The following is a 45,351-nucleotide window of genomic DNA, read 5'->3' on the forward strand; positions in this document are numbered from 1 at the left end:
AAGCGCCGGCCTTTGGCCCTGCCTTGCGCAACCGCCTCGACGTCTTTCCAACCGCATTTGCGAAAGTGAGCACATTATGAGTTTTATCATTAGCGGTGACGCATTGATCGGCGGCGTCGCCGTCAAGGGCCATGGCGGCTCCTTCGAAGCGTGGGACCCGGCCGCGCGCGCGCACATCGCGCCCGCCTTCCACATGGTTGACGTAGCGCAAATCGACGAAGCCTGCCGTCTGGCGCAAGCCGCGTTCGACCCGTTTCGCGCCACCACGGATGCGGAACGTGCTGATTTCCTGGACACCATCGCCGCGCAAATCGGCGAACTGGGCGACGAGCTGATCGTGCGCGCCATGACGGAAAGCGGCTTGCCGCGCGCGCGCCTGGAAGGCGAACGCGGCCGCACCGTGGGTCAATTGAAACTGTTCGCCGGCTTGTTGCGCGAAGGCTCGTGGACCGATGCGCGCATCGATTCGGCCTTGCCGCAGCGCGTGCCGCCGCGTCCTGACCTGCGCTTGCGCATGATCGGCCTGGGTCCCGTCGCCGTGTTTGCTGCCAGTAACTTCCCGCTGGCCTTCTCCGTGGCCGGCGGCGATACGGCTTCGGCCCTGGCGGCCGGCTGCCCCGTCGTGCTGAAAGCCCATTCGGCCCATCCGGGCACGTCCGAGCTGGTGGCGCGCGCCATCGTCAAGGCGATTGCCATTTGCCAGCTGCCGGCCGGCGTGTTCGCCTTGCTGACAGGCACGGGCAACGGCATCGGCCAGGCCCTGGTCGCCCATCCGGCCATCCAGGCCGTCGGCTTTACGGGTTCGCGCTCGGGCGGCATCGCCCTGATGAAGGTGGCGGCCGAACGCCCGCAGCCGATCCCCGTGTATGCGGAAATGAGCAGCATCAACCCCGTGTTTGTGCTGCCGCAAGCCCTGGCTGCCCGTGGCGCGGCCATTGCCGGCGGTTTTGCCGCTTCGCTGACGATGGGCGTGGGCCAGTTCTGCACCAATCCCGGCCTGGTGCTGGGCCTGGAAGGGGCCGACTTTACGGCCTTTGCCGCCGCCGCCGCCGAAGCGCTGGCGCCCGCGCCGGCCGCCACCATGCTGACGGCGGGTATCGCCAGCAGCTATGCCACGGGCGTGGCGGCGCTGGCGCAGCACGCCGACGTGACGCCGCTGGTGCAGAACACGGGCGAGGAAGGCAAAGGCGCCGCCGCCCTGTTCGTCACCTCGGGCGAGGCGTTTTTGGCCAGGCACGATCTGCGCGATGAAGTCTTCGGCCCTGCCTCCCTGCTGGTGGCCTGCCGCGACATCGAGCAAATGCTGGCGATCACGGAAAGCCTGGAAGGCCAGCTGACGGCCACCCTGCAGATGGATGCCGGCGACCTGATTGATGCGCGCCGTTTGCTGCCCGTGCTGGAACGCCGCGTGGGCCGCATCCTGGCCAACGGTTTCCCGACGGGCGTGGAAGTGTCGACGGCCATGGTGCACGGCGGCCCGTTCCCCGCCACCTCGGACGGGCGCAGCACCTCCGTGGGTACGGCGGCCATCAACCGCTTCCTGCGCCCCGTGTCCTACCAGAACCTGCCGCAGGACTTGCTGCCGGAGTCGCTGCGCGATGATAATCCGCTCAGTATCTGGCGCCGCAAGGATGGCGTGCTGGGCAAGGACTAAAACCTGCTGCGCGGCGGGGCCAGCGGGCCTTGCCGCACCAGTGTGTGTTGCACGTAGTACATAAAAAATAAACAGGCGGAGACAAGATGAAGCAATTGGCGAAATATGGCAGCTTGCAGGGCAAGCGCGTGTTCATCACGGGCGGCGGCAGCGGCATCGGCGAATCCCTGGTGGCGGAGTTCGCCGCCCAGGGCGCGCTGGTGGCGTTTGTCGACATCGCCGTGGAAGCGAGCGAGGCCCTGTGCCGACGCCTGGCTGAGGCGGGCATGACGGCGCCCCTGTTCCGCCATTGCGACATCACGGATATTGCCTCCCTGCAAGCCGTCATGGCGGAACTGGCGCAGAAGCTGGGCGACTTCGATATCCTCGTCAACAACGCCGCCAACGACCAGCGCCACCAGGCGCAGGACGTCACCCTCGAGTACTGGAACGAGCGCATTGCGATCAATCAACGTCCCATGTTCTTCACCTGCCAGGCCGTGCTGGACGGCATGAAGCGCAGGGGCGGCGGTTCCATCATCAACGTCAGCTCGATTTCCTGGCACATGAAGTCGGGCGGCTACCCCGTCTACGCCACCACCAAGGCGGCCGTCGTGGGCCTCACGCGGGGCCTGGCGCGCGATTATGGCGCCCACAATATCCGCGTCAACACGGTCACGCCGGGCTGGGTCATGACGCAGCGCCAGATCGACCTGTGGGTCGACGAGGCGGCGGAAGCGGAAATCAAGAAAAGCCAGTGCCTGCCGCATAAACTGATGCCGCAGGACATAGCCGCCATGGTGCTGTTCCTCGCCTCCGATGACGGCGCGATGTGCTCATCCCAGGAATTCATCGTCGACGCCGGCTGGGTCTGACAAAACGCCCAGGGCGTTGTTGCCTTGCCTAGCCGTACATTCGTACTGTCTTCGGCAAGGCGCCTAGCCCTGGGCGTTTTGTCGGCCGCGGGCCTTCCCGCTTTACCCCATTCGTGTATGCCTGCCACTCCGTAGCCGGAGAGGCATCGCCACATCCAGATTTTGCCGGGGTTGACCCCGGCCCTTGCTTTTCACTAAAAAAACAGGAGACAGCATGAAATTCATCCATACCAGCATCGTGGCCCTGAGCCTGGCCATGGCCGCCGGCAGCGCCTTTGCCGCGCCCGTCAAGGTCACCATCGACATGGCCAGGCCCGGTTCCGTGATCAACAAGAACATCTACGGCCAGTTTGCCGAACACCTGGGGACCGGCATCTATGAAGGCATGTGGGTGGGGCCGGACTCTGCCATTCCGAACACGAAAGGCTGGCGCAACGACGTGCTAGGCGCCTTGAAACAGTTGCACGTACCGCTGGTGCGCTGGCCGGGCGGCTGCTTTGCCGATGAATACCACTGGAAGGACGGCATCGGTGCGCGCGACAAGCGCCCCACCAAGGTCAACACCAACTGGGGCGGCGTGGAAGAGTCGAACGCCGTCGGCACGCATGAATTCTTCGACCTGGCCGAGCTGCTGGGCGCACAGACCTATATCAACGGCAACCTTGGTTCCGGCACGCCGCAGGAAATGTCCGAATGGCTTGAATACATGACGTCGGACAGCAAATCCACCCTGGCCGAGCTGCGCCGCAAGAATGGCCGCGCCCAGCCATACAAGGTTGATTATTTCGGCATCGGCAATGAAGCCTGGGGCTGCGGCGGCAACATGCGCCCGCAGTATTACGCCGACCTGTACAAGCACTATCACACCTTCATGAAGACGCCGGAAAGCGCGCGCCCGAAATTCATCGCCAGCGGCGGCAATGACGACGACACCAGCTGGTCCGGCACCCTGAGCCGCGAAATCAAGCCGAACATGATGGACGCCATCAGTTTCCACTACTACACGGTGCCGACCGGCGTGTGGGAAAAGAAGGGCGCGGCCACGGGCTTTGGCGAAGATCAATGGATCTCCACCCTGAGCCGCACCCTGCGCATCGATAGCTTGATCAAGAACAATCTCGCCGCCATCGACAGGAACGATCCGTCGAAAAAGACGGGCTTGTACGTCGATGAATGGGGCACCTGGTACGACGTGGAGCCGGGCACGAACACGGGTTTTTTGTTCCAGCAAAACAGCTTGCGCGACGCCTTGGTGGCGGCCCTGAACTTCAATATCTTCCACGCCCACGCGGACCGCGTGCGCATGACGAATATCGCGCAAATGGTCAACGTGCTGCAGGCGATGATCATCACGGACAAGGATAAATATTTCCTCACGCCTACGTATCACGCGTTTGAAATGTATGTGCCGTTCCAGGACGCCACGGCCCTGCCGGTCGCCATTAGCGGCAATGGCAAGTACAGCCTGGGCAAGGTCAGCATTCCTGAAGTGAGCGCCTCGGCCGCCCGTGGCAAGGATGGCAAGGTGTACTTGTCCCTGGTCAACACGAATCCGCACGAGGCCGTCGACGTCAGCGTGGCCCTGGCCGGCAAGCCGGTGGCCAAGGTCACCGGCCGCGTGTTGAGCGCAGGCAAGATGGATGCCGTCAACAGCTTTGCGCAACCGCAAGCCGTGCAGCCGGTGGCGTTTAATGCCCAGGCGCAAGGCGGCAAGCTGACCGTGTCGCTGCCCGCCAAGGCCGTCGTGGTGGTGGCGGTCGAATAAACCTGCCGATTTTGAGGTAGCCTGCCGGCCCGCATGACGGGCCGGCAGGCCATGTGGAGAACACGATGCAATTTTCGACAATGATGGCCTTGGCGGCCATGCTTGCCTTCAGCCCTGTCCGGGCGTCCCAGGTCAGCGTGCACGACCCCGTGATGGCCAGGGAAGGCGACACGTATTATTTGTACAGCACGGGGCCCGGCATCACCTTCTACAGTTCAAAAAATAGGGTCGACTGGCGGCCGGAAGGGCGCGTGTTCGCGGGCCAGCCCGCGTGGGCCAAGACGGCCGCGCCATCGTTTGACGACCATATCTGGGCGCCCGACGTGCAGTTCCACGACGGCAAATATTACCTGTACTACTCGGTGTCCGGCTTCGGCAAGAACACCTCGGGCATCGGCGTGACCGTCAACACCACCTTGAATCCCCGCTCGCCCGATTACCGCTGGATCGACCAGGGCATGCTGCTGCAATCGGTGCCAGAGCGCGACGAGTGGAACGCCATCGATTCGAACATCGTCACGGACGCGGCCGGCACGCCGTGGATGGCCTTCGGCTCGTTCTGGAACGGCATCAAGCTGGTAAAGCTCAACAAAGACTGGACCCGTATTGCGGAACCGCAAGAGTGGCACTCGCTGGCGCGCCGCGCGCCGCTGCCGCCAAGGGCGGGCGAATTCAAGCCCGCGCCCGAGGAAATCGAGGCGCCGTTCATCTTCCAGCGCGACAACGAATACTTCCTGTTCGTCTCGTGGGGCTTGTGCTGCCAGAAGGAAAAAAGCACGTATCACCTGGCCGTGGGCCGGTCAAAAAGCGTGACGGGGCCGTATCTGGACAAGGAGGGGCGCGACATGGCGCAGGGCGGCGGCACGGTGGTCTTGAAAGGCGACAAGGACTGGCAAGGCCTGGGCCACAACAGCGCCTACACGTTTGACGGCAACGATTACCTGGTGCTGCACGCGTATGAGACGGCGGACAACTACTTGCAGAAGCTCAAGATATTGCCCATGACGTGGGACAAGGACGGCTGGCCGCAGGTGGACCCGCGCGACTTGAACCGCTACCAGAGCCGCGAATTGCCGGCTGCCAAACGGTCAGCGGACCAGGGGATGGGCGGCGGGTGATACGCAAATCGGTATCGCAAGCGAAAAAGAATTGATTGGATGGCTATGTTGCTTTCTCCTACCATGGGTTCATAAAAAACCGCCCATCCGGCATCCGGCTGTGATGGTATTCCAATAAAAAAACTGGAGACAAGAATGACCTTGAGCCGCCGCACCCTCCTCGCCAGCGCCATGCTGCTGGCCGCTTCCGCCGCCACCTTCGCCACGCCTTCCGCGTTCGCCGCCAAGCCCCTCGTCATGGGCTTTTCGCAGGTGGGCGCCGAGAGCGAGTGGCGCACCGCCAATACCGTCTCCATCAAGGATGCCGCCAAGAAAGACGGCGTCACCCTGAAATTTGCCGACGCGCAGCAAAAGCAGGAAAACCAGGTCAAGGCGCTGCGCTCGTTCATCGCGCAAAAGGTCGACGTCATCGCCTTCTCGCCCGTCGTCGAATCGGGCTGGGATACGGTGCTGCGCGAAGCCAAGGCCGCCAAGATTCCCGTCATCCTGACGGACCGCGCCGTCAACGTGGCCGATAAGTCGCTGTACGTGACCTTCATCGGTTCCGACTTTGTGGAAGAGGGCCGCCGCGCCGGTCAATGGCTGCTCGAATACGCCAAGAAAACCCCGGACGCGCAACTGAACATCGTCGAATTGCAGGGCACGGTCGGCTCCGCGCCCGCCATCGACCGCAAGGAAGGCTTCCAGGAAGTCATCGGCAAGAATCCCAAGCTGAAGATCATCCGTTCGCAAACGGGCGACTTTACGCGCGCCAAGGGCAAGGAAGTGATGGAAGCGTTCCTCAAGGCGGAAGGCAAGAAGATCAACGTGCTCTATGCGCACAATGACGACATGGCCATCGGCGCCATCCAGGCCATCGAGGAAGCGGGCATGAAACCGGGCAAGGACATCATCATCATCTCGATCGACGGCGTCAAAGGCGCGTTCGAGGCCATGATCGCCGGCAAGCTGAACGTCACCGTCGAGTGCAGCCCGCTGCTGGGCCCGCAACTGATGTCCATCGCCCGCGACGTGGTGGCCGGTAAACCCGTGCCGGCCCGCATCACGACGGTGGAGAACGTGTTCCCTGCCGAGGTGGCCGCGAAGGAATTTCCGAACCGTAAGTACTAAGCTTGCCGCATGATGAAGACGCAAGCGCATCACACGGCCGCGCCGGCTCCCTTGCTGGAGTTGCGCGGCATCAGTAAAGCCTTTCCCGGCGTCAAAGCCCTCAGCGATGTCGCCCTGCGCCTGTATCCGGGTGAAGTGCACACCCTGATGGGGCAGAACGGTGCAGGAAAGTCGACGCTGATCAAGGTGCTGACGGGCGTCTATACGCCCGACAGCGGCCAGATCCTGTTTGACGGCAAGCCCATCGCTACCGCGTCCACGTCGGATGCACAGGCGCTCGGCATCAGCACCGTGTACCAGGAAGTCAATCTGTGTCCGAACCTGTCGGTGGCGGAAAACATCTTTATCGGCCGCTACCCGCGCCGTTTCGGGGCTATCGACTGGCGTGCCATGCAGCAGCAGGCGCGTGCCTTGCTGCAGCAGTTGCAGATCGATATCGACGTCACGGCGCAACTGTCCAGTTTCCCGTTGGCAATCCAGCAAATGGTGGCCATTTCGCGCGCGCTGAATATTTCGGCCCGCGTGCTGATCCTCGACGAACCCACGTCCAGCCTGGACGAGGCGGAAGTCCACCTGCTGTTTTCCGTGCTGCGCCGTTTGCGCGGGCAGGGCATGGCGATCCTGTTCGTGACGCACTTTCTCGACCAGACCTACGCCATTTCCGACCGCATCACGGTCATGCGCAATGGCGAGCGCGAGGGAGAGTATGCGTGCAGCGAGCTGTCGCGCCTGGCGCTGGTGAACAAGATGATCGGCGTGGCGTTGGACACGCCGGAACAGGCGCTTGATCTGGCGCAAGAAGCCGGCGCGGCCAGCTGCGGTCCGACGGTGCTGGAAGCGCAGGGCTTCGGCCGCAAGGGCGCCTTGCTGCCCATGGATTTCCACATCCGCCAGGGTGAATTGCTGGGCCTGGCCGGCTTGCTCGGTTCGGGCCGCACGGAACTGGCGCGCTTGCTGTTTGGCGCCGACAGGGCCGACTCGGGCAGCCTCATGGTCAACGGCAAGCCGCGCCACTTCGCCGTGCCGCGCGACGCCATCGCCGCCGGCATCGGTTTCTGCTCGGAAGACCGCAAGCACGAGGGGGCGATCTTGTCGCTGTCCGTGCGCGAAAACATCATATTGGCCTTGCAAGCCCGCACGGGCTTGCTGCGCGCCATCCCCTTTAAACGCCAGCAGGCGCTGGCCGACGAATACGTAAAGGCGCTGGGCATCAAGACGGCCAGCATCGAAACGCCGATCGGCAGCCTGTCGGGCGGCAACCAGCAGAAGGCCTTGCTGGCGCGCTGGCTGGTGACGTCGCCCGCCATGCTGATTCTCGACGAACCGACGCGCGGCATCGACGTGCGCGCCAAGCAGGAAATCATGCGCCATGTGGCCAAACTGTGCCGCAAGGGCATGGCCATCCTGTTCATTTCGTCCGAATTGCCCGAAGTGCTGCGCTGCAGCGACCGTATTTTGGTCATGCGCGACCGCAAGGCCTGCGGCGACTATGCGCGGGGCGAGCTCGATGACAGTTCCGTACTGCAAGTGATTGCCGGAGAGACCGCATGAGCGTATCCACTTCGTCGCCCGCCGCCCCGGCGGCGCGGGCGGCTGCCACCACGGATTCTTCCATTGTGCATACCGTTTTACACCACCCCCTGAGCCGGCCCCTGGCCGCGCTGTCGCTGCTGTTGCTGGTGGCCTTCTTTGCCATCCCCGGCTTTTTCCACCTGGAAATCCGCGATGGCCATTTGTACGGCAGCGTGATCGACATCGTCAACCGCGCCGCGCCCCTGATGCTGGCCGCGCTGGGCATGACCCTCGTCATCGCCACGCGCGGCATCGACATTTCCGTGGGCGCCGTCGTGGCCCTGTCCGGCACCGTGGCCGCCATGCTGATCGGCGGCACGCTGGTGATGGACAACGGCGTGCCCACTTATGTCAGCAACATCCCCATGGGCTGGGCGCTGGCGGCGGCCCTGGGCGCGGCCCTGCTGTGCGGCGCCTGGAATGGCGTGCTGGTGGCGGGCCTGGGCTTGCAGCCCATCGTCGCCACATTGATCTTGATGGTGGCGGGGCGCGGCCTGGCGCAATTGCTGACGGATGGCCAGATCGTCACCGTCTACTATCAACCGTTCTTCTTCATCGGCAGCGGCTATCTGTTCGGCTTGCCGTTCTCGCTGTTCCTCGTCGCGGCCGTGTTTATCATTACGGCCGTGCTGATGCGCAAGACCGCATTGGGCCTGTTCATCCAGGCCGTCGGCATCAATCCCGTCGCCGCGCGCCTGGCCGGCATCCGGACGGCGACCCTGATCTTTTTCGTCTACGTCTTTTGCGCCGCCTGCGCGGGCCTGTCGGGGCTGATGATCAGCTCGAACATCAAGAGCGCGGACGCCAACAATGCGGGCCTGATGCTGGAACTCGACGCCATCCTGGCAGTGACCCTGGGCGGCACGTCGCTGGCGGGCGGCAAGTTCAGCCTGGTGGGCAGCATGATCGGCGCGCTCATCATCCAGACCCTGACCTACACCATCTATTCGCTCGGCGTGCCGCCCGAGGTGAACATGGTCGTCAAGTCCGTCGTCGTCTTCCTCGTCTGCCTGTCGCAATCGTCGCAATTCAAGCAATTGCTGCATCGGAGAAAAGCATGAAGAGCTTGCTGCACACCCCGTATTTCACCTCGCTCGTTACGGTCCTGCTGCTGCTGGTGATGCTGGGCCTGGGCGGCGCCGCCTACCCGGGCCTGCTGTCCACGCAGGTCATTTTTAACTTATTGATTGATAACGCCTTTTTGCTGGTGATTGCCGTCGGCATGACCTTCGTCATCGTTTCCGGCGGCATCGACCTGTCCGTCGGCTCCGTGCTGGCCCTGTCGACCATGATCGCCGCCTGGCTGCTGCACGTGGCGCACTGGCCGCCGCTGCTGGTGATCGCCACCGTGCTGGCGCTGGGGGCCGTATTCGGCGCCGGCATGGGCGCGCTGATCCATTACTTCAAATTGCAAGCGTTTATCGTCACCCTGGCCGGCATGTTTCTGGCGCGGGGCCTGTGCTATTTGATCAGCATCAACTCCATCACCATAGCCGACCCGCTGTTCGTGGCCATGTCGCAGACGCAGCTGGGTTTTCTCGGCGGCGTTGTCTCGCCCGGCGTGGTCATCGCCGTGCTGACGTTACTCTTGGCCATCTGGCTGGCGCACGCCACGCCGTTCGGCCGCGCCGTGTATGCGATCGGCGGCAACGAGCAGTCGGCCCTGATGATGGGGCTGCCTGTGGGGCGCACCAAGGTCTTCATTTACGCCTTCAGCGGCTTTTGTGCGTCCTTGGGCGGCGTGCTGTTTTCGTTCTACATGCTGTCCGGCTATGGCTTGCATGCGCAAGGCACGGAACTGGACGCGATTGCCGCCGTCGTCATCGGCGGCACCCTGCTCAGCGGCGGCTACGGCTACGTGGCCGGCGCCCTGTCCGGCGTGCTGGTGCTGGGCACCATCCAGACCCTGATCGCCTTCGACGGCACGCTCAGTTCGTGGTGGACCAAGATCGTCATCGGCGGCCTGCTGTTCGTTTTTTGCGTCGTGCAAAGATTGATGGCCATGGGCCAGAAAACCACCCAGGAGAGTTAATCTGATGTTCAAGCAACACACACGTGCCGCAGCCATCGGCATGGCGGCGGTGCTCGCCTGCGTGGCACCAAGCCCATCGTGAACAACCTCTGCACGGGCGATCCGGCCGTGTACATCGGCCCTGCACCCAAGTCCAGCGCAGCCCGCAAGGCATCGTGATCGCTGCTTGACGACAAAAAAAGGAGACACACCGATATCTATAACATCGGTATTGAGTTAAAACCGATATCGATCATGATATGATTTATTCATGGATACCCTCAACCCCAACTGGTTCTTGCGAGCCCGCCTGAAGACGCGGCAACTGCTGCTGCTGATCGCCCTGGACGAGCAGCGCAACATCCACCGCGCGGCGGAAGAATTGCACATGACACAGCCGGCCGCGTCCAAGCAAATCAAGGACCTGGAAGAGATGCTGGACGTGCGCCTGTTCGACCGCTTGCCGCGCGGCATGGAGCCGACCATCTACGGCGAGACGATGATACGCCACGCGCGCATGGCCCTGACGAGCCTGTCGCTGGCGCATGACGACATCGTCGCGCTCAAATCGGGCCTGACGGGCCAGGTGGAAGTGGGCGTCATCATGACGCCGGCCATGGCCTTGCTGCCGCGCGCGATCGCCCGCATCAAGCAGCAGGCGCCGCTGATGCGCATCGGCGTGCACCTCGAGCACAGCAATACGCTGATGGACATGCTGCAGCATGGAACCTTGGACTTCATGATCGGTCGCATCCTGGAAAAGGAAAGCAGCGCCGGCCTCATCTACGAGGAATTGACGGAAGAGCCGGCCAGCGCCGTGGCGCGCAATGGCCACCCGCTGCTGTCGCGCAAGAATTTGCAGTTAAGGGATTTGGCGGGCCAGCCGTGGATCCTGCCGCCGCAAGGCAGCATCCTGCGCCACCGTTTCGACATGATGTTCCGCCGCGCCAGCCTGGAGCCGCCCGTCGACGTGGTCGACACCACCGCCTTGCTGCTGATCACCTCATTGCTGCAGCAGACGGACTCGCTGCACGTGATGCCGACGGAAGTGGCCCATTACTATGAATCGCTGAACGTGCTGAGCATTTTGCCCATCGAGCTGCCGTGCAAGATGGATGCCTTCGGCATCATCCGCCAGCAGGATCATCTGTTGTCGCCGGGGGCGGATATGCTGCTCAAAGCTGTGCGGGCGACCGCCGCGGACATGTATTAAACCCAACGGCAAATGCTGGGGTCGTACCCTCAGGGTACGACCCCGGATCCTGCTTTTGGGGTTCAATCGGGCACTTCAAAGAAAAACAGCTGAACCAGGCGGCCATTCTCCGGCGTGTCGCCAAACACATTGCTGATCGAGTGAAAGTAGTGCCCCTTGTATACGATCAACCGGTTGTGGCGCATCGGCACTTCCAGCAGCGCTTGCCAACTGTCGCGCTGTTCCTGTAAGTCGTTGAATTTCTGCACTTTACTGTTCGGCAGCCAGCGTTTCTGGAAATCCTTGAAGCTGGCATAGCCGCCCGCCTTCACGTCCGCCTCGGGCAATCGCCGGTACCAGCCGCTGGGCTGGTGGCGCCAGAATGTGGTGCCGCCCTGGCATTGCCCCGGCGGGTTCAGGTACAGCACGCCCGCATAGAAATTGAAATTGTTGCCTGTCTCGTTGTCCACGTGGATATCCGTGCGCGCCGTCGCGTCCGCATAGCTGAGGCGGCAGGAGCCGTTGTCGGGAGAAATAAAACGGATGGGGCGGCCCAGCGCCGTGGCGATGCGCTCCATGATGGCCTGGCAGGGCTGGCCTTCCGTCTGGCTGCCCGGATAGTTCTGCCCCGCATAGCGCTGCTGTTCAAACGGCAGCGCCAGCGCCTGGGCGCGCCAGGCGGCCGGGTCGGGCAGGAAGTCGTCGATGATGTGCAAATCCGCTTCACGGATAAAGTCGTGCAAGCCAGCCGGCACATTGAGCGTCGTCAAGGTTTCGGCGTGTTCCGCTTGCGGACTGGCAAAGCCGATGCGGCAGCGCTGCGCCAGCGCCGGGTGCAGCGCCAGGCCCTGGGCATAGCGGGCCGAGGCCAGTTCCTGCTGTCCCGTGCGGTAATACAGTTCGGCCAGGCCCTGCAGGTTTTGCCAGCGCTGGGGGCGCAGGGCGTGGGCCCGTTCCAGTTCCGCGATGGCTTCCGGCAGGCGCTGACTGGCCAGCAGCAATTCCGAATGGACGATGGCGAAATCGTGCTCGTGCGGCGCCAGCCGCGCCGCCGTGGCATAGCTGGCCAGCGCCGCCTCGCTGTCCGTGCCGCGCAGCACGTTGCCGAGGTTGTAGTGGAACAGAGGGTTCTCCGGCTGTTGCCTGAGCGACAGCTTTAACAGGCCCAGGCCGAGAGCGCCCTGGCCCAGCTCCAGCATCGCCAGGCCCTGGAAATGCTGGGCTTCGGCCAGGGCCGGATCTTGCTTGTAAGCCGCCTGGTAGGCGTTGATCGCCTCGATCAGCCTGCCTTGCTGCTGCAGTTGCCGGCCCTTGGCCAGCTGTTGTTCCGCCAGTGTCTGTTCGCCCATGTCACTATCCCGATGCAATGTGGCGAACAGTGTAACCGAGCTCGTTCTACAGCGCCTGGCTGACAGGAATTTCCTGCCCGTTCAGCTTGATCGCCACCTTGACGATCTGCGCCTTGACCTGGTTGCTGGCCATGTCCGCTTCCTGGGCGTAGGCGTACACGATGATGGCGAAATCCTTGTAGCCGCTGCGGGCCGCCTCGATCTTGCGCGCCGCCTCCTGGTCCACTTTCAGCAGCGAGTAGCCGTCGCCGTTGGTAAATGCCAGCTTGTAGTCGCCGTTGTCGTACATGTAGTAATACGTGCCCGCTTCGGCGAACTTGGCGGGGAAGGCGGCCTTGTCCATCGCGTACGGCGACAGCGCGCCCTGGCCGTTGATCTGGTAGCGCAAATAGCGTTTCATCCTGGCTTCATTGACCTTGGCGTCGATCTGCGGTTTCAGCGCGTCGAGCACTTCCTGCTTGCGGAAGGCGTCGTTGCTGCCCGCATATTCGCGCGAGATGCGCTGCGCCACGGCCGCATAGTCGGGCGGCACGCCGGACAGGGCGATGTAGCTGTACATCAACTGGTTGCCGCTCGTAATGTCGACATAGCTGGCGCTTGGGGTGGCCGGGTCCGCCTGCGGCAGGCTGGCGGCCGCCGCTTTTACCTGGGCCTTGGCGGCCATGTCGGCCACGCTGGTGGCGGGCGCCGACGCCGCCGGCGCTGCATTCTCGGAGGGCTTGCCGCAGGCGGACAGCAGGATGGCGATGGCGAGCAGGGCGGGGAGGGTACGGTGCATGATATTTCCTTTAGTGAATGTGTAAAAGAGGTGACTTAGCCGATGGTTTTACGTTGGTATTCGCCGACGCCGTAAGCGGCCAGGACGATGGAAGCGGCCAGCACCAGGTAAAAGCCGATGCCGAATGACAGTCCCTGCCACACTTGCCCCAGCATTTCACTGGCCATCTGTTCGGCCATGCGGGCCGCGCGGCTGCCCATGATGCCGCCCATGGCGTTGCCCGCGTCGCTGACGGCGCCCTTGATCTTGATCAACAACAAGCTGCTGTGGACGATGATGAACAGCAGGGGCGCGCACTTGCCCAGCGCCGCTTTCGGGTGGCTGCTGGCCATGGTGGCGCAGCAGCCGGCAATCGCCAGCAGGAAGAACAATTGCGCCGAGGTAAAACCGCTGGCGCCGTCGCGGGCAAAGCTTTCCAGGCTGTCCGCGGACAGGCCCAGCAGTTGCCAATAGGTGCGCGAGACGGAGGCGAACAAACGGATGCCGATGGCGTTGAAGATGAAGGCGCCGGCGAGCAGCACGCCAAGCGCCCCCAGCACGGGGATGCCCAGCGCCGAGACGGCCCGGCCCCACAGCTGCTGGCTTTTTTCGCGCGCCAGTTTCGCCGCGCCGGCCATGTCTTCCTGCGCCAGTTGCTGTGCGGGAATGGCCGTGACGGTGGCGAGGCTGCCGGCGTCGTCGAAGCGCACGTCGACGACGGCATTGATGGCGGGCGCCGTGTCCGAGCGCCAGTGCGTGCTCACGTCGAATGGATGTTGCGTGCCTGCCACGCTGACGCAACCTTGTCCGCTTGCTTGGTAGGCGAGGATGCGGCCCCGTTGGCCGGTGGTAATGGTTGCTGCCGGGCTGGATGTGTGCATAAGATTTCCCTGGTCACTGTCATGCTGTATTGCATGTACCCACGGATAACGGGGGCAGTTCAGGGAAATCCAAAATTATTTCAAACTATTTTTTCGGCGGCTGCAAAACGTCCTTGGCGGCGCCCTGGTAATCCTTCATCAAGCCCATGAAGGCATCCTGCAGATGGCGTGCCGCATCCTGCGGCGGTGCGCCCGTGCGCCGCGCCAGGTCGAATTTATAGGCATGGGCGGGGCTGTAGCCGGCCTGCGAGGCGGCGTCCAGCAGCACGCCCGCCCGTTTCAATGCCGCCGGATCGCCCTTGACCATCAGCAATTCGGCCAGGTAGGTCTGGGCGATAGGAAAGTCTTTCGCGGCCGCTTTTTCCAGCCACTGCATGCCCGCCTTCGGCTGTTTGATGCCCGCATCGCCGCCGCCGATGCCATAGCCGAGCGCCGTCAGCGCCACCAGGTCGCCGCCCCGCGCGCGCTTTTCCAGCTGCTGGCGGGGAAACGGCCGCGCCGCGATCTGCATGCGGATTTCATAGTTGATGTCTTGCAGTACATTGCCTGGCCAGACCTTGGCGCCGGAGGTCACCGGCTTTTCCGCCGCCGGCACGGGTGCGCGCACGCCGCCCTGGCCTGGCGCGCCGGCCAGCACGCCGGGGGCGGGCGGGCTGACGCCCTTGCCGCTGCCCATGTTCAGCACCAGGCGGGCCGACGTTTCGCCGAACGACACGCGCGGCTTTTGCACGTCGTGCGTCATGGCGGCGACCCTGGCCGCCACTTGCGAGAAGACGTCGCTCATGGGCAAGCCCGGCGCGTCGAGCGCGTCGAGCAGGGCGCTCGTGTACGGGCTGTTGCGCGAATCGGGCGACCAGAAATCGTGCGCCAGGGCGCCCGGTCCCGCCGAATAGGCGATCACCACGCCGCGCGGCGCTTGCGTGTCGGCAAAGCCGTGGCTGGCCGCATTGCCGCCGCCAGGGACCATCACGGCGCCGCCGCGCGTATATTCCTGGCGGCAAGCATCGAGGATCAGCACGGCGCCGCGCGCGCCCGTGCGCTGCAGGTCGCCCGCCAGGCTGGACACGGACACGCCCTGCGCGGCGATGGCGGCGGCACTGAGCGCAAGCATGTTCGCGCCCAGCGGCAACACATAATTGGCTTCGCCCGCCTGCGCGCCGTGGCCCGCGTAAAACACCAGGGCGATATCGGCGCCGCGCGCCTGCGTGGAAAACTCGGCCGACGCCCTTTGCAGCTGTTGCGCATTGATGTCCGTGCGCAGCAGTACTTCAAAACCGAGGCGGCGCAGGCGCTCGGCCATGGCGCGCGCGTCGTTCACGGGATTCAATAGCGGCTGCGGATAGGCCGCGTTGCCGATCACCAGGGCGATGCGCTTGCCGGGAGCCGCTGGCACGGCGGCGTGCGCGACGTTGCTGAGCAGTAAAAAGAACAGGCTGAAAAACAGGGGAATCAGGCGGCGCATCGGTGTCTCAGGGGATTGTCGTTGAAGTAACAAAAGTTAGCGATTTCCAGTTTGATATGAGAAAATTGCCTAAATGCATTTTACCTTACTGACAAGTTTCTCTTGTCTGGCCAGCGCATTGCTTGTTTGCCGGTGCGCAGTAGCGCCGGCCAGTGGCGCGTGGCGCCCAACACACGATCGGACCGGCTTTGCAATCGGAACAATTTGAACGCATTCATGACTTCTGGACGCGCCGCCAGCGGCTGTCGCAAGGCGAACTGGGCGAGTTTTACCAGCGCGTCATCGCCGCGCTGACGCCATGCCGCCCGCGCGAGGCGGCCTCGCTCGGCGACTCGCTGGCCGACTTGCGCCACCAGTTCTTCATCGAAAAAGTCCTGCATGGCGACAGCGACGCCGCGCCCCACCACGTCGGCGCCTTGTACCTGTACTTCAAGCGCTTCATCATCGACCAGCTGCGCAAGCAGCGCGATGACGAGGACGCCGATGCGCAGGAAGGTTGCGAGCTGCAGGCGCCCGACGCGTATGCCGCGCCGCTGCGCGACTACCAGTTGACTCCGGCATCGGTGCGCGAGGCGGCCGACGTGTTTATTACCACCTTGCCCCGCGACTTGATCTTGCTGCTGCGCCACTGCGGCTGCGGCGGCATGCCCGTCAGGGAACTGGCCGAGCAGATCGCTTCCGCGCATTACCACGGCGGCAAGCTGGGCCTCGTGCACCGGCAGAAGGGCGAATCCGCCAGCGCGGGACGGCAGATCGTCGAGCCGGCCCACCGCGCCACCCTGCTGGGCAGCTGGGTCTTGACCCTGCTCAAGCTGCGCGTCGGCGATGCGCTGACCGCGCGCGACATGCAGGCGGCGCAAATAGTTTTGGATATTCTGTGCGTGGCCGCGTTATCCCTGCACCTGGACCCCGTGTCCGCCTCCCCGAACCCTGATGAAAGGCCACCGGCATGACTGCATTGACGCCCACACTGGCCATCGTTGCCGCCCGTTTGCCGTCGCCGCCGCCTTCCATCGAAGTGCTGGACGCGGATGTGGCGGGCACTACACCCGACTGGCGCGGCATTGCCGTGCCGGAGCACTTGATGGAGCGCTTTGCGCGCCGCAGCGACGCCGCGCCCCTGGCCGCGCGGCCCATCGCCGGCGGACAGATCCACCTGCTGGCGCCTTGCCCCGGCTTTGGCGCCGTACTGCTCGATGCCTGGGACAGCGCGCAACAGCGCTGGCGCGGCTGGCTCGTCACGCCGGATGCGTCGTATGCGGACGCCTGCGGCCTCGTGGTCGAGGAGCGCGACGCGCCCGCCGACCCGCGCGCGGGCCTGGTGCTGTGCGACATGCCCGTCACCGTGGCCGTGACGGACCTGGGCGCCTGCCTGGGCGTGTTCAGCCAGGAGCGCCTGCAGGCGGCGCGCTGGCTGGAAACGCATGGCCGCGCCAATGGGGCCGCCGCGGCGCCCGGCGTGATCGCCCGCGTGGCCTTGCCCGGCGACGATTACGGCTTGACGGGCACGCCCCTGTCGAGCGAGCTGGGCAAGGATGCCCGCGTGGTCTACCGGCAATTGCTGCGCCAGGGGCTGCAGCAGTTGCAGATCGCTCCGGCCGATGCCGCCGCGCCACAGATGACGCCAATCAAGCCCGCCAATGCCAGCCGCTGGCTGAAGATCGTCACGGCCGTGGCCGCCAGCGTGATGGTGGTGCAATCGGCGTGGCTGTTCCTGCCGAAAGATCAGGCTGTCGTCGGCAATGCGGAATTCCGCAACGGCGGCAGCGGCGTCGAGACGGGCGTGCGCTTCCGCGTGCTGTTCCGCGCCGAGGCCAGGGAAGCGGAGATCCGCGCGTGGCTGCAGCGCGAGCAGCTGGAAATCGTCGCCGGACCAGACACCCTGGGCGCTTTTACCTTGCTGTCGCGCAACCGCCAGAAAGTCTTGCCGCCGCCGGGCCCGGGCAATCCGCTCGCCGTGATCAATCCCTGAATTCAAAAATAAGAGAAAGTTATAAAGCATGACAACGTATAAGAATTTCGCATACGCGCACTGGCGCACACTGGCCCTGGGCCTGGCCGCCGGCGTCCTGTTGACGGGCTGCGCCATGACGCCGAACGGCCGTGGCGGCGTGATGGTGGGCCTCGATACGGCCGAGCTGTTCGGCACGCCGCTTTCCACCTTCCGCCTGCGCGACGGCACGGAAGGCACCTTGCGCAAGGATCCGCAAGGCAAGTATTCGATCAAGCTGTCGCAGGCGTTTCGCGTCGTGCCGCTGGCCAACGCCGTCACGGCCCGCGTGGCGAGGGTGGAAAACGTGGGCGAGCGCACCGTGGTGATCGTGGAAACGCAGGAGCGCAACTGCGCCTACCGCTATGAAGTGCTGGCCTTCCAGGGCACGGACGTGCTGCAGTGGACGGTGGGCAATTGCAACGACCGTCCCCGCGTGGAGCTGGCGGCAGATGGCAAATCGCTCAATATCGACTTTCCCAATTACAACCGCCTGTCGCGCATGATCTACACGGATAACCGCCTGCTCAACGCCAGCGTGCCCGTGCCGCTGGGCGTCGATACGCGCGCCCAGCCGTTTGCCGACGACGCCTTGCGCGCCACCGGCCCCGCCATTGCCACCGTGCCTGGGGGCAGCGGCGACAGCGGCCGCGTGATCCCGGCCCCGCCGGCAAGCGCTCCGGTGCCTGCCGCCGCGCCGAAAGCGGGCAGCCGCGCCGGCGCCAGGCCGCGCCGCCAGGACGCCCCGGCCAGGGCGGCGGCACCCGCCGCCGCCAGCCAGCCCGCGCCGCGCGGCGCGGCGGCTGCCCCGGCCGCGCCGATGATCTTCCATGCCGAAGAGATCAAGCCCGTCGTCATCGATCTGAGGAAATAAGATGGCCGCGAGTCTGCGCAGTCTGCAAATCCGGCAGACCTTGATCCTGATCGTCCTGACGATCATTTATTTGTGCTGCGAGCTGGGCTTCAATGCCCGTTTGCTCGACGTGGTGGGCGGCGACGTCAAGCCGCACGACGTGGAAGGCGTGGAATTTTATGGCCGCAGCCTGTCGGGCATCGCCGCCGCGCTGGTGGTGCTGCAGCTGATGTGGCGCCGCCGCCTGAAGAACAATGGCAGCGGCCCCGGCTGGAAAAAGATCGTCTTTTGCTGCGTCGCCACGGCCGCGGTCGTGTTCGGCATTCTGAAGACGACGGTCACGGTGCTGGTCGAAACGCGCGATGCGCAATTTCGCCGCCTGGCCTTCAATACCACCCTGATGCAGCGCTCGCTGGTGGGCGGCAGCCTGCAATTGCAGGGCCTGGTCGATGATCCCACCCTGTTTGCCAAGCCCGAAGGCAAGGCCTTCCTCGCCCTGTTTCCGTTCCTGGCCGTGTCGGTGGGCCACCTCGACGAGCGCATGGAGCCGGCCAAGGAGCAGTTGATCAACTTTAATGTCCGCAAGATCGCCGGCGGCGCGGCCGGCTACTACGACAAGTATCAGCAGGCGATCGGCGAAGTGCATGACAAGTGGAAATTGTATTCGGGTATCATTCCCGACGACGATGCGGGCTTGCGCCAGCAGCAGGAATCGGCCTGGAACGATTATCGGCAAAGCCTGTCGCGCCACGGCTGGCAGCCGCATTCCGTGCCGGCGCGGCGCAAGGCAGCCGTGGTCAACAATGTGCGCAAGAAGGTGCCCGTGTCGGCCAACTGGCATCCGGCCGATCAATTGAGTTTCCGCGCCGCCGTCAAGCGCCGCTATGCGTCGGAAGCGGCCGGCAAGGGCTTGACGATCAAGGGCGACCGCATTCCGCCCGGCTTGTCTTTCCCCGCCTTCGTGGCGCGCCCCGGCATCCAGGCCGTGCTGCGGGACGGGCCGGACGGCGGCGACGGCAGCGAAGCGGGCAAGGGCTTGCGCTTGCCCAAGGGCGCCGTGGTGCAGGCGGCGTATGCGAGTCCGGCCGAGTTCAGCCGCCTGTTCGACCAGTTCGCCGCGCGCCAGACGGCGGAAAAGCTGGTGGAGTACCGCGCCAGCCGCAGCGACTTCGAAGTGCATGGCAGGTATTATGCGGAGGGCAAGGAAGCGGCGCGCGCCGCCATCGTGCCGCCCGTGGCCCTGTTTTTCTCGCTGCTGGGCGCCATCGGCCACTTTTCGAAACTGCTGTACCTGATCGCCACCGTGGGCTTGCTGGTGCTGGCGGCGCGCCGGGGCGAGCAGGCGGGCGCCGATGGCCAGCTGAGCCGCCGTTCCGCCTGGATCGCCACGGGCGTGCTGGCCGGCGCCTTCCTGGGCACCTGGGGCATCTTCAGCCTGTCGGACAACAATGTCACGAAGAGCGAGCTGTTCCGCCAGATGCTGGACTGGAACCGCCAGGCGGCCGACGACAGCACGCGCTGGCAAATCGCCGGCAAGGGCTTGCTGGCCAATATCACGCACGTCGTGGCGGTGGGGCAGGGCTACAGCTACCCCGTCAACGAAGCGATCCGCATCAATGTTTTGCAGGGACTCGAATATGGTTATCACCCGCAACAAAAATAAGGCGGCCGCGCTGGCCTTGCTGCTGTGCATGGCCAGCACAGCCGTGCAGGCCGACTGCCTGGGCATGAAGGTGCACGCCCACCGTGGCGCCGGCAATGCGCCGGAAAACTCGCTGAGCGCGCTGCGCAACACGTATTTCGGCACCTGGGACGGCGTCGAGACGGATTTGCAACTGCTGGGCGACGGCAACTGGGTCGTGCACCACGATCTGTTGACGGGCAGGGTGGTCGACACGGGCGCGCCCCGCACCGTGAAACAATTGACGGCCGACGACTGGCGCGCGGCCAGCATGAAGAACCGGGGCGTGCCCACGCCGGAAACGCCGCCCTTTGTGAGCGACATCGCCGACCTGGCCACCGCTTTCCCGGCCAAGACCCTGAATGCGGAAATCAAGGATGTCATGCCTTCGTGCGCACCGATCGCCACCCTGGTGGCGCAGTTGCGCGGCATCAAGCACGGCAACTGGTTCTTGACGTCGGGCGTGCCGAACAACCTCGCTTGCGCGCGCCGCGCCGACCCGCAAGGCTACCTGGGCCTGCTCGTGTTTGACGCGCGCAATGCGCAGGCGGCCGGCGCCAACCGGGTCAGCCGCTACATTGCGAAAAACGCCCGTCCGCCCAGGCTGGACAAGCCGTGGCTGCAGCGCGTGCAGCAGCAGATCGGCATGCCCGTCGGCGTGCACGTCGATGCGCGCAGCCTGGACGCCAATCCGAATCTGCTGGCCGATGCGGCCGGCATGAACATGCCCGTCTTCGTCTACGCCGTCGATGGCGACTCGGCCCTGGCCGCGTCCTTGCTGCGCGCCCAGCAGCGCAGCCACCGCCTGCCCAGCGGCGTCATTCTTGACGGCAATCCCGAAACGTTTTGCGCGATGATGAAATAATCACTTTGATCGACCGGGAGACCCTGCCATGACACTGCCACAGACCGACCCTGCCGCCGCTCTTGCCCGTAGCGCCATCGGCGCCATGTTCTTTTCCCTGTTCGGCGGCCTGTGGGTGGCCGCCTGGTGCGTGCAGACGTATGGCGCCCAGCCTTTGCGTCTGCTGCCGGTGGCCGCCGTCACCGTCCTGCTGTTCATGCTGGCGTGGCGCCAGTTCCGCCGCCACCGGGCCGCGCATGCGGCGGCGGAACAGACGCCGCAAGCGAAGCGCGCGGGCCGGCTGTTCAATATGGTGAACGCGGGGCAATGGATCGCCATCTTCATCGTCGGCAATGTCCTGAAAAACCTGGGGCTGCAGGCGTGGTTCATCCCCGCCGTGATCCTGATCGTGGGCCTGCATTTCTTTCCGCTGGCCTGGCTGTTCAAGGCACGCCGCCACGTGGCCATCGGCATGGCCCTGTGCGTGTGGGCCATCGGCTATCCGCTCACCGTGCGCCACGGCCCCATGCATCCCGTCGGCTGCCTCGGCGCCGGCCTGATCCTGTGGGTGGCGGCCCTGTCCGCCGTGCGCGCCGGTTTTGCCGTGCAGCAGAACACCTTGCAAGCGCAGAAATAGCTGCGTCAGACGGCCCGCACAGGGCCGTTTTTGTCTCCGTTAAGTCTCTTTTCCTGCCTGTTTTTTGCGCATCGCAGCATCGATAATGTTTGCATCGCGCGCCGTGCTGGCCTATAAATGTAATCGATTACATTTATGTGAAAAGCCCCATGCCGCCAGCCGTCCCGTTTTCCTTGCCGACAGAAACCGTCTCCATCAGCGCCGTCGCCGCGCATGCGGGCGTGTCGGTGGCCACCGTCTCGCGCGTGATGAACGAGCAGGCCGGCGTGCGGGCGCCCACGCGCGACAAGGTGCTGGCGTCCGTGGCCGCGCTCGGCTACCGCATGAACCACCTGGCGCGCAGCCTGCGCACGGCCGAGAGCCGCATGCTGCTGACCATGGTGCCCGACGTGGGCAACCCTTTCTATGCGCAGATCGTGCGCGGCATCGACACGGTGGCGCGCGAGCACGGCTACTTTGTATTGCTGTGCGACACGGGCGCCGATGCGGGCCGCGAGCGCTCCTACTTCGACCTGCTGCGCATGCACCGGGCCGACGGCGCCATCTGCCTGGACCCGGACACGGTGCAGCATGCGTTGTCGCATGAGTCCGCCAGCCTGCCGTGGGTGGCCTGCTGCGAATTCGACCCCGGCGTGGCCGTGCCCTATGTCGGCATCGATAACCACCGGGCCGCCACCGACGCCGTCGCGCACCTGCTGGCGCGCGGCCACACGCGCATCGGCCTGATCAACTCCGACGAGCGCTATCTGTACGCGCGGCAACGCCAGCAAGGCTATCTGGACACCCTGGCGGCGGCCGGCCTGCCCGTGCGGCCGCAGTGGGTGCACACGGTGCAAAGCCTCGATTACGAGGCGGGCACGGCCGCCACCCTGCGCATGATGGCGCAGCCCGATGCGCCGACGGCCATCTTTGCCGTGTCCGACACCCTGGCCATCGGCGTCTTGAGCGCGCTGCGCCAGCTGAACCTGCGCGTGCCCGAGGACGTGGCCGTCATCGGCTTCGACGATATCGCCATCGCCGCGCAGATGGCCCCCGGTTTGACCACCATCGCGCAGCCGATGCGCGAGCTGGGCGAGACGGCGGCCCGCCTGCTGCTGCAGCGCTTGGCGGACCCGGCAGCCAGCGTGCCGGGCGTGCTGCTGCAGCACCGCTTAATTCTGCGAGGGAGTGCATAGTGAGCGTTGCCGTCGGTTTCGAGGGGGTGTGCAAGGATTTCGGCCCCGTGCGCGTCTTGCATGGCGTCAGTTTTACCCTGGCGCCCGGGCGCGTGTATGGCTTGCTGGGCGAAAACGGCGCCGGCAAGTCGACCCTGATGAAAATCCTCGCCGGCTACGAGGGCGTGAGCGAAGGGCAGCTGCTGATCGATGGCCAGCCCCGGCGCTTCGCCAGCTCGCGCGCGGCGGAGGCCGCCGGCATCGTGCTGATCCACCAGGAATTCAACCTGGCCGAGCACCTGACGGTGGCGCAAAACATGTTTTTAGGACACGAAAAGACGCGCGGCTGGCTGTTGGACGAGGCCGCCATGCGCGAGGAAGCGTCGCGCTATTTGAAACAGGTGGGGCTGGACGTGTCGCCCGACACCAAAATACGCGACCTCATCGTTGCCGAAAAACAGCTGGTGGAAATCGCCAAGGCCTTGTCGCGCCGCGCCCGCTTTTTGATCATGGACGAGCCGACGGCCACCCTGACGTCGTCGGAAACCCAGCGGCTGTTCGCCGTCATGGCGCAGCTCAAAAGCGATGGCGTGACCATTTTGTATATCTCGCACAAGCTCGATGAAGTGGAGCGCAACACGGACGAGGTCATCGTCATGCGCGACGGGCGTTTCGTCACGCGCGAGCCGACGGCCAGCCTCACGCGCCAGCAGATGGCGAACCTGATGGTGGGGCGCGAATTGTCCGACATGTTCCCGGCGAAAGTGGCGCTGGCGGCCGATGCGCCCGTGGTCTTGAGCGTCGACGGCTTGTGCGTGCCCGGCTGGTCGACAAACCTGTCGTTCGAGGTGCGTGCCGGCGAAGTGCTGGGCTTTGCGGGCCTGGTGGGCGCGGGGCGCACGGAATCGTTTGAAGCGCTGCTGGGCTTGCGCCCGCGCAGCGCGGGCTTGATCGAGATCAATGGCCAAGAGGTCGATATCCGCACGCCCAGGCAAGCCATGCAGCATGGCCTGACGTATCTGAGCGAAGACCGCAAGGGAAAGGGCTTGCATGTGAACCTGGGCTTGCGCGAAAACCTCACGATGATGACGATGGAGCGCTATGCGCGGCCCTGGCTCGACGTCAACGCCGAGAAGCAGGCACTGGCCAGGGCCGTCGGGGATTTCAATATCCGCACGGGCGACCTGGACAGCCGCGCGCGCATGTTGTCTGGCGGCAACCAGCAAAAGCTGGCGCTGGCGAAATACCTGCATTCGGACCCCCGCGTCGTCGTGCTCGATGAACCGAGCCGTGGCGTGGACGTGGGCGCCAAGCGCGACATTTACTTCTTGATCCACCGCCTGGCCGCCGAAGGGCGCGCCGTGATCGTGATTTCATCGGAACTGATCGAATTGATCGGCCTGTGCCACCGGGTCGCCGTGATGCGCGCCGGCACCTTGCAAGCCACCCTGTCCGCCGACCACCTGACCGAAGAGGAGTTGATTGCCCATGCAACCGGCACGCACTGACACCACCGTATCCCCGATGGCCACCGCCGTTGCCCGCTTCGGCGCGCGCATCAAGGGCTTGGGCCCCGTGCTGGGCTTGTTATCTCTGTGCATCGCGGGCACCTTGCTCAACGGCGACTTCGCCACCGTGGACAACCTGATGAACGTGCTCACGCGCACGGCGTTCATCGGCATCATCGCCGTGGGCATGACCTTCGTCATCATTTCCGGCGGCATCGACCTGTCGGTCGGCTCCATGGCGGCCCTGATCGCCGGCTGCATGATTTATTTCATGAATGCGCTGGCGCAAGGCGCGGGCGGCAACCTGGCGCCGATCACCATGCTGGTGCTGGGCATCGCCATGGCGCTGGTGCTGGGAGCTGGTTTCGGCCTGATGCACGGTTTATTAATCAGCAAGGGCAATATCGAACCGTTCATCGTCACCCTGGGAACGCTCGGCATCTTTCGCGCCGTGCTCACGTATCTGGCCGACGGCGGCGCGCTGACCCTGGATGCCACCCTGTCCGAGCTGTACAGCCCCGTCTACTACACGAGCGTGCTGGGCGCGCCGATCCCGATCTGGATCTTTCTGTTCGTCGCGGCGGCTGGCGCCGTCATCCTGAACCGCACGACCTTTGGCCGCCACGTGCAGGCGATTGGTTCCAACGAGCAAGTGGCGCGCTATGCGGCCATCAATGTCGACAGAGTGAAAATTGCCACCTACATGCTGCTGGGCATCTGCGTGGGCATCGCCACGGTGCTGTACGTGCCGCGCCTGGGCTCGGCCACGCCGACCACGGGCTTGCTGTGGGAACTCGAAGCCATCGCCGCCGTCGTCGTCGGCGGCACTGCCCTGAAGGGGGGAGAAGGGCGCATCGTCGGCACCGTGATCGGCGCCATCCTGCTCTCCGTGATCAGCAATATCCTGAATTTGACCAGCATCATCAGCGTCTACCTGAATGCCGCAGTGCAAGGCGTGGTGATCATCGCCGTCGCCTTCCTGCAGCGAGGCCGCAAATAAAACCACAGCGGCGTTCTGAAAGGGCGGCCACCGGGCGCCCACAACCTTGGAGGAGAGCAGCATGAAGAGCTTTATACGGGTAGCAGGGATGGCGGTGCTGGTGCTGCAGGCGTGGGCGCTGCCGGTGGGACCGGCGCAAGCGGCTGACAAGCTCGTCGTCGGCGTGGCCATTCCCACGGCCACGCACAGTTTCACGTCGGGCATCGTGTGGTGGGCCAACCAGGCCAAGGCGGAGCTGGAAAAAGCCCATCCGGGCGTGAAAATCATCGTCAAGACGGCCGCCACGGCGCCCGAGCAGGCGAACCAGCTGCAGGACATGTTGACGGTGAACAAGATCAACACCCTGGTGATCTTCCCCATCGAATCGGCCTCGCTGACGCAGCCCGTGGCACAAGTAAAAAGCAAGGGCGTGTACGTGACGGTGGTGGACCGTGGCTTGACGAACACGCAGTCGCAGGATGCGTACATCGCCGGCGACAACACGGCCTTCGGCAAGCTGCCGGCCGAATACCTGGCGAAAAGCCTGAATGGCAAGGGCAATATCGTCGTGCTGCGCGGCATGCCGACCACGCTCGATAACGAGCGCTACGACGCGTTTTCCGCCGTGATGAAGGGCCATCCCGAGATCAAGGTGCTCGACGCCAAGTACGGCAACTGGAACCGCGACGACGCCTTCAAGGTCATGCAGGATTATTTGACGCGCTTCAAGCACATCGACGCCGTCTGGGCCGCCGATGACGACATGGCCATCGGCGTGCAAAAAGCCATCGCGCAAGCCAAGCGCACGGATATCAAGCAGGTGTTCGGCGGCGCGGGCGCCAAGGGGGCGGTGAAAAAGATCATGGACGGTTCCGACCCGCTGATCGTGGCCGACGTGTCGTACTCGCCCAAGTTCATGTACGACGCCATCAAGCTGACGACGGAAGCGCGCCTGAAAGGTGATAAATTGCCGGCCAACACGATCATCCCCTCGGTGCTGATCACGCGCGAGAACGCCAGGCAGTTCTACTTTCCGAACTCGCCTTTTTAATCACACCCCAAGACCAGGGCTGGGGTCGTACCTGAAGGGGGAATGCGTCCCAATGGGACGTATTCCGATCCCGCAGGGACCGACCTTCCAATTTGATTTTAAGGAATTTCCATGAAAACCATCCAGGGCCCGGCCATTTTCCTGGCCCAGTTTCTCGGCGACGAGCCGCCGTTCGACTCGCTCGGGCACCTGGCGCAATGGGCGGCCGGCCTGGGCTACAAGGGCTTGCAGCTGCCCACGGCACCGCGCCTGTTTGACCTGCAACAAGCGGCTGCAAGCCAGCAGTACTGCGACGACGTGAAAGCCCTGCTGGCGCGCCACGGCTTGCAGGTGACGGAATTGTCGACGCATTTGCAGGGCCAACTGATCGCCGTGCATCCGGCCTACGACGCGCTGTTCGACGGCTTTGCGCCAGAACAGGTGCGCGGTGATCCTGCCGCCCGCACGGCGTGGGCCACGCAGCAGCTGCTGTGGGCGGCCACCGCCTCGCAGCGCCTGGGATTGCAGGCGCACGTGACGTTTTCCGGCGCGCTGGCCTGGCCGTATCTGTACCCGTGGCCGCAGCGCCCGGCCGGATTGGTGGAAACGGCGTTCGCCGAACTGGCGAAACGCTGGCTGCCCATCCTCGACGCGTTCGATGCGGCCGGCGTGGACCTCTGCTATGAATTGCATCCGGGCGAGGACTTGCACGACGGCGTGACGTTCGAGCGCTTCCTGGCCGCCGTCCACGACCATCCGCGCGCGTCCATCTTGTACGACCCCAGCCACTTCGTGCTGCAGCAGCTCGATTACCTCGCGTTTATTGACATTTATCATGCGCGCATCAAGGCTTTTCACGTCAAAGATGCGGAATTCCGGCCCAGCGGGCGCCAGGGCGTGTATGGCGGCTATGGCGACTGGCAGGACCGGGCCGGGCGCTTCCGCTCGCTCGGTGACGGGCAGATCGATTTCAAGGCGATTTTTTCGAAGCTGGCGCAGTACGACTTCCCCGGCTGGGCCGTGCTGGAGTGGGAATGCTGTTTGAAACACCCGGAGGACGGGGCGGCCGAAGGCGCGCGTTTCATCCGTGACCACATCATCCGCGTGGCCGAACATGCGTTCGACGATTTCGCGGGCAGTGCTGTTGACCAAGATCAAATCCATCACTTGCTTGGCCTAGGCCCGGCCAGGGACTAGGAGACTGACATGCAGCGACGTTTACGGCTGGGCATGGTAGGGGGCGGGCAGGGCGCATTCATCGGCGCCGTGCACCGCATCGCGGCGCGCATCGACGACCAGTACGAACTGGTGGCGGGCGCCCTGTCGTCCGACCCGCAGCGGGCGCGCGACAGCGGCGCCGCGCTGCACCTGGCGCCGGAGCGTTGCTACAGCGATTACCGCGCCATGGCGCAGGCGGAAAGCCAGCGTCCGGACGGCATCGAGGCGGTGGCCATCGTCACGCCGAATCATTTACATGCGCCCGTCGCCACGGCGTTCCTGGAAGCGGGCATCCACGTGATCTGCGACAAGCCGCTGGGCATCTCGCTGGCGGAGGGGCAGGCCTTGGCGGCGCTGGCGCAACGCAAAAATTTGCTGTTTGCGCTCACGCATACCTACAGCGGTTATCCGCTGCTGCGCCATGCGAAGGCGATGGTCGAGGCGGGCGACATCGGCGAGCTGCGCCTCGTGCAAGTGGAGTATTCGCAGGACTGGCTGGCCGATGCGATACACGCGGGTGGCATGAGCGAAGGCAACTGGCATAACGACCCGCTGAAAGCTGGCCCGGGCGGTACCCTGCTCGACGTGGGCTTGCACGCGTATCACCTGGCGCAGTTCGTCAGCGGACTCACGCCGCACGCCGTGCTGGCCGAATTGTCCACCTTTGTTCCGCACCGCACCCTGGACGACCATGTGCAGGTGATGCTGCGCTACGCGAATGGGGCGAAAGGGACGCTGTGGGCCAGCCAGGTGGCGACCGGTTGCGAAAACACGGTGCGATTGCGCCTGTTCGGCAGCAAGGCGCAGCTGGACTTTGACCAGGAACAACCGAATGCACTGTGGGTGACGCCGCAGGGCGGCAACCGCCAGTTGCTGCGTCCGGGCCGGGTCGACAGCGCCGCCGCGCGCCACGCCACGCGCGTGCCGGCTGGCCATCCGGAAGGGTATCTGGAAGCGTTCGCCCAGCTGTACCTGGATGCGGCCTGGCACATGCGGGCCTTGCAGGCGGGCTTGCCCGTGCCCAAGGAAGCCAGCTGGCTGCCCACCGTCCATGATGGCGTGGCGGGCCTGGCCTTTGCGCAAGCCGTGCTGCGCAGCCATGCGCAGGGCGGCAGTTGGAGCGCCCTGGCGGACTGTTAAACTGGGCGCATGAGCGCGCCCCTGACCACCTTTATCATCACCATCGTCCCGCAAGGCTGGCAATTCCCGGCCGGGGCGGGCACCACCATCGTGGCCGCCGCCGAGCTGGCCGGCATCCGCCTGCTCAGCTCCTGCCGCAACGGCACTTGCCGCACGTGCATCTGCCACATGCCTGAAGGAAAGATCCGCTACACGGTGGACTGGCCCGGCATCAGCCCCGATGAACGGCTCGACGGCTATATCCTGCCCTGCGTGGCCGTGGCGGAAAGCGATCTCACCTTGCAGGCACGCGCCGTGCGCCCATAGATCGTTGCCGTGATTATGTGTTAGATTTTTGCAATATTTCCCATGCTATAACACTCAGTCCCGGTTTCCAGCACACCTCCATTGGGGAGGAAATGAAACCTCAACATGGACCCTTGCATGCGCACATTATTCCCTTCGTTGTGGCAGGCCGCCGCATTGCCGCTGGCCATCATGACTACCTTGTCCGCCTGTGGCGGCGGTTCCGGCAGTTCCGTTGGCGCGCCGCCCGGCTTGCAGGAAAAAACCGGCATGAGCCTGGCGGAGGTGAGCGGCAGCTGCACGGCCCAGCCTGGCGCTACGTGTGACGACATCCACGTGACGGTGCGCCTGGCCGATGGCGTGAGCGATGCGCGTCCCCAGCCGCAGGAAAAACCCGCCAGCGGCACGGCGCTCGTGCTGCAGGCGGCCGAGCGCCAGAAGCAGGCCGATGGCAGCTGGCTGCTGACGTTCAAGACGGTGCCTGGCCTGGCTCCCGGCGAGTACGCGGGCAAGATCGAGCTGTCCTTGCCCGCCACGGCAGGCCTGTACAAGACCGAAAGCATGGGCTACAAGGTCACGGTCGCGCCGCTTGCCGGCAGCATGGGCGCCTTGCAAGCCCTGTCCGGCGTGGGCGACTGGGAAGGCGTGAATGGCAATGCCGCGCATACGGGCCTGGTGCCGGTCACCCTCGACAGCCGCCGCTTCACGCGCCGTTGGACCTGGCTGGGCGCCAGCTCCCCGCGCGCGGTCGCTGGCAGTCCCGTGGTGACGGCCAACGGCCTCGTGTATATCAGCCAGCAGTCCGCCGTGCCGGTGGAAGGCAGCAGCAAATATGTGACCACGTCGACGGTGACGGCGCTTAACGAGAGCGACAGCCAGGCGCGCTGGACGCAATCGGTGACGCCGGACGGCTATCTGGGGGCGCCCGCCGTCTCGGGCGGTAAGCTGGCCATGGCGGGCAGCGACAGCGTCTACGTGTTTGACGCGCTCGCTGGCGGCGTGCCGGCCAGTGTGCGCCCGCCGAATACGAATGGCATGTTGCTGGGGGTGTCCCTGTCGACGGCGCCCACCTTCTTTGGCGGCAATGTCTACGTGGGCGGCAATAACGACGTGCAGGTCATCGGTGCGGCGACGCAGACGCTGTGGTCGGCCAGCCTCGGTTTGCCCAAGCTGGGCAATGTCGATGAGTGGGCGCCGGCCGTCAGCGCGGACACGGTGTACAGCCATGCGGCAGGGACATTGACGGCCTTGAATATCGCCGATGGCGCGACGCGCTTCAGCGTGGCGGTGCCAGGGCAGGTGCTGGGCGGCTTCAATAAGAACAGCTTGCGCCAGGCACCCGTGCTCGCCGATGCAGGCAGCGTCCTGGTGCTCAATCAGCGCCCGGTGGCCGGCGAGGCGGCTGATAACAGCCTGAGCCTGGTCGATGTGGGCAGCCGCGCCGTGCGCTGGGCAGTCAAGGGGCAGTTCAGCACGCAGCCGGTGGTGGCGCGCGGTATCGTGTACGTGGGCAATCAGGCCAGCAAGGCGCTGGAAGCGCGCCAGCTCGGCGATGGCGCGCTCTTGTGGAGCTGGCCGCTCGACGTGGTCCGCGACCCGTACTTTGGCGGCGACGTGATCGTCACCGATAACCTGCTGTTCGTTGGCGGCAGCAACACGACTTATGCGATCGACCTGGCCAGCCGCAAGACCGTCTGGACCTACCGCATGGGCGGCAACCTGGCGCTGTCGCGCCATGGCGTGCTGTATATCCGTCAGAGTACGAATTTGCCTGACAGCAGGATGGTGTTGACCGCCATCAACCTGCAGTAGCGGGCCGCCGCCGTGCAGCGCTCAGGGTCGGCCCGGGTTCTTGAGCCGCTGCAGCAGCGCCTCCACGCTGTCGCTGACGGGCAAGCCGTGGCGGCGCAGCAGCTGCACGTGCAAGACGAGGTTTTCCAGCACCAGCTTGGCCGCCACGGCCAGCAGGGCCAGGTTGCGGTCTTCCGGCGTAAAACTTTCCATGGCGTCGGCCATCTCGCACAGGTGGTTGGCGATCAGGCCGCGCAATTCCTGCTCGTTGAAGGGCAGGTCGGCAAAGTCGATGGGATCGGCCACTTCCACTTCCTGCATCAGCACCGCTAGTTCTTCCGGGGTAATCGTCATGCCTGGCCTCCTTGTGTGCTTGGCCCTATTTTAGGGCATGCGCCATTGTATCGTCGGCAAAGCGGACTAGAATGAGGGCTGGCCGATGACGTCGAAGGGCAGCATGGCGCACTTGCATTTTACCCAACAACTGGCGCGTTTTCTCGATGTGCCCACGCTGGACGTGGCCGCGCCCCGCCTGCGCGCCGCCCTGGATGGCGCCTTTGCGCAGCAGCCGCGCCTGCGCGGCTACGTGCTCGACGAGCAGGGCGCCTTGCGTCCCAACGTGGTGATCTTCATCGACGGCGCGCGCTGCCGCGAGCGCCGCGACCTTGACGACGTCTTGCGGCCCGACAGCCAGGTGTATATCTTGCAGGCACTTTCAGGAGGTTGACGCCATGACAGCAGTTCCGCAGCGCGCGTATCTCGGCACCCGCAAGGGGCTGTTCCGGTTCGATGTCGATGCGGCCGGCGCCTGGCAGCTGGCGCTGGTGCAATTCGCCGGCGACCCCGTCTCCATGCTGCTGCACGACAGCCGCGACGGCACGCTGTACGCGGCCCTGTACCTGGGCCACTTCGGCGCCAAGCTGCACCGCCTCGACGCGGGCGCCGGCGCGTGGCAGGAAGTCGCCGTGCCCGCGTATCCCGCCAAGCCCGAGGGCAGCAGCGATACCGTCGACTGGACCTTGCGGCAGATCTGGTCGCTGGCGGCCGGCGGCGCGGACCAGCCCGGCGTGCTGTGGGCGGGCACCCTGCCTGGCGGCCTGTTCCGTTCCAGCGACCGCGGCGACAGCTGGCAGCTGGTGGAAGCGTTGTGGAACGTGCCGCAGCGGGCGCAGTGGTTTGGCGGCGGCTACGACGTGCCCGGCATCCACAGCATCTGCGTCGACCCGCGCGACAGCAATACAGTGCTGGTCGGCGTATCCTGCGGCGGCGTGTGGCAGACGCTGGACGGCGGCGCCAGCTGGGCCCTGAGCGCGACGGGCATGCGGGCCGACTACATGCCGCCCGAACTCGATGAAAACGAAGCCGTGCAAGACCCGCACCGCATCGTGCGCAGCGCCGGCACGCCGGAAGCGCTGTGGTGCCAGCACCATAACGGCATCTGGCGCTCGCAGGACGCGGGCTGGCACTGGCAGGAAGTGACGACGGCGCCGCTGTCGCATTTCGGCTTTGCCGTGGCCGTGCATCCGCGTGACGGCGACACGGCCTGGTTCGTGCCGGCGCAGGCGGACGTGCTGCGCATTCCGCAAGATGGCGCGCTGGCCGTCACGCGCACGCGCGACGGCGGCAAAACCTTTGACGTGCTGCGCGCAGGATTGCCGCAGCAGCATTGCTATGACCTGGTCTACCGCCACGGGCTGGCGCTGGCCGACGATGGGCGCAGTTTATTGATGGCCTCGACGACGGGCGGCGCCTGGTATTCGGGCGACGAGGGCGAGCACTGGCAGACGCTGTCCGCTCACTTGCCGCCCGTCTATGCCGTCTGTTTTGCCACGCCGTAATAGCACAGGAAGATATCGACGGCCAGTTCCGTCACTTCGCGCCGGCGTGCCGGGCCCAGCAGAGGCTCACCGAGGGTGATCTGCGGCCAGAAGGCAAAGGTCTTCAGTGGAGCCATCAGCAGATGCCCCACTTCCAGCGTCTCGCCCGCCTTGATGCGCCCGTCCTGCTGCGCCGCGCGGATCCAGATATTCAGGCCTGTTTCCTTTTCATTCAGGCGCGCCACCATCGCTTGCGCGCGCGCGGGCGAGTGGATGGTTTCGCCGAAGATCACGCGCGCCAGGTCGATGAACGCCGGGTCGCACAGCAAGACCATCTTCTGCTCGACCAGGGCCAGCACCTGCGGGCGCAGGGGCTGGTCGGCCACATAGGGCACGGCGGGCTGGGCCACGCTGCTTTCCCACATGCGCTGCAGGATTTCCGCGAACAACTCGTCCTTGCTGGGGAAATGGTTGTACACGGTGCGCTTGGAAACGGAGGCCGTGGCGGCGATCCTGTCCATGCTGGTCGCATCGAAACCGTGCTCGCGGAACTCGGCGATGGCGGCATCGACGATGGCGACGCGCTTGCGGTCGGTGAGGCGTTGCGGTGCGGCCATGGCTGAAAATCTCCTTTGAAAACAATATTTTACACCTCCTGGTTTACTTTGCCAGAAATAGGAACTACACTGTGTAGTGTAATTTAATCCTTGTGTTTCATAGACCGGATCGCATATGCACCGCATCTTATTCTTGGGAGTCCTGATCATCATGAGTTCTTGCACCTTGCGCGCCGCGCCTGCCGCACCGACCGAATCGGCGCAACGCCACGAAGGCAAGTTCCGCAATCCCGTGCAGATGCACAAGCTGGGCACGGCGGCCACGCTCAAGCTGATGTGGACTTTCTTCTTTGACAAGCCTGACAGCACCGTGCCGGCCGCTGCCGTGCCCGTGCAAGCGCTGACCCGGGCGCAGCTGCTGGCCGCACCGGACAACAGCCTGTTTCGCCTCGGCCATTCAACGCTGCTGTTGAAACTGAACAATGAGTTCTTCCTCACCGACCCCGTGTTTTCCGAGCGCGCCTCGCCGGTCCAGTGGGCAGGTCCGAAGCGTTTCCACCAGCCGCCCATCGGCATCGCCGACTTGCCGCCGATCAAGGCCGTCATCCTGTCGCACGACCATTACGACCACCTCGACCATGCGGCCGTGCTGCAGCTGGCGGCCAAGACGGCGCACTTTGTCACGCCGCTGGGCGTGGGCGATACCCTGGTGTCCTGGGGCGTGCCGGCCGCCAAGGTGCGCCAGTTCGACTGGTGGCAGGGCACGACGATAGCCGGCGTGAAGCTGGTGGCGACGCCGTCGCAGCACTTCTCGGGACGGGGCCTGTTTGACGGCAATCAAACCCTGTGGGCGTCGTGGGTCATCGACGCGCCCGACGTGCGCGTGTTTTTCAGCGGCGACTCCGGCTATTTCGATGGATTCCAGCAGATCGGCGACAAGTACGGCCCGTTCGACGTGACCATGATCGAGACGGGCGCGTATGACAAGCTGTGGCCGGACGTGCACATGCAGCCCGAGGAAACCCTGCAGGCGCATCTGGACTTGCGCGGCAAGTGGCTCATGCCCGTGCATAACGGCACGTTCGACCTGGGACTGCACGCCTGGCATGAACCGTTCGACCGCATCACGGGCCTGGCGGCAAAACAGGGCGTGCACCTGGCCACGCCGCGGATGGGCGAGACGGTGGATTTGCGGCAGCCGAAGCCGGGCGAAAAGTGGTGGCTGGCGATGCTGGAAGAGGAAATGCTGCGGTAATTTACGCCGTCACGTCGATCAGGCGCCCCAGGGCCTGGCCATAGCCGTTCAGCTGGGGCGTGCTTTTCGGCGCCGCCTGAGTCAATTGCTGCGGCACGGCCACCTTGATCGCCTGGTCCAGCTGCGGCGCCTTGACGGCGGGCTGGGCGCTGGCCTCGGCTTGCTGGCTGCTGCGCTGGGCTTGGCTCAACTGTTCTTTTTCCCGGCTCAGCAACTGGCGGCTTTGCGCCAGCTGTTCGCTGTCGCGCTGCACCTGGTTCTGGCCTTGCTCGACTCTCCGCTGCGCCGTGGCCAGCGATGCCTGCACATTGTTGACGGAAGTTAGCGAGACCACATTATTCACCTTTGAAAGTATGCCCAGGCATGCGCAGAAGAAGAAAGCGCCAGCCGGGAGGCGCGACATGTCTGCAGGTAATCTTTACCTGAATCAAGAATAGGACAAATTCTCGCACAGTTCCAGTAAATATGTTTTCTTGATAATTTTATCGTGCGCGCCCGGCGTTGCTGCAATCGCAAGATGACGGTGCCCGGGCCGTTGTCATAGTGAGTACCCGCTTCCGTTTGCCTCACCGCGCCGTCTGCCATCGGCCATGCCGCGCTGGGCGGATGGTAAAAGTGGCCACATTTAAAATATTGCTTTTTAAATAGTCAATGCATTGTTGTTTTTATACCATGTTGATGTGCAGTACTGCGCTGCCTGTTTGACGCTCTGGGCTATAATTGACGGTCAGAGTTGGTTTCTTTTGCCGTACAGACAGGTAGTTAATACATGAATCTCAAGAGCCTCGCAATTGCCCTCGGCATGTCGAAAACGACAGTCAGCAGGGCGTTGAACGGCTATCCGGAAGTCAATTCCCGCACCCGTGAAATCGTCCTGGCGGCCGCCAAGAAGGTAGGCTACCGGCCCAACCCGCTGGCGCGCAGCCTGGCCGTCGGCCGCACCAACGTGCTGGGCATGATCTATCCCCTGCTGCCCAGCGACCTGGGCGACAGCGTCTTCCTGTCCGTCGTGAATGGCATGTCGGACGCCGTCGAAGCGTCGAAGATGAGCCTCATCATCGCCCCCGTGTCGCCGCAGAACGAACAGCCCTCGTATGAAACCATGGTGCGCGGACGCCAGGTCGACGGCCTCGTGGTGGGCCGCACCAGGGTGGTCGACGAGCGCATCGCCTACCTGACGAAGGTGGATTTTCCGTTTGTGGCGAACGGCCGCACGCGCATCGATGCGCCCTACGCGTATTTTGACTACGACAACGATACGGGCATCGACCTGGCCCTATCCTTCCTGTTGGCCCATGGCCACCAGCGCATCGCCTTGCTGAGTGCGCCGCTGGATTTGCATTTCGCCTATGAGCGCAAGGAAAGTTTTATCCGTTGCATGGCGCAGGCGGGCTTGCAAGCCGACCCCCGCTATCTGCTCGACAACACTTTTGATCGCCGCAGCGGCTACCAGGCCATGCAGCAATTGCTGGCTTGCTCGCCGCGCCCGACGGCCGTCATCGTCGACAACCACCTGTCCGGCGTGGGCGTGGTGCGCGCCCTGATGGATGCCGGCATCGAGATCGGCAAGGAAATCTCCGTCATCGTCTGGGGCAATGTGGAAGATACCTTGATCGGCATCAACGTCACCACCGTCGACCAGCCCGACCTGCGCCGCGCCGGCGCCAAGATGGTGGAAATGCTGCAATCCTTGCTGGCCGGCACGCCGCCGGAACGGCTGCAGGAAATCTGGCAACCGGTGCTGTTGCCGGGGGCCACCGTGGGGCGCTGCGCGGATTGACATCGGCTCATGCCCAGTATGGGGCGTATTCCGCGAATTTATTGCCGCTGGTGCTGTCCTTGCGCTTGATGCGTCCCGCTGCGACAGCATCGGCGATCAAGTTGGTGATTTGATTGCGCTGGCGCTCGCTGACCTTGAAGCGGGTACGCAAGGTGGTATTGGTCAATGTCTGGCTGGAAAAATACTGCAAAACGGCATGTTGATAGCAAGCTTCCACGCGCTCGACCTGCGCCATGTCGGCGAACTGTCTTGGCGCGTACAAGGTGACTTGGAAACCATTTTCCAGTGGCGTGAAGAGGACGGGCGGCATGCCGAATAACTCGACGGCCGAGACCACTTTTTGGAATCCCGTACCCCTTTCTTCACAGATCCGATATTGGCGAAATTTGGATGCCAGCAATTCATTGCGTGACTCTGGTGTCGTACCGATCAGACGGTCAAGGCGCTTGCTTGGAAGCAGTGTCCCCGGATTGGTGAAGGTGATGCGGTCGTCGTAGATTTCTATAGTAGGGCCAGCGCCTGTGACGTTGAAATCCTGGTGGATCAAGGCATTCGCGATTAATTCGCGTAGCGCAATTTCAGGATAGAGGCTAACTTGCTCACGCAGGGATTGCTGGATCACTTCCGAATGTGGCAGGACGCGCAGTAGATAGCCGATCAAGCCTTCGAAACCCACTGCATAGCCTTTGTTGCCGCGAACTTCATCAATTGTATCGACTTTGTTGGTGCCGCTATAACGGATGACGCGAATACGTTTACGACTGAGGTGCGTGAAGTGCTCCAACTCACGCGCTGCTGAGATACCACCGAAATGCGTAATGTAGTAGCCGCTGCCATCGGGAATGACCATATTTTCCTCCTCCAGCCAGCGCATCAGCTCAAAGCTGTCGTCAGGAAGAGGGCGTTGCAAGAGTTTGGAAATGGTCGCCAGATCGAGATGTTCGATGACTTCATCGGCAGAAAGCAGGGGTGTTGTTCGTAGTTCCTCCCAGCGGGGAGCATGGCTGTTGAGCATGAGTGCACCAACTTCCGATCGAGATGCTTTACGACTTGTGCCACCCGATCTTATCCATGTTTCTTCAATACTCTTGCCCCTGCGATGTGCGGGCTTGTCTGCTTGTTCACGGATATAAACGAATAATAAAGGAACGGTGTCGTATTCGACCACTGCATGGTCGAGGATAAGAGGCGGCTCAACTGCATCGCGGCCCAGATTGGTCAACTGCAAAATGGTTTCTTCAACTTGAGTTTGCTCAACTCCCATCAGCGCAGCTCCGGCGTCTGCGATGCCATAGACCATATAGCCGCCGTGCGGACAATTGGAGAAGGCGATCAGATGTTCGATTAAGCGCTCCTTGTTGCCGGACAACGATAGTTTCCAGTCCAGTTCATTGATCTCATGGGGCACGGGATCCCGACTGGACTTAAGCAGCGCTATTGCCTGGACGACCCAATGTTTTACCATGTGATTGTAAGTGGCTGATTTTTATGGTTATTTTGCGTCTGTCGTTTTTCTGGTGTGATAAAGCGAGTGAAATAAATGGCAGGATCAGGATAGTGAATACAACGCTGCCAGGCAAGCCACCTGGCAGCGTTGTATTCCAGAGTCACCTAGGCCGCGTGCTTGCTCCCATCAGCCAGCTTTGCCAGCAATCTCGCCTTGTCGTGGCGATACGTGGCGACGGCCGCTTCCTTGACGTGGCCGAAGCCGCGGATTTTTTCGGGCAACGACGCCAGTTCCACGCAGGTGGCGATATTGTCCGCCGTCAGGTTGGCCAGCAGGCCTGCCAGCAGTTCGCGGTATTCGACGATCAGCGCGCGCTCCATCTTGCGCTCGGCCGTATAGCCGAAGACGTCGAAGCTGCCGCCCCTTAGCCCCTTGGCTTTCGCCAGCAGCTGGAAGGCGCGCCACATCCAGGAACCGAACTCCGCTTTCACCAGGTGCCCCTTCGCATCTTTCTTGGCAAACAGCGGCGGCGCCAGGTTGAATTTGACGGAGAAGTTGCCTTCGAACTGCTGCTGCAACTGTTCCACGAAACGGCCATCCGTGTACAAACGCGCCACTTCGTACTCGTCCTTGTAGGCCAGCAGCTTGAAGTAGCTCTTGGCGACGGCCGTCGACAGCTTCTGGCCCAGTCCCAGGGTATTCTCGCGGTCGCGCACCTGTTTGACCAGGGTCAAGTAACCATCCGCATACGCGGCGTTTTGATACGCGGTGAGGAATTCCACGCGTTTTTTCACCAGGCTATCGAGGCTTTGCGGCATCTGCACGATGATCGCCTGCGCCGGCGTGGCGATCTGCGTGACTTTGCGCACGTCGACGGCGGCGCGGCGGCCCCACAAAAAGCTTTTCTTGTTCGACTCGATGCCGACGCCGTTGAGTTCGATGGCGCGCAGCAGGGCCGCCTGCGTCAAGGGGATGCGGCCCTTTTGCCAGGCGTAGCCGAGCATGAACAGGTTGGCGGCGATGGAATCGCCCATCAGCGCCGTCGCCAGTTTGGTCGCGTCGATGAAGTCGGCCGCGTCCGCGCCGCCCACGGATTCCTCGATCAGCTGGCGCACTTCCGCCGTTGGATATTGCCAGTCGGCATTTTGCGCGAACGTGCCCGGCGGCTGCTCGTGCAGGTTGACGACGGCCAGGCTGCGGCCCGGACGCATTTTCGACACGGCATCCTGCGCGCCGGCCGTCAGCATGTCGCAGCCCAGGATCAGGTCCGCTTCGCCCGTGGCGATGCGCTGCGCGCGGATGTGCGCCGGAGATTTGGCGATTTTCACGTGCGAGGTGACGGAACCGTTCTTTTGCGACATGCCCGTCATGTCCAGCACGGACGCGCCCTTGCCTTCCAGGTGGGCCGCCATGCCCATCAGCGCGCCCACGGTGATGACGCCCGTGCCGCCGATGCCGTTGATGAGGATGTTGTACGGCGCCTCGCAACCTGGCAGCACCGGTTCCGGCAACGGGCCGAAGTCGTCCGTCTCGCCCGGCTTGCCTGCGCCCGTCTTGGTCTTCTTCAGGCTGCCGCCCTCGACGGTGACGAAGCTGGGGCAGAAACCCTTGGCGCACGAATAATCCTTGTTGCACGAGGATTGGTCGATGGTGCGCTTGCGGCCAAATTCCGTCTCTTTCGGCAGGATGGACACGCAGTTCGACTGCACGCCGCAGTCGCCGCAGCCTTCGCAGACGGCGTCGTTGATGACCATGCGTTTGGCAAGGTCCGGATATTCGCCTTTTTTCCTTCTCCGGCGTTTTTCGGCGGCACAGGTCTGGTCGTAGATCAGCACGGACACGCCTTGTACTTCGCGCAATTCGCGCTGCACGGCGTCCATGTCCTTGCGGTCGTGCAAGGTCACGTGGGCGGGCAGGTTGCTGCGGTCGCTGTAGCGTGATAAATCTTCCGTCACCAGCGCGATGCGGGCGATGCCTTCGGCCGCCACCTGCTGCGCCATCATCGGTACGGTAATCAAGCCGTCCACGGGCTGGCCGCCCGTCATGGCGACGGCGTCGTTGTACAGTATCTTGTAAGTGATATTGACCTTGGCCGCCTGGGCGGCGCGGATGGCCAGGTAGCCGGAGTGGAAATACGTGCCGTCGCCCAGGTTCTGGAACACGTGCGGCAGTTCGGAAAACGCGGCCTGGCCTATCCACGGCGCGCCTTCGCCGCCCATGTGCGTGGTCAGCTTGTTCATTTCCGGGTAGATCGACGTGGCCATCACGTGGCAGCCGATGCCGGCCAGGGCCAGGCTGCCGTCGGGCACCTTGGTCGACGTGTTGTGCGGGCAGCCGGAGCAGTAGAAGGCGGGGCGGAACGGCGTGTTCACGGCTTTCTTTAATACCGCATCCTTGGCGTCGAGGAAACTTAATCTTGCCTTGATCAGGTCGCAGGTGACGGGGTCGGAAATCAGGCGCGCGATGCGGCTGGCGATGACACGCGCCACTTGCGAGACGGAAAAGTCGGCCTTCGAGGTCAGCAGCCATTCACCGCGCGGCGCCACCCATTCGCCCTTTTCGTCGAACTTGCCGATGACACGGGGGCGCACGTCGTCGCGCCAGTTGTAGAGTTGTTCTTTCAACTGGTATTCGACGATTTGCCGCTTCTCTTCTACCACGAGAATTTCATCGAGACCTTGCGCAAACTCACGCACGCTGTCCGGTTCCAGCGGCCACGGCATGGCCACCTTGAACAGGCGCAAGCCCACGTCGGCCGCCATCTGCTCGTCGATGCCCAGCTCTTCCAGCGCTTCGAGCACATCCAGATACGATTTGCCGGACGCAATGATGCCCAGCTTGGCGTTCGGGCTGTTGATGGTGGTGTGGTTGAGCTTGTTTTCGCGCGCGTAGGCCAGGGCCGCATAGATCTTGTAGTCCTGCATCAGCGCTTCCTGGTTGCGCGCCTGCTGGCCCAGCGGGATGCTCGACAGGCGCGCGTTCAGGCCGCCTTCGGGCATGTGGAAGTCCTGCGGAATCTTGACTTCCACGCGGAACGGGTCGGCGTCGATGGAAGCGGACGATTCGACCGTGTCGGCCAGGGCCTTGAAGGCCACCGTGCAGCCGGAAAAGCGCGACATGGCCCAGCCGTGGATGCCCAGGTCCAGGTATTCCTGCACATTGCATGGATACAGGACGGGGATCATCGAGGCCGAGAACAGATGGTCGGACTGGTGCGGCAGGGTCGACGAATATGCGCCGTGGTCGTCGCCGGCCACCAGCAGCACGCCGCCCAGTTTGGACGTTCCCGCATGGTTCATGTGCTTGAAGACATCGCCGCAGCGGTCCACGCCCGGGCCCTTGCCGTACCACATGGCGAACACGCCGTCGTACTTGGCCGGGCCGATCAGGTCGACCTGCTGCGAACCCCAGACGGCCGTGGCGGCCAGGTCTTCGTTGACGCCGGGCACGAACTGCACGTGGTGCGCTTCCAGCTGTTTCTTGGCTTTCCACAGGTTTTCATCGAGGCCGCCCAGGGGCGAGCCGCGGTAGCCGGAAATGAAGCCGGCCGTGTTCAGGCCCGCGGCCTGGTCGCGCAGGCGCTGCATCATGGGCAGGCGCACGAGGGCCTGGATGCCGGACAGGAAGATGGCGCCGGAAGTGGCCGTGTATTTGTCGTCGAGGCTGACGGTGGTCAAACGGGAAGTGTCGGGGGGCGTAGATGGCGCGGCACCGGCGTTTCTAGCGAACGCTGCGGAGCCGTTTTCCGTGGTCACGGACATGGCTGTCTCCAAAAGGGTGTTTCAGATGACGGCTGTACAAGGGGCGCGCCCGGTAAGGCGCGCGCTGTGCAGACGGGATGGCCGCGTGTGGGCGGCACATAACTATTTTAAATTTAAAATAGTTAATGTGGTCAGTGTAGAACGACCGTGGGGAAGGGGCAAATACGCTTTGCCGATGGGGGTATAAGAAAAAATGATGGCCTGCCTCGCGCCGCAAGACAGGCCCTGGCTGCCGTGCCCGCTTAGGGCTGCGTCCAGAAAACCGGACGGGGCCGCTGCGGGTGGGAGGCGGGCGTCGCTTCCGGCAAGAGCAGATTGGTCGATTTCAGGGCCAGTGCCAGGGCTTCTCCGGCATCGATTCTGTCCACATTCGTCTTGTTGAACATCCCCTTGGATAAACGCAGATACACGGGCGCGCCGCCGGCCTGGATCTCCACGCCATACGGTTCTGCCGTGAACGAGATGTCGTACTTCCCGGGGACTAATTGCAAGGCAACGTAGCTTCTGTAGACGGCATTGTAAAAGGTGAGATTGGCCTTTTTCGGCAAGTGCTGCCCCTTCAGACTGTAATAGCGCCCCACGTACGCGTCGCTGCTGTGCTTGCTGCTGTTGCTGTAGTCGTTGAAGATGACCAGGTTGGCTTTGGTGTTCAGGGCCGTGCCAGGAGCGGCGATGGCGGGGTCCGCTTCCAGCGCCGTGCTGCGCAGCACGCCGGCGGCGTCGGCGAGCTGCGCCCAGTTTTCCCCCAGCACGGGAGTGAGCGCCCTGGAGATCGCCTGCGCGCCCATGGCCGGGCCGGTCTTTTCATCATAGTGGTCGGAGAAGATGGAATTGGGGATGTTCTGGATCGAGTGCCAGATCAACTTGTTGTCGAGGCGGTCGACGACGGCGATTTCGCTGCTCATGGTGAAGGAAAACACACAGGCGATGAAGCTGCAGCTCGACGTCGACGAGACGTTCTCGATATGCCAGTCGACGAGGGCGGCATAGCGGCGTCCCGTCGGGCTCGCTGGCAATGCCTGCGCGGTAGCCAGGGCGGAAGGCTGCTTCACGCTCGACAGCGTGGGGATGAACGCCAGCTTTTGCGTGGGATCGGCGGCCGCTTCCATCAGTGCGCGGCAAGTCCAGCTGTGCAGCATGGAAGTATTGTCTGCCGCCAAGACTTTGCCAAACAGGTTCTTGGTGGTGGCCGGCGTGCATTCTTCCGGCGACATGAAGACGACGACGTCGATATCCTCATTCTTGATGGGCTGCGTGACCTCGCGCAGCAGCAATTCGAAGGCGGGCATGGATTTTTCTGGCACGCCAGCCATGGCGCCATGCCATGCGCCAAGGGCGCCCGTGCAGACAAACAGGCAAGACAAGAGAGGGCGAAGGTATGGCATAAGGCATTATTGTGAAATAGATAATGCAGTATGATATTTCTTTATGGAAATAATTGATAGTATTTTTAGCATGGCGATGTGCGGACGATACTATGCGGCCAGCACGTGCGCCCCCACCCAGCGCCCGCTGCCGCACAGCTCGGCGGCCACCTGCAGCACGAGGTGCTTTACGGCGTTGCCCGCGTTCGTCAGCGGTATATTTTTTGACGCGCACAGGGCCACCGTGCGCGACAGCACGGGACTGTGGATGGCGTAGCTGCGCATGGCGCCGCTGTCGAGTTCGGCCAGCAGGGGCGCGGCCGGCAGGATGGTGGCGCCCATGCCGGCCAGGATGGCCGATTTCAGGATGGCGATCGAGTTGATCTCGATCACATTGGCCGCCTCCAGTCCCAGTTCGCGGGCGCGGCTGTCGATGCGCGGGCGCACGCCATGCTGCAGGCCCGGCAGGATCAGGGTGGCGGCCAGCGCCTGTTTCAGCGACAGGGCGCGGCCGTCGGGCGCGAACGGCGAATCGCTGCGGCAGATAAAACGCATCTCTTCTTCCACCAGGGGGCTGCAGGCAAACGGCGTGAGCTGGCCGTCGTCGAACAGCACGGCCAGGTTGATGCGCCCCGATTTCAGCTGTTCGTTCAGGTTGCCCGTGATTTCTTCCGTCAGCTGCAGCGTGATTTCGGGGTAGCGTTCGCGCGCGGCCAGCAGCAGGGGCAGGGCCAGCGCGCCGGAGATGCTGTGTGGCAAGCCCAGGGTGACATTGCCGGACGGCCGCGCGGCGCTTTGCGTGACGGCCGAGCGGGCGTCGGCCACCTGCTTGAGGATGGCCTGCGCATGTTCGTAAAACACCTTGCCCGCGTCCGTGCTGAGTACGCCCTGGGCCGAGCGGTGCAGCAGCTGCACGCCCAGTTCCTCTTCCAGCTGGCGCAGCTGCTGCGTCAGGGCCGGCTGCGCCACGTGCAGGATCAGGGCCGCGCGCGACAGCGAGCCGTGGTCGACGATGGCAACAAAGTAGCGTAATTGGCGCAGTTCCATGGGTCACGAAGCGGTGCGTGCCTTGCTGCGCGGCATGAGTGCCGGCAACAGTGCGGTGTAAGGAAAAACGGCATGTTGCGCTGCAGTGCCGAACGCGGCCCGCAGAATAACAATTTTGTTATACTCATTCTAGCGCCTTCGGTGCTCCAGCCGTTTATCGTGGGATGAAAGCATGCTTAAGAAAGTTGATTCCGCGCAATTAAAAGTGGGCATGTACATCCATGACCTCAGCTGCGACTGGATGACGCATCCATTCGTGCGCAACCGTTTCCTGTTGCGCAGCGACGATGAAATCCGCAAGATCGTGCAGGCCGGCATCCACGACGTGGTGATCGACAGCGGCAAGGGCCTCGACGTGCAGGATGCGCCCACGGTGGCGCAGGCGCGCGCCGAAACGGAGCGTGAACTGGTGCAGATCGCCACGGCGCCGCAGGTGGTCACGCGCGTGTCGCTGGGCATGGAACTGGCGCGCGCCACGCAGCTGCGGCGGCAGGCCTCAAGCCTGGTGCGCACGGTGATGGCCGATGTGCGCCTGGGCAAGGCCGTCGAGCTCGACCGCGTGCAGCACACGGTGCAGGATATCACCGAATCGATCCTGCGCAATCCCGGCGCCCTCGTCGGCTTGTTGCGCATCAAGACCAAGGATGACTATACCTTCCTGCATTCCGTCAGCGTGTGCGCGCTGCTGGTGGCGTTTTGCCGCTCACGCGGACTCGACGCCACGGCCACGCACCAGGCGGGCCTGGGCGGCTTGCTGCACGACACGGGCAAGGCGCTGGTGCCCGACAGCGTGCTGAACAAGCCGGGTCCCTTGACGCCCGAGGAATTTGCCCTGATCAAGCGCCATCCGCGCGACGGCTACGACATCCTGTGCCGCTCGCCCGAGCTGGGCGCCATTCCGCTCGACATCGCCCTGCACCACCACGAGCGGCGCGACGGCAGCGGCTACCCGGACCAGCTGGCCGGCGACGCCATCAGCGAACTGGCGCAGATGGCCGCCATCGTCGACGTGTACGACGCGCTGACGTCGGACCGCAGCTATCACAAGGGCATCGCCGCCGCCGAAGCCCTGCGCAAGATTTATGAGTGGAGCAAATTCCATTTCAACCCCGTGTTTGCGCAGGACTTCATGCGCTGCGTGGGGATCTATCCGGTGGGCACCATGGTGATGCTGGAATCGGGCCGCCTGGCCGTCGTCATCGAAGCGCACGAAAGCAATCTGCTGGCGCCGAAAGTCAACGTATTCTTCAGTACGAAAAGCAAGACCTACATCAAGCCCGAGACGGTCGACCTGTCGCGCGGCTTCGGCTTCGGCGGCGCCGACAAGATCGTCGGCCATGAGTCGGCCGCCAGGTGGCAGGTCGATCCCATGCGCTTTTTATCGCTGGCGGATGCATGAACGGTGTGGGCTTGTCCAGTCCTAAAATAGGTTGACAGTATTTATTGCTGCACAAACGCCCGATGCACCGCATCGGGCGTTTTGTACTT

At 63.8% G+C, this 45,351-nt stretch carries 40 protein-coding genes (1 of these 40 cut by a window edge); 29 read left to right on the top strand and 11 right to left on the bottom strand.

The window, feature by feature from the left end; genetic code table 11:
- The 10 genes from araD1 to AC07VI_RS24235 form a co-directional block, all read left to right on the top strand.
- Nucleotides 1-80, top strand: the 3' portion of a protein-coding gene (gene araD1 / locus AC07VI_RS24190; RefSeq protein WP_086144413.1) for an AraD1 family protein. The gene continues 913 nt to the left of window position 1, outside the view; only the last 80 of its 993 coding nucleotides appear in the window; its start codon lies beyond the left edge, outside the window; it ends in the stop codon at nt 78-80.
- Entirely contained in the window at nt 77-1,654 is a 1,578-nt protein-coding gene (locus AC07VI_RS24195) for an aldehyde dehydrogenase (NADP(+)) (protein ID WP_492992120.1), read from the top strand. The genes araD1 and AC07VI_RS24195 overlap by 4 nt, the downstream gene beginning before the upstream one ends.
- A gap of 86 nt (nt 1,655-1,740) precedes the next feature.
- Nucleotides 1,741-2,508, top strand: a complete 768-nt coding sequence (locus AC07VI_RS24200; RefSeq protein WP_086144415.1) for an SDR family NAD(P)-dependent oxidoreductase — start codon at nt 1,741-1,743, stop codon at nt 2,506-2,508.
- A gap of 214 nt (nt 2,509-2,722) precedes the next feature.
- Nucleotides 2,723-4,273 (top strand): alpha-N-arabinofuranosidase, encoded by a 1,551-nt coding sequence (locus AC07VI_RS24205; RefSeq protein WP_086144416.1) that lies wholly within the window; start codon nt 2,723-2,725, stop codon nt 4,271-4,273.
- Nucleotides 4,274-4,338: 65 nt separating this feature from the next.
- Complete coding sequence (locus AC07VI_RS24210) at nt 4,339-5,391, top strand: arabinan endo-1,5-alpha-L-arabinosidase (RefSeq protein ID WP_086144417.1); 1,053 nt, start codon at nt 4,339-4,341, stop codon at nt 5,389-5,391.
- A 135-nt stretch (nt 5,392-5,526) separates the two neighbouring features.
- Nucleotides 5,527-6,501 carry an ABC transporter substrate-binding protein gene (locus tag AC07VI_RS24215; protein ID WP_086144418.1) on the top strand — a complete coding sequence of 325 codons (975 nt, stop codon included), beginning with the start codon at nt 5,527-5,529 and terminating at the stop codon, nt 6,499-6,501.
- Between the two features lie 9 nt (nt 6,502-6,510).
- Nucleotides 6,511-8,052 carry a sugar ABC transporter ATP-binding protein gene (locus tag AC07VI_RS24220; RefSeq protein WP_492992124.1) on the top strand — a complete coding sequence of 514 codons (1,542 nt, stop codon included), beginning with the start codon at nt 6,511-6,513 and terminating at the stop codon, nt 8,050-8,052.
- A complete protein-coding gene (locus AC07VI_RS24225; protein ID WP_086144419.1) occupies nt 8,049-9,134 on the top strand; it encodes an ABC transporter permease in 1,086 nt (361 codons plus the stop codon). The genes AC07VI_RS24220 and AC07VI_RS24225 overlap by 4 nt, the downstream gene beginning before the upstream one ends.
- Complete coding sequence (gene yjfF / locus AC07VI_RS24230; RefSeq protein ID WP_086144420.1) at nt 9,131-10,105, top strand: galactofuranose ABC transporter, permease protein YjfF; 975 nt, start codon at nt 9,131-9,133, stop codon at nt 10,103-10,105. The genes AC07VI_RS24225 and yjfF overlap by 4 nt, the downstream gene beginning before the upstream one ends.
- A 250-nt stretch (nt 10,106-10,355) precedes the next feature.
- A complete protein-coding gene (locus tag AC07VI_RS24235; RefSeq protein WP_086144421.1) occupies nt 10,356-11,297 on the top strand; it encodes a LysR family transcriptional regulator in 942 nt (313 codons plus the stop codon).
- A 62-nt stretch (nt 11,298-11,359) separates the two neighbouring features.
- Here AC07VI_RS24235 and AC07VI_RS24240 read toward each other — a convergent pair whose 3' ends face one another.
- From AC07VI_RS24240 to AC07VI_RS24255, 4 genes are all read right to left on the bottom strand, one after another.
- Complete coding sequence (locus tag AC07VI_RS24240; protein ID WP_086144422.1) at nt 11,360-12,625, bottom strand: DUF6445 family protein; 1,266 nt, start codon at nt 12,623-12,625, stop codon at nt 11,360-11,362.
- 46 nt (nt 12,626-12,671) lie between these two features.
- Nucleotides 12,672-13,403 carry a hypothetical protein gene (locus tag AC07VI_RS24245; protein WP_086144423.1) on the bottom strand — a complete coding sequence of 244 codons (732 nt, stop codon included), beginning with the start codon at nt 13,401-13,403 and terminating at the stop codon, nt 12,672-12,674.
- Between the two features lie 35 nt (nt 13,404-13,438).
- A complete protein-coding gene (locus tag AC07VI_RS24250; protein ID WP_099374852.1) occupies nt 13,439-14,263 on the bottom strand; it encodes a hypothetical protein in 825 nt (274 codons plus the stop codon).
- 85 nt (nt 14,264-14,348) lie between these two features.
- Nucleotides 14,349-15,725, bottom strand: coding sequence for a caspase family protein (locus AC07VI_RS24255; RefSeq protein WP_492992128.1), 1,377 nt, complete (start codon nt 15,723-15,725; stop codon nt 14,349-14,351).
- Between the two features lie 188 nt (nt 15,726-15,913).
- On the opposite strand from AC07VI_RS24255, the gene AC07VI_RS24260 reads away from it, so the two are divergent.
- From AC07VI_RS24260 to AC07VI_RS24325, 14 genes are all read left to right on the top strand, one after another.
- Entirely contained in the window at nt 15,914-16,678 is a 765-nt protein-coding gene (locus AC07VI_RS24260; protein WP_099419487.1) for a hypothetical protein, read from the top strand.
- Nucleotides 16,675-17,697 (top strand): hypothetical protein, encoded by a 1,023-nt coding sequence (locus tag AC07VI_RS24265; protein ID WP_492992130.1) that lies wholly within the window; start codon nt 16,675-16,677, stop codon nt 17,695-17,697. Before AC07VI_RS24260 ends, AC07VI_RS24265 begins: the two co-directional genes overlap by 4 nt.
- Before the next feature lie 28 nt (nt 17,698-17,725).
- Complete coding sequence (locus AC07VI_RS24270; RefSeq protein WP_099374855.1) at nt 17,726-18,589, top strand: hypothetical protein; 864 nt, start codon at nt 17,726-17,728, stop codon at nt 18,587-18,589.
- 1 nt (nt 18,590) lies between these two features.
- Nucleotides 18,591-20,231 (top strand): hypothetical protein, encoded by a 1,641-nt coding sequence (locus AC07VI_RS24275; RefSeq protein WP_492992132.1) that lies wholly within the window; start codon nt 18,591-18,593, stop codon nt 20,229-20,231.
- The gene (locus AC07VI_RS24280) at nt 20,206-21,114 is read left to right on the top strand and encodes a glycerophosphodiester phosphodiesterase (protein ID WP_086147856.1); all 909 of its coding nucleotides are present in this window, start codon (nt 20,206-20,208) and stop codon (nt 21,112-21,114) included. The genes AC07VI_RS24275 and AC07VI_RS24280 overlap by 26 nt, the downstream gene beginning before the upstream one ends.
- 28 nt (nt 21,115-21,142) lie before the next feature.
- Nucleotides 21,143-21,730 (top strand): hypothetical protein, encoded by a 588-nt coding sequence (locus AC07VI_RS24285; RefSeq protein WP_099420945.1) that lies wholly within the window; start codon nt 21,143-21,145, stop codon nt 21,728-21,730.
- A 149-nt stretch (nt 21,731-21,879) separates the two neighbouring features.
- Complete coding sequence (locus AC07VI_RS24290) at nt 21,880-22,905, top strand: LacI family DNA-binding transcriptional regulator (RefSeq protein WP_492992135.1); 1,026 nt, start codon at nt 21,880-21,882, stop codon at nt 22,903-22,905.
- Nucleotides 22,905-24,392, top strand: a complete 1,488-nt coding sequence (locus AC07VI_RS24295; protein ID WP_086147859.1) for a sugar ABC transporter ATP-binding protein — start codon at nt 22,905-22,907, stop codon at nt 24,390-24,392. Before AC07VI_RS24290 ends, AC07VI_RS24295 begins: the two co-directional genes overlap by 1 nt.
- Nucleotides 24,373-25,392, top strand: coding sequence for an ABC transporter permease (locus AC07VI_RS24300; protein ID WP_086147860.1), 1,020 nt, complete (start codon nt 24,373-24,375; stop codon nt 25,390-25,392). Before AC07VI_RS24295 ends, AC07VI_RS24300 begins: the two co-directional genes overlap by 20 nt.
- 61 nt (nt 25,393-25,453) lie before the next feature.
- Nucleotides 25,454-26,422 carry a substrate-binding domain-containing protein gene (locus AC07VI_RS24305; protein ID WP_086147861.1) on the top strand — a complete coding sequence of 323 codons (969 nt, stop codon included), beginning with the start codon at nt 25,454-25,456 and terminating at the stop codon, nt 26,420-26,422.
- Between the two features lie 111 nt (nt 26,423-26,533).
- Nucleotides 26,534-27,598 (top strand): sugar phosphate isomerase/epimerase family protein, encoded by a 1,065-nt coding sequence (locus AC07VI_RS24310; RefSeq protein WP_492992138.1) that lies wholly within the window; start codon nt 26,534-26,536, stop codon nt 27,596-27,598.
- Between the two features lie 9 nt (nt 27,599-27,607).
- Complete coding sequence (locus AC07VI_RS24315; RefSeq protein WP_226936133.1) at nt 27,608-28,759, top strand: Gfo/Idh/MocA family protein; 1,152 nt, start codon at nt 27,608-27,610, stop codon at nt 28,757-28,759.
- A gap of 9 nt (nt 28,760-28,768) precedes the next feature.
- Nucleotides 28,769-29,065 carry a 2Fe-2S iron-sulfur cluster-binding protein gene (locus AC07VI_RS24320; protein ID WP_086147864.1) on the top strand — a complete coding sequence of 99 codons (297 nt, stop codon included), beginning with the start codon at nt 28,769-28,771 and terminating at the stop codon, nt 29,063-29,065.
- Between the two features lie 117 nt (nt 29,066-29,182).
- Nucleotides 29,183-30,856 carry an outer membrane protein assembly factor BamB family protein gene (locus AC07VI_RS24325; RefSeq protein WP_492992140.1) on the top strand — a complete coding sequence of 558 codons (1,674 nt, stop codon included), beginning with the start codon at nt 29,183-29,185 and terminating at the stop codon, nt 30,854-30,856.
- A 21-nt stretch (nt 30,857-30,877) separates the two neighbouring features.
- Here the strand turns inward: AC07VI_RS24325 and AC07VI_RS24330 are convergent, their stop codons facing one another.
- Nucleotides 30,878-31,189 (bottom strand): hypothetical protein, encoded by a 312-nt coding sequence (locus AC07VI_RS24330; protein ID WP_086147866.1) that lies wholly within the window; start codon nt 31,187-31,189, stop codon nt 30,878-30,880.
- A gap of 103 nt (nt 31,190-31,292) precedes the next feature.
- Between AC07VI_RS24330 and AC07VI_RS24335 the strand changes: the two genes are divergently transcribed.
- Both AC07VI_RS24335 and AC07VI_RS24340 read left to right on the top strand, forming a co-directional pair.
- Complete coding sequence (locus AC07VI_RS24335) at nt 31,293-31,562, top strand: MoaD/ThiS family protein (RefSeq protein ID WP_099420356.1); 270 nt, start codon at nt 31,293-31,295, stop codon at nt 31,560-31,562.
- 4 nt (nt 31,563-31,566) lie between these two features.
- Nucleotides 31,567-32,673, top strand: coding sequence for an exo-alpha-sialidase (locus AC07VI_RS24340; protein WP_492992141.1), 1,107 nt, complete (start codon nt 31,567-31,569; stop codon nt 32,671-32,673).
- Here the strand turns inward: AC07VI_RS24340 and AC07VI_RS24345 are convergent.
- Entirely contained in the window at nt 32,646-33,269 is a 624-nt protein-coding gene (locus tag AC07VI_RS24345; RefSeq protein WP_492992142.1) for a TetR/AcrR family transcriptional regulator, read from the bottom strand. The genes AC07VI_RS24340 and AC07VI_RS24345 overlap by 28 nt on opposite strands.
- 151 nt (nt 33,270-33,420) lie before the next feature.
- Between AC07VI_RS24345 and AC07VI_RS24350 the strand changes: the two genes are divergently transcribed.
- Nucleotides 33,421-34,464: an MBL fold metallo-hydrolase gene (locus AC07VI_RS24350; protein WP_492992144.1), complete on the top strand. Its 1,044-nt coding sequence runs from the start codon at nt 33,421-33,423 to the stop codon at nt 34,462-34,464.
- A 1-nt stretch (nt 34,465) separates the two neighbouring features.
- Here the strand turns inward: AC07VI_RS24350 and AC07VI_RS24355 are convergent, their stop codons facing one another.
- Nucleotides 34,466-34,798: a hypothetical protein gene (locus AC07VI_RS24355; protein ID WP_139842616.1), complete on the bottom strand. Its 333-nt coding sequence runs from the start codon at nt 34,796-34,798 to the stop codon at nt 34,466-34,468.
- Nucleotides 34,799-35,233: 435 nt separating this feature from the next.
- On the opposite strand from AC07VI_RS24355, the gene AC07VI_RS24360 reads away from it, so the two are divergent.
- Nucleotides 35,234-36,244 carry a substrate-binding domain-containing protein gene (locus AC07VI_RS24360; protein ID WP_492992146.1) on the top strand — a complete coding sequence of 337 codons (1,011 nt, stop codon included), beginning with the start codon at nt 35,234-35,236 and terminating at the stop codon, nt 36,242-36,244.
- 7 nt (nt 36,245-36,251) lie between these two features.
- Here AC07VI_RS24360 and AC07VI_RS24365 read toward each other — a convergent pair whose 3' ends face one another.
- The 4 genes from AC07VI_RS24365 to AC07VI_RS24380 form a co-directional block, all read right to left on the bottom strand.
- Entirely contained in the window at nt 36,252-37,652 is a 1,401-nt protein-coding gene (locus AC07VI_RS24365; protein WP_492992148.1) for an ATP-binding protein, read from the bottom strand.
- 203 nt (nt 37,653-37,855) lie between these two features.
- Entirely contained in the window at nt 37,856-41,452 is a 3,597-nt protein-coding gene (locus AC07VI_RS24370; RefSeq protein ID WP_492992150.1) for an indolepyruvate ferredoxin oxidoreductase family protein, read from the bottom strand.
- Nucleotides 41,453-41,694: 242 nt separating this feature from the next.
- Nucleotides 41,695-42,741 carry a hypothetical protein gene (locus AC07VI_RS24375; protein WP_492992152.1) on the bottom strand — a complete coding sequence of 349 codons (1,047 nt, stop codon included), beginning with the start codon at nt 42,739-42,741 and terminating at the stop codon, nt 41,695-41,697.
- A 186-nt stretch (nt 42,742-42,927) separates the two neighbouring features.
- Nucleotides 42,928-43,863, bottom strand: a complete 936-nt coding sequence (locus AC07VI_RS24380) for a LysR substrate-binding domain-containing protein (protein ID WP_086147874.1) — start codon at nt 43,861-43,863, stop codon at nt 42,928-42,930.
- A 172-nt stretch (nt 43,864-44,035) separates the two neighbouring features.
- Here AC07VI_RS24380 and AC07VI_RS24385 point away from each other — a divergent pair, with 172 nt between their 5' ends.
- Entirely contained in the window at nt 44,036-45,262 is a 1,227-nt protein-coding gene (locus AC07VI_RS24385) for an HD-GYP domain-containing protein (RefSeq protein ID WP_086147875.1), read from the top strand.
- Nucleotides 45,263-45,351 lie beyond the last annotated feature (89 nt).

It is taken from the genome of Janthinobacterium sp. GW821-FHT03A03 (genome assembly GCF_059421435.1).

Excerpts from the sequence above, each read along its gene's own strand:
- AC07VI_RS24195 (WP_492992120.1), top strand. The coding sequence starts at position 77 with ATGAGTTTTATCATTAGCGGTGACGCATTGATCGGCGGCGTCGCCGTC.
- AC07VI_RS24200 (WP_086144415.1), top strand. The coding sequence starts at position 1,741 with ATGAAGCAATTGGCGAAATATGGCAGCTTGCAGGGCAAGCGCGTGTTC.
- AC07VI_RS24205 (WP_086144416.1), top strand. The coding sequence starts at position 2,723 with ATGAAATTCATCCATACCAGCATCGTGGCCCTGAGCCTGGCCATGGCC.
- AC07VI_RS24210 (WP_086144417.1), top strand. The coding sequence starts at position 4,339 with ATGCAATTTTCGACAATGATGGCCTTGGCGGCCATGCTTGCCTTCAGC.
- AC07VI_RS24215 (WP_086144418.1), top strand. The coding sequence starts at position 5,527 with ATGACCTTGAGCCGCCGCACCCTCCTCGCCAGCGCCATGCTGCTGGCC.
- AC07VI_RS24220 (WP_492992124.1), top strand. The coding sequence starts at position 6,511 with ATGATGAAGACGCAAGCGCATCACACGGCCGCGCCGGCTCCCTTGCTG.
- AC07VI_RS24225 (WP_086144419.1), top strand. The coding sequence starts at position 8,049 with ATGAGCGTATCCACTTCGTCGCCCGCCGCCCCGGCGGCGCGGGCGGCT.
- yjfF (WP_086144420.1), top strand. The coding sequence starts at position 9,131 with ATGAAGAGCTTGCTGCACACCCCGTATTTCACCTCGCTCGTTACGGTC.
- AC07VI_RS24235 (WP_086144421.1), top strand. The coding sequence starts at position 10,356 with ATGGATACCCTCAACCCCAACTGGTTCTTGCGAGCCCGCCTGAAGACG.
- AC07VI_RS24240 (WP_086144422.1), bottom strand. The coding sequence starts at position 12,625 with ATGGGCGAACAGACACTGGCGGAACAACAGCTGGCCAAGGGCCGGCAA.
- AC07VI_RS24245 (WP_086144423.1), bottom strand. The coding sequence starts at position 13,403 with ATGCACCGTACCCTCCCCGCCCTGCTCGCCATCGCCATCCTGCTGTCC.
- AC07VI_RS24250 (WP_099374852.1), bottom strand. The coding sequence starts at position 14,263 with ATGCACACATCCAGCCCGGCAGCAACCATTACCACCGGCCAACGGGGC.
- AC07VI_RS24255 (WP_492992128.1), bottom strand. The coding sequence starts at position 15,725 with ATGCGCCGCCTGATTCCCCTGTTTTTCAGCCTGTTCTTTTTACTGCTC.
- AC07VI_RS24265 (WP_492992130.1), top strand. The coding sequence starts at position 16,675 with ATGACTGCATTGACGCCCACACTGGCCATCGTTGCCGCCCGTTTGCCG.
- AC07VI_RS24270 (WP_099374855.1), top strand. The coding sequence starts at position 17,726 with ATGACAACGTATAAGAATTTCGCATACGCGCACTGGCGCACACTGGCC.
- AC07VI_RS24275 (WP_492992132.1), top strand. The coding sequence starts at position 18,591 with ATGGCCGCGAGTCTGCGCAGTCTGCAAATCCGGCAGACCTTGATCCTG.
- AC07VI_RS24280 (WP_086147856.1), top strand. The coding sequence starts at position 20,206 with ATGGTTATCACCCGCAACAAAAATAAGGCGGCCGCGCTGGCCTTGCTG.
- AC07VI_RS24285 (WP_099420945.1), top strand. The coding sequence starts at position 21,143 with ATGACACTGCCACAGACCGACCCTGCCGCCGCTCTTGCCCGTAGCGCC.
- AC07VI_RS24290 (WP_492992135.1), top strand. The coding sequence starts at position 21,880 with ATGCCGCCAGCCGTCCCGTTTTCCTTGCCGACAGAAACCGTCTCCATC.
- AC07VI_RS24300 (WP_086147860.1), top strand. The coding sequence starts at position 24,373 with ATGCAACCGGCACGCACTGACACCACCGTATCCCCGATGGCCACCGCC.
- AC07VI_RS24305 (WP_086147861.1), top strand. The coding sequence starts at position 25,454 with ATGAAGAGCTTTATACGGGTAGCAGGGATGGCGGTGCTGGTGCTGCAG.
- AC07VI_RS24310 (WP_492992138.1), top strand. The coding sequence starts at position 26,534 with ATGAAAACCATCCAGGGCCCGGCCATTTTCCTGGCCCAGTTTCTCGGC.
- AC07VI_RS24315 (WP_226936133.1), top strand. The coding sequence starts at position 27,608 with ATGCAGCGACGTTTACGGCTGGGCATGGTAGGGGGCGGGCAGGGCGCA.
- AC07VI_RS24320 (WP_086147864.1), top strand. The coding sequence starts at position 28,769 with ATGAGCGCGCCCCTGACCACCTTTATCATCACCATCGTCCCGCAAGGC.
- AC07VI_RS24325 (WP_492992140.1), top strand. The coding sequence starts at position 29,183 with ATGCGCACATTATTCCCTTCGTTGTGGCAGGCCGCCGCATTGCCGCTG.
- AC07VI_RS24330 (WP_086147866.1), bottom strand. The coding sequence starts at position 31,189 with ATGACGATTACCCCGGAAGAACTAGCGGTGCTGATGCAGGAAGTGGAA.
- AC07VI_RS24335 (WP_099420356.1), top strand. The coding sequence starts at position 31,293 with ATGGCGCACTTGCATTTTACCCAACAACTGGCGCGTTTTCTCGATGTG.
- AC07VI_RS24340 (WP_492992141.1), top strand. The coding sequence starts at position 31,567 with ATGACAGCAGTTCCGCAGCGCGCGTATCTCGGCACCCGCAAGGGGCTG.
- AC07VI_RS24345 (WP_492992142.1), bottom strand. The coding sequence starts at position 33,269 with ATGGCCGCACCGCAACGCCTCACCGACCGCAAGCGCGTCGCCATCGTC.
- AC07VI_RS24350 (WP_492992144.1), top strand. The coding sequence starts at position 33,421 with ATGAGTTCTTGCACCTTGCGCGCCGCGCCTGCCGCACCGACCGAATCG.
- AC07VI_RS24360 (WP_492992146.1), top strand. The coding sequence starts at position 35,234 with ATGAATCTCAAGAGCCTCGCAATTGCCCTCGGCATGTCGAAAACGACA.
- AC07VI_RS24370 (WP_492992150.1), bottom strand. The coding sequence starts at position 41,452 with ATGTCCGTGACCACGGAAAACGGCTCCGCAGCGTTCGCTAGAAACGCC.
- AC07VI_RS24375 (WP_492992152.1), bottom strand. The coding sequence starts at position 42,741 with ATGCCCGCCTTCGAATTGCTGCTGCGCGAGGTCACGCAGCCCATCAAG.
- AC07VI_RS24380 (WP_086147874.1), bottom strand. The coding sequence starts at position 43,863 with ATGGAACTGCGCCAATTACGCTACTTTGTTGCCATCGTCGACCACGGC.
- AC07VI_RS24385 (WP_086147875.1), top strand. The coding sequence starts at position 44,036 with ATGCTTAAGAAAGTTGATTCCGCGCAATTAAAAGTGGGCATGTACATC.